Below are 54072 nucleotides of genomic sequence, written 5' to 3'. Positions count from 1 at the left end.
AGCCGAAGCCGAAGCCGAAGCCGAAGCCGAAGCCGAAGCCGAAGCCGAAGCCGAAGCCGAAGCCGAAGCCGAAGCCGCTGTGGAATTGACCCAGGAAGAGAACTCTGCTCCGCCGGAAGAAGCGCATCGTGAAGAGCCGCAGCAGGAAGAAAAACGCAGTGGATTTGTCCCCGCTTTGCTCGGTGGTGTGATCGCGGCGGGAATTGGATTTGCAGCTGGCAGCGCGGGCTTGTTTGGATCTGGCGATACAGATGCGCTTACCACGCTTGAGGCGAAGCTCAACGATCAGTCCACACAGATCGAGGCACTAACCAAGTCCCTGTCCGACACATCTGGCGTCGACAGCAAGATTGCAGCGCTGACCGATCAGGTGACACCGATCACCTCCGATCTGGATACGCTCAAATCCAGTGTCGATGAGTTGGCGGGCAAGATTGATCCTTTGGCCAGCCGCCTAAGTAAAATTGAAAGCGACGCGCTGACCCAAGGCGCGTCCCCCGAAGCGTCGGCAGCCTTTGAGGCCGAACTGAAGAAATTACAGGACTCACTGGCGGCGCAGCGGGCCGAAGTGGAAAAAATGGTGTCGGACGCACAAACGCTTGAGGCGAAAGCCTCGGCAGAGGCTCTGGCAGCGACCAACGCGGCGATCCTGTCGCGCCTGCATGGTCAACTGGATGCTGGTCAGCCTTACGCAGACCTTGTCGCCGAACTGAAGGCAGGCGGCGTTGATGTGCCTGAGGCGCTATCGGGCCCTGCCGATAAGGGCGTTGCAAGCGTATCGACCTTGCGGGCATCGTTCTCACCTGCTGCGCGAACCGCGTTGGCGGAGGCACGGGATGCGGACAAAGCCACCGGTCTGGTGGCATTCCTGCAGCGACAGACCGGGGCGCGTTCGGTCACCCCACAAGATGGCGATGGCCCGGATGCGATCCTGTCTCGTGCCGAGTCGGCTCTGTCCAGTGGCGACGTCTCAACGGCCCTGACCGAACTTAAATCCCTGCCCGAAGCGGCGCAGGCAGCTATGGCTGATTGGGAGCAGGCAGCACAGGCGCGGGTTTCCGCGGTGGATGCTGCCAATGCGCTTCAGCCTAGCGTGAACTCGAACTGAAGGACCTGCCATGCTGTGGTCACTGTTTAAGATTCTAGTTTTTGTTGCGATTATCGGTCTTCTGGCCGTGGGTGCCGGGCTCCTCATGGAAACCAGCGGTGGTGTACAGATCACAGCTGGCGGGACGGAGTACACTCTGGGGCCGTTGCAATCGGTCATCGCGCTGGGCGTTCTGGTTTTTGCAGTTTGGCTTTTGTTCAAGCTGCTGACCCTGTTGATCGCCACGCTGAAGTTCCTCAACGGGGACGAAACCGCCCTGTCGCGCTATTTCGACCGCAGCCGCGAGCAGCGCGGTTATCAAGCGTTGTCTGATGGGCTGATGGCGCTGGCCTCGGGCGAAGGTCGTGTGGCTTTGAACAAGGCCACCAAGGCGGAGCGGCTTTTGAACAAACCCGAGCTGACCAACCTGCTGGTGGCCCAGGCTGCCGAGATGAACGGCGATACCCAAAAGGCGGCTGACACCTACAAGAAACTGGTGACGGATAATGCAACTCGCTTTGTCGGTGTGCGCGGGATCATGAAGCAGAAACTGGCCGAAGGGGATGACGAAACCGCCCGCAAACTGGCCGAAAAAGCGTTGGCGATGAAACCGCGTCATCTGGAAACACAGGACATTCTGCTGGGTCTGCAGACCAAGGCGCAAGATTGGGCAGGCGCGCGGTCGACACTGACAGCCAAGTTGAAATCCGGCCACCTGCCGCGTGACGTGTTCAAGCGCCGTGATGCTGTGCTGGCCCTGTCCGAGGCCAAGGGGATTCTGGACGAGAACGCCACGGTTGAACAGCAAGAGCGCGCGATTGAGGCGAACCGCCTGTCTCCTGATCTGGTGCCGGCGGCTGCAATGGCAGCGCGCGCCTATATCGAGAAAGGCAAACCGCGCAATGCGACCAAGATCCTGAAAAAAGCGTGGGAGGTGCAGCCGCACCCCGATCTGGCCCATGTCTTTGCCGAGATTGCGCCGGATGAAACGCCACATGAACGGATCAAACGCTTTACCGCGCTAACCCGCATTCACCCTGAGAATATGGAAACCCGTCTGATTTTGGCGGAGCTGAACATCGTGGCCGAAGACTTCCCCGAGGCGCGCCGCGCGCTGGGCGATGTGGTCGAAAAGCAGGCGGATGCGCGCGGTTACACGTTGATGGCCGCTATTGAACGGGGCGAGGGGTCCTCGGACGCAGTGGTACAGGGTTGGCTGGCCAAGGCGCTGACTGCTCCGCGCGGGCCACAATGGGTCTGCGACAATTGTCATGACATTCAGCCCGAGTGGGCTCCGGTCTGTCAGAACTGCAGCAGCTTTGACACGCTAAGCTGGCAAACACCGCAAACGCCGGAAATCGCAAGCGCGACGGGTGTCCATATGCTGCCTCTGATCGTTGGTGCGTTGGAAGACAGCAGCGAGCCGGAAGCTGAGGTCGAGGTTGAAGTGGAAGACGTCGAGGAACCGGTTGATCCCGAGATCATCGAATTGGATGTGGAACCAGTCCGCCCCGACGTCGAACCCGTGGTCGAGAAACAGGCCTGACGCGCTATTCCTCAGGCGAGTTCCTGACATAAGTCCAGCGGTACGTCGGAGGTGTGGGGCCTTTGTTGCGGCCACCTTGCTGCATTTGCTCCCACGCATGTGCCAGTATGCCGACTGACCGGGAGAGGCAAAACAAACCACGCGCAAGCGGTGGTTCGAACCCAAGCTCTGCGTAGATGACAGCCGTGGCCCCGTCGATGTTCATCGGGACGGGTTTGCCTTTGCGACGTGCAAGCTCTGCTTCGATATCCAACGCGATTTTCCGGAAACGTCCGTCACAGGCGCCGCGTTCTACGGCCTCAGCGACCAGAGCCATCAGTCGCGGTGCGCGTGGATCGGTCGGTGTGTGAAACCGGTGGCCGAAACCCGGCAGTATCTTTCCGTGGTCGTCGATCCAGTTGTCAATCGCTGCACCGATCCCGCCCGAGTGGGACCCGACAAAGTGATACAGCTCAACCGCCTGCTCACCGGCGCCGCCGTGGATGTCGCCCAGCATGTTCACCGCGCTGGCCATTGCGTTGTTCAAAGGCAAACCGCAGGTCACTGCCATCCGAGCCGTCGCAATAGAAGGTGCCTGTGGTCCATGATCCACGGCGGCAACCAGGGCCGCTTCGAACAGATCTGCCTGTGCGGGTAACGGGCGGTTGCCGCGAACCAGAAACCAGATCATTTCAGCGAAACTGAGGTTGCCGATCAGGTCCTCGATGGGTTCACCGCGCAGGGCGATGCGTCCGGGTTCCATGTCAATGATAGATGTGCTCCACCAGTCGGAAACATCGCTCATATCACACCATCCTTAGCCAGCTCCTTGATCTCATTCGGTGACAAGCCAAGTTCGGACCAGATTGAATCGTTGTCCGCGCCCAATTCCGGCGGTGAGACTTTCGGCAAATTTCGCTGCCCGTCCATCACCACGGGGCTGCCTGCCAGCTGCATGTCCTCTCCGTGCACGTGCAGAGATCCAATCAGCCCCCGGTTAGAGAGTTGTTCGTCCGCCAACGCCTCGGGGATTGTCAGCACTTGCCCCGTGGGAACGCCCAAGCCATTCAATTCGCTGACCCACTCGCTCGCGGGACGCAATTTCAGGGATTTCTCCAGCTCACCCCGCAAAGCGTGGCGGTTTCGTTTGCGATCTTCGCGTGTTGTATAGTCAGGGTCATCAAACAGGTCCTCGCGGCCAAGATGCCGGGCAAGCGCCTGCCATTGTTCATCGCGATTGGCGGCGATGTTGATCGGGCTGTCGGATGTGGCGAAGGTACCGGACGGTGCCGAGGTTGTGTTTTCATTGCCATGCGCGCCGGGCATCACACCGCCGACAAGGTAGTTGGACACAACCCATCCCATGGTCGAGATCACGGCCTCGGACATGGCAATATCCAGAAACGCGCCACGGGGATTTGCGTTCAATGCGGCACTCACCGCAAAGGCGGCCGTCAGCCCCCCGACCGTATCAGCCAGCGGATAGCCAACGCGGTAGGGCGCGGTGTCTGGTGCGCCGGTGATCGACATGACCCCGCTGATGCCCTGAACGATCTGGTCATAGGCCGGGTCGTCGCGGCGCGGACCGTCCTGCCCGAACCCACTTATTGCGCAATAGATCAAGGCAGGGTTTTCGGTACGAAGAACGTCATACCCCAGACCCAACCGATCCATCACGCCGGGCCGGAAGTTTTCAACCAGAACATCCGCCGTTTTAACAAGCTGCTTTAGCAGAGCCTTGCCCCGACTGGATTTCATATCCAGCGTGACCGATTTCTTCTGCGCGTTCTGCGCCAGAAAACTGATCCCCATACCGGCGTTGTTCCGGTCAGGGTCAGCCCCAAGTACACGCGCCAGATCACCGCTATTGGGGCGTTCGACCTTGATCACCTCGGCCCCCATCAGAGCCAGTTGGTAACAACAATACGGGCCAGCAAGCACGTTTGTCAGATCAAGAACCCGAACACCCCTGAGCGGTTCAGTCCCCATCAGCCACACCAGCGGCCCGTGCCCGTGCACGACGTGCGCGGTAGCTGGGCAGCAGAACCAGCAGAACGGCAATGGCAAGCAGTCCCAAGGTCATCGGACGTTCCCAGATAAACGCGATGCCATCATACAGCTGCATCGAGCGCGAAAAGTTATCCTCCATCATGCCGCCCAAGATGAACCCGATCAGCAGGGGTGCCAGCGGATAGTCAGCGAACTTCAAGGCCGTTGCGCATACGCCGAAACCCACCAGGATCAGCAATTCGGTGGCATTGTTCTGCCCGATATAGGCGCCCATCAGCGTGAAGAACAAAATGAACGGGATCAAATAGTTGCGCGGAACTGCCAGCACTTTGGCGATGTAGGGGATCAGCGGCAGGTTCAGGATCAGCAGGACGAGGTTGCCAATGAACATCGACATGATCACCGCCCAGAAGATCTGAGGTTCATCCAGCATAAGGCGCGGGCCAGGGGTGACGTTCAGGGCAATCAAGGCACCCAGCAGGATCGCGGTCGTTCCGGAACCGGGAATGCCCAGTGTCAGCAGCGGCACGAAAGATCCGGTGCAAGCCGCATTATTCGCCGATTCAGGCGCGGCCAGACCTTTGATCGAGCCTTTGCCGAATTCCTCCTGCTCATCCTTGGGGGCAATGTTCCGTTCCACCGCATAGCCGAGGAAACTGGCAATTGTCGCGCCCGCGCCGGGCAGGACGCCGATAAAGAAGCCCTGCACCGATTGGCGACCGATGACCGGGGTGATGGCCTTCGCCTCGGCCTTGGTAATGCGCAGATCCTTGATCTTGCCGTCATCACCTTTCAGGTCCTTGGGTTTAAGCACCAGGAACAACGCTTCGGGCAGGGCGAACATCGCCATGGCCAGGGTGATGAAGCCAAACCCGGATTGCAGGTCCATGATGCCCATTGTGAAACGCGGAAGATTGAACAGCGCCCCCTCTCCGACGGTGGCCATGATCAATCCCATGGTCGTCATGATGATGGCCTTGGCCACTTGCCCCGAACCGGCAAAGGCTGCGATGGCCGAAAGACCCACCACCATCAATGCGAAATATTCTGCGGAATGGAACAGCAGAGCGACCGAAGACAGTGCCGGAGCAAAGACCATCAGCAAAATTGCCCCTATCGTGCCGCCTGCGAAACTGGCGATTGCCGCGATGGTCAGGGCCTTGCCCGCTTTGCCCTGCCGGGCCATTGGATAGCCATCAAAGCTTGAGGCCACGGTGCCCGCGACCCCCGGCGCATTCAACAGAATGGACGAGGTCGAACCACCAAAGATCGCGCCATAATAAACCCCCGCCAATAGGATCAGTGCGGCGGATGGATCGCCCATCGAGATTGCAACCGGGATCATGATTGCGATGATCGACATTGGGCCCAGACCCGGAAGCATGCCGATAAACGTGCCGATCAGGCATCCGGCTACGACCATCAGCAGGTTTTGAATTGAGAATGCCGTTTGCAGGCCGATCAGAAGTCCTTCTAGCATGTCAGCCTCCGAACACGCCCGGCAGGGGGCGCATATAAATTCCAAGAACTTCCTGAACCAGATACCAGACGGATCCGGTTGCCACGAACGCGACAGGCAGCATGATGTGCCACTTGCGTTCGCCCAGAATGAAGGACCCGAGAATCAGGAAACTGGATGTCGCGATCAGAAAACCGACCGGGCGCAGGCACAGGGCATAGACAACCATCAGCACAAGAAGAGAAATTGCCTGACCCAGGTGATACTCCCCAAGTCTGCGGTAATCGATATCGGCCTCTTTGACTTCGCTCTTTTCCAAGCCAAGCAGGATGATTGAACACGCGACCACGCCCAGAATAGACAGCACCTTTGGAAACGTGCTGGGCCAGATCGGATTTCTTTGCATGAAAGGAGGAAGACTTCCATCCATCGTGAACCAGGCGGTGTACCCATATGTCAGGCAAACACCCAGCAAAATAAGCGCGATCCAGCGATCCAGCGCCATAACGTCCCCTCCCATGTGTCTTGGTTCATTGGGACGGCAGAGCGACCGAACGCTCTGCCGTAGATTGCTTTAGAGGAAGCCCAGCTTCTTCATCAGGTCGCTGATCTGCTGTTCCTGACCTTCCAGAAACGCTTCGAAATCGGCACCCGAGTTGTGGATGTTGACCCAGCCGTTACGGGCACGAACCTCTTCCCATTCGGGCGTATCGTACATCTTGGCGATGGCTTGCTGATAAGCGGCCAGCTTGTCCTCGGGCAGGCCGGGGGCAGCAAAGAATCCACGCCAGTTCACGAAAGTGGTGTCGATGCCCTGTTCTTTCATGGTCTGTGCGTCAGGTGCTGCATCAACGCGTTCCTCTGCGGTCACACCAATGATTTTAACCTCTCCCGCATTGGCCAGATCGACGGCTTCCGAGAAACCGGTCGACAGTGCGGCGATCTCACCCGACAGCAAGGCAGCCATAGCTTTTCCGCCCGCGTCATAAGGGATGTATTTAACGCCCAGCGCGTCCTTGCCAGCGGCTTCCATAACCATTGCAGCGACCAGATGGTCCATGCCGCCCGGAACCGAGCCGCCACCGATTGCGGTCGCACCCGGATCAGCGTCATAGGCGGCCAGCAGGTCCGCCATCGAGTTGATAGGACTGTCTTTGCCCACAACAATCGCCGCGTAGTCGCCGATTGTGCCTGAAACCAGCGTCAGGTCACGGAAGTTATGTGGGAACACGCCAGTCAGCGAGCGGATCACGATGGGGGTCGAGTTGACCATCAGTGTGCCGTGGTTGCTGTCTGCGTTTTCGATCAGGAAGCCGATGGCCTTGCCACCGCCGCCGCCCGACATGTTTTCGTAGGACGCTGTGCCCACAAGACCTGCATTGGTCAGGGCCTCGCCCGTTCCCCGGGCGGTTCCGTCCCAGCCACCGCCGGCGCCGCCGGGGATCAGAAAGTGGATGCTGTCGACGACTTCTTCGGATGCGGCAGGTCCAACCAGACCGATTGCTGCAACAGCTGCGATCAGGGCCCGACGGCCCAGGTTAAATGTTTTCATTATGTCCTCCCATTTGACAACTGGCCGCTCAGCGGCACAGATTATCCTGCACCTAAACACGCCAACCTGACATCAACCTGTCATGCAAAAAGAAACTGATTTCCGCCCATGAAATTTCTGCTTGTCGAAGACAATCTCGACCTCGCGAACGCGATCAGTTCCCGCATGCAGCTGGATGGTCATGTTGTTGATCACGCAGCAAATTTAGAGGATGCGCGCGCCTTTGTTGCGACCGAAGAATACGACCTTATCCTGCTGGATATCATGTTACCCGATGGGGATGGCCGCGAGTTCCTAAGGCAGCACCGCGCAAGCCGTTTGGACACGCCGGTGATCGTTCTGACCGCGCGCAGTCAGGTTTCGGATCGAATCGGTTCGCTCGATCTGGGGGCGGACGACTACGTCACCAAACCTTTCGATCATGCTGAACTTGAGGCCCGCTGCCGCGCTGTTCTGCGTCGGAAGTCCGGAAGCTCAAAGTCGACGATTGAAGTTGGCGGAATTATCTTTGATCCGGTTGCTGGTCATTTGACCGTCGATGGTGTCACGCTCTCTCTACGAAATCGCGAGTTGAGAATGATCGAGCTGTTCATAAACGCGCCGGGTCAGGTGTTTTCCAAGCAGAAGCTGGCGGACAGGTTGTTTTCTTATGATGACAACGTGTCGGACAACGCGATTGAGGTCTACGTCGGACGCCTGCGCAAGCATCTTGAAAAATCCGGCATGAAAATCACTACGTTGCGCGGGCTGGGATACAGGTTGGATCATGACGACTAGCCCAACCGTTTCGGGATCACTAAGAAATAGGCTGGTGTTGACGCTGATCGGCGGAGCGGCGGTCCTGGCGATCCTCTTGTTCCTGACGGTGCGCAGCTATGCTGCAAAGGTCGCCCAGCAGGGTCAGGACGATATATTGGGGGCGTCCGTCTCTTCGATCCTTGATGCTGCCGCACTCAGGGATGGTCAGCTTGAGGTGGACATCCCCTATGCCGCGTTTTCTATGCTCAGCACGCCGTCGGATGACCGGGTGTTCTATGCCATTTATCAGGATGGAGAATTCCTGTCCGGCTACGATGATCTGAGCCTAACAGATGGCCCGATTGAAGGTAGATGGGCCTTTCAAACCGGCGAGGTGCGCGGCGAACGTGTCCGCCAGGTCAGCGCCAGCCGAACGCTTGTCGGCTTGGGCCGCCAGACTGAGATTGAGGTCGCGTTGGGGCAAACACAAGACGCGTTGTCGGATACGCTGGACCAGATTTCACGCAACGCGGCATATTTGGGGATCGGGTTCTTTCTGTTGACCGCCGCGCTATCGTTCTGGGTGACATCCTCAACGATCGGCCAGTTGAACAAACTGACGACCTCGGTCACACGCAGAGGTCCGCAGGATCTAAGTCCGTTCAAAAAACCCGTACCGAAAGAGATGGCGCCGCTAGTGACGTCGCTGAACTCGCTCATGGGTCGTCTGGACCAATCGCTTAGCCAATCCGAGGACTTTATCGCCGAAGCCGCGCACCGGGTGCGAACGCCGCTTGCGACCGTCAGGTCATATGCCGAGGCAACCCTTCATCGTGTTGATCGCGAAGATAACCGCGAGGCCTTGAAGGCCATGGTGCGGGCCATCGACGAAAGCTCACGTGCAGCGGGGCAGTTGCTGGATCACGCCATGATCACCTTTCGGGCGGATCATTTGGAACGTGAAGAGATTGATCTGGTCGTTCTGATCCGCGATCTGGTGCAGCGTCTGATCCCGATTGCCGAAATGAAAGAGTTGACGCTTTCCCTGTCGGGTGAGCCGTCGGTTCCTTACTCGGGCGACTCGATCCTGATCCAGAATGCTGTGCGAAATATGGTTGATAACGCGATGAAATACGCGCCATCTGACAGCGCTGTTGAGATCACGATCATCGCGCATCCCGAACCCCAGATACAGGTGCGCGACTCGGGTCCTGGCTTTCCGCCCGATGAAATCGCTACGCTGACGCGCCGGTTCGAACGCGGACAAAACGCGGTTGGGACCATCGGGTCCGGGCTGGGGTTGACGATCGCGCAGGATGTGGCAACGGCGCATGGAGGTTCGTTGATCCTCAAAAACCGATCAAAGGGGGGCGCATGCGTTATCTTATCGCTTTAATATTGTTGGCTGTTCCCTGCTTCGGATGGGCCGACGATTGGGAAGACCGTCTGGTCTTTAATGAAAGCGCCGAAGGACCACGCCTTCGTGTGATTTCCAGCACCGATACTGTTTTGTTCGCTCCGGTGATCGAGGGTTTTGTCGCTGAAAACCCTATGGTTAGTGTCGAATACCTCGTCTCCGGAACCGCTGACATAAACAGGCGAGTCCGCGCAACGCCCGATGCCTTCGACGTGATCATTTCCAGTGCCATGGACCTGCAATTGAAATTGGCAAATGACGGCTTTGCCCTGCCTATTGACGATGTACAGGTGCCACACTGGGCACAATGGCACCACAGCCTTTTCGCATTCACCTCGGAACCCGCGACAATCGTGATCAACCGAACCGCGTTTGAAGGACAGCCTATCCCCCAGACCCGGCAAGGTCTGATCGAGGCCTTGCGCAAACGACCCGAAGAATTTCGCGGCAAGGTCGGCACCTATGACGTGCGCCAGTCTGGTTTGGGATATCTGTTTGCAACCCAGGATGCGCGCGCGTCTGAGACGTATTGGCGCTTGATGGAGGTTATGGGCGGCCTGGATGTGCGGCTTTATTGCTGTTCGGGCGAAATGATCAATGACCTAGCGGATGGCTCGATCCTGGTTGCTTACAATGTTCTGGGCAGTTACGCCGCCGTCCGCACCGAGGGCAAAGACGCACTTGAGGTCGTGTTACCGTCTGATTTTCAAACAATTATGATGCGCACGGCAATGGTTTCGAATGCCACCCCAGAACCCAAAGCTGCGGAGATGCTGTTACGTTACCTCGTAACTGAGCGACCAGCCGTGGTCGAAGGGGCCAGCCCGCTTCCTCTTTTGCAGCCGAGTGATAGCTCAGACGGGCGCGAGACAATCGGTCTTGATCCCGCGTTACTGACCTTTCTTGACGGGTTGAAACGAACAAAGTTCCTTTCTGCGTGGGAAGATGCCGTTATTCAGGAGTAACACCGCAACCTGAGGCCGACGGGTCGGTAAAAACCGAAACCGGCACCGATGCTGTTGGAATTCCTTTCCAACATGTAATTGTCCCAATTAAATCCGTTTGCTAACGTCACCCACGCGTCGGGGAGGGCGTGTAAATCCAAATGTTGGACTACTCTCATAACACGTGGCTTGTGGCGGCGTCTCTGGCTGTTGCGATGATGGCTGGATTCACAGGGCTTTATCTGACGCATGGGGCCTCAAAACTCGACGATCAGAAACGCAAACTGGTCGTGGCGTTGGCTGCGATCATTCTGGGCGGTGGCATCTGGTCGATGCATTTCGTGGCCATGCTGGGCCTGCAACTGCCGATCCTGTTTTACTACGATGCTTTGATCACCCTGATCTCAGCCCTGGTCGCGATCCTGATGGTTGGCCTTGCGCTGCTGATCCTGCATTTCCGTCCCCGCACAATGGGAACAATTGTTGGTGCGGGCGTGATCGTGGGTCTGGGGATTGTTGTCATGCACTACGTCGGCATGGCCGGGATGGAGCTGTGCCGCCCCGTTTACAATGTTTGGGACGTGGTGATTTCGACCCTAGCCTCGGTCGTTCTGTCGGTGCTGGCAATCTGGGCGGCCTATGACAACCGAACGCAACGCAATATTCTGCTGGGAACGGTGTGTTTCGGGTTGGCGGTCTTCACCATGCATTTCGTCGCCACCGGCCTGACTGACTTTGTCGCAAGCGATATCGCCGGTCGCGCCGGACCCGCGCTAAACAATCAGGTGCTGGCGATGGGGGTCACGGTTTCCGTGTTCCTGATCTGTGGTGCATTCCTGCTAACGGGCATCACCTTCATCGAACCTGCGGCAGCAGACGTATTGCCCAGCGCGCCAGCACCTGCCCCGGAACCAGAGCCCACATTGCGGGCCGGGGTTCCGTTTGAGCGGGAAGGACAAACCTTTTTCGCCCAGCCTTCCAATATCGCCGCCATCCGGGCCGAAGGACACTATACCGTTCTCTACATGAACGCCGAGAAACTGTTCTGCCCGTGGTCTATTACCGAAGCTGAATCGCGCCTGGTGCCTGACGGGTTTTTGCGGGCTCATCGCAGTTATCTGGTGAACCCTAAACATGTCTCGCGGTTTGAAAGACACAAGGACAACGGCACTTGTTACTTCGACGGGGTCGATGCGTTGACCAAGGTGCCGGTCAGCAGATCACGTCTGACAGACATACGCGAAGCGCTGGGCCTGTAGTCGCAGTTCGTGCAGCCCATTCGCATTTGGTGAAACAAGCTGCGCGCCCCGTTTTCACTGGCTGGAATGGCCAAGCTTACCGTACTTTTCTTACCGCAGGTCCCCCAAGGCACAACGTCCGGACCCAGGGAGGAAAAACATGATACCAGCCGGTTTTGAGTATCACCGGCCAGGCGATATCGCCTCGGCCATTGGCATTTTGCAGGAACATGGAGACGAGGCGCGCGTGATCGCAGGCGGGCACAGCCTGATTCCGATGATGAAGTTGCGCATGGCTGAGATGGGCCATCTGGTTGATCTGCAAGCCATTGATGAGCTGAAGGGCATCGAGGTCGGTTCTGACACTGTCACACTCGGCGCGATGGTAACCCAGCATGAACTTATCACGCATGACGGTCTGGCCTCAGCCGTTCCGTTGATCCGCGAGGCGGCCTTGCAGATCGCGGACCCTCAAGTGCGCTATGTTGGCACTGTTGGTGGGAACGTCGCCAATGGCGACCCGGGCAATGATATGCCGGGCCTGATGCAATGCCTGAACGCCACGTTTGAACTATCGGGTCCTGACGGCACCCGCAGTGTGGCAGCACGGGATTTTTATGAGGCCGCGTACTTCACTGCGCGTGAGGATGAGGAAATCCTGACGCGGATTTCGATCCCCGTGCCGGGCGCCGGGGTGGGTCAGGCGTACGAAAAGCAGAAACGTAAGATCGGCGATTACGCGACAGCCGCGGCTGCGGTGATGGTTGGCAACGGTCAGGCCTCGGTCGCGATGACCAACCTTGCGGACACGCCCGTCTGGTCCGAAAGCGCAAGCAATGCGCTGGCCGACGGAGACGTCAGCGGCTGCGTCGCCGCGATGCTCGAAGCAATCGACCCGGTGGCCGACAATCGCGGCCCAGTCGAATTCAAAAAACACGTGGCCGCCGTGATGCTGCGCCGTGCCATCGACCGTGCGCAAAGCCGCGCGAGTTGAGGGGAGGAACAACCATGTCAAAAATGCACGTAAAACTAACAGTGAACGGCAAACAGGTCGAAGGTCTGGCCGAGCCGCGCACGCTGCTAATCCACTTCCTGCGGGAAGATCTGAAAATCACCGGTCCTCATATCGGTTGCGAGACCAGTCATTGCGGCGCCTGCACCGTGGATATCGATGGCAAGTCCGTCAAATCCTGCACGACATTCGTGGCACAGGTGAACGGCGCCGATGTCACCACTGTTGAAGGGCTGACCAATGACGATGGAAGCCTTGGGGTTCTGCAAGAGATGTTCCGCGAACATCACGGGCTCCAATGCGGCTTCTGCACGCCGGGCATGATCACCCGTGCGCACAGATTGTTGCAGGAAAACCCGAACCCGACCGAAGAGGAAATCCGCTTTGGTATGGCGGGCAACCTGTGCCGCTGCACCGGGTATCAGAACATCGTCAAGGCGATCTCGGCCTCGGCTGACATGCTGAACGCTCAGAAGGAGGCCGCGGAATGAACGATCAAACCATGACCCCCGAAGAACGCGTCGCCAATCTCAAAGGGATGGGCAGTTCGCGCAAACGCGTCGAAGATGTGCGCTTTACCCAGGGCAAGGGCAATTATGTCGATGACATCAAGATGGACGGGATGCTGTTTGGCGCCTTTGTCCGCTCTCCCTATGCCCATGCCCGCGTCGTCAGCGTGAACAAAGAGGCTGCGCTGGCGATACCTGGCGTTGTTGCTGTGTTGACTGCCGAAGACCTCGCGCCGTTGGGTCTGCACTGGATGCCGACGCTGGCGGGCGACATGCAAATGGTGCTGGCCGATGGCAAGGTTCTGTTCCAGGGCCAGGAAGTTGCCTATGTCGTCGCTGAAAATCGCTATATCGCGGCGGATGCAGCCGAGCTGGTCGAGGTTGACTATGAAGAGCTGCCCGTTCTGACCGACCCGTTCGAGGCGCTAAAATCAGATGTCGTCCTGCGCGAAGACCTTGCGGGTCAGACAGAGGGCGCACATGGGCCGCGAAAGCACCACAACCACATCTTCACTTGGGAACAGGGCGACAAGGACGCGACCGAAGCGGTTCTGGGTGAGGCCGATGTCGTGGCCGAAGAGATGGTCTATTACCACCGCACGCATCCTTGCCCGTTGGAGACCTGCGGCTGTGTCGCGTCGATGGATAAGGTGACCGGCAAGCTGACGCTCTATGGCACCTTCCAGGCCCCTCACGCGATCCGGACTGTTGTGTCGCTAATCTCGGGTCTGGCCGAGCACAATATCCGGGTTATCAGCCCTGATATTGGCGGTGGCTTTGGCAATAAGGTTGGCGCCTATGCGGGCTATGTCTGCTCGGTTGTCGCCTCGATTGTCACCGGGCAGCCGGTGAAATGGGTCGAGAACCGGATGGAAAATCTGATGTCCACCGCGTTTGCGCGGGACTACTGGATGCAGGGCAAGATCGCGGCAACCAAGGATGGCAAAATCACTGGCCTCTGGTGTCATACCACGGCGGATCATGGTGGATTTGACGCCTGTGCGGACCCAACCAAGTTTCCAGCAGGGTTCATGAACATCTGCACCGGGTCGTATGACATTCCCACCGCTTATCTGGCTGTGGATGGGGTTTACACCAACAAGGCACCGGGCGGTGTCGCCTATCGTTGCTCGTTCCGGGTGACCGAGGCTGCTTATTTCATCGAACGTATGATCGAGGTTCTGGCCATAAAGCTGAACATGGACGCGGCTGAGCTGCGCCGGATCAACTTTATCCGCAAAGATCAGTTCCCGTATCAATCGGCGCTGGGTTGGGAATATGACTCGGGCGACTATCACACCGCTTGGGACAAGGCACTGAAGGCCGTCGATTATGACGGCTTGCGCGCAGAACAGGCGCAACGGATCGAGGATTTTAAGGCTGGTAAGACTCGCAAACTGCTGGGCATCGGCCTGACGCATTTCACCGAAATCGTCGGGGCCGGACCGGTGAAGAACTGTGATATCCTCGGGCTGGGCATGTTCGACTCGTGCGAAATCCGGATTCACCCGACGGGTTCCGCCATCGCGCGGCTGGGGACAATCAGCCAGGGTCAGGGCCACGCCACGACCTTTGCCCAGATCATCGCCAGTGAGATCGGCCTGCCAGCCGATGACATCACGCTGGAGGAAGGCGACACCGACACCGCGCCTTATGGCCTTGGGACCTACGGGTCTCGGTCCACACCGGTTGCCGGTGCTGCGACAGCCATGGCCGCGCGCAAAATCCGCGCCAAGGCGCAGATGATCGCGGCCTATCTGCTCGAGGTGCATGACAATGATGTCGAATGGGATGTCGATCGGTTTGCCGTCAAAGGCGCGCCTGAGCGGTTCAAGACCATGAAAGAGATCGCTTTTGCCGCTTACAACCAGGCTATTCCGGGGCTGGAACCCGGTCTGGAGGCCGTCAGCTACTATGACCCCCCAAATATGACTTACCCTTTCGGGGCCTATATCTGTGTCATGGAGATCGACGTGGATACTGGGGAATGGGATGTTCGGCAGTTCTATGCGCTGGACGATTGCGGCACGCGGATCAACCCGATGATCATCGAAGGGCAGGTCCATGGCGGTGTGACCGAAGCGCTGGCCATCGCGATGGGGCAGGAGATTGCCTATGACGAGATGGGCAACGTCAAGACCGCGACGCTGATGGACTTCTTCCTGCCTACGGCATGGGAGACGCCGAACTACACCACCGATCACACGGTCACGCCATCTCCGCACCACCCGATCGGTGCCAAGGGCGTGGGCGAGAGTCCGAATGTCGGCGGCGTGCCTGCGTTCTCGAACGCGGTGCATGATGCGTTCCGGCCCTTTGGGTTGGTGCAAAGCCATATGCCGCATGATCATTGGCGGATCTGGAAGATCGCCAACGGGTTGGGGATGCACGGGTAAACGGTTTCGAACCGGCTGTTGCCGGCCCGCCCGAACGGAGGGGGTAGAACCCCCTCCGAACCTCCCCCGGGATATTTTTGGTCAGATGAAGATTGGATCCTGGTTTTGACTTTGAGTGATGTTCAGAACGGATTGGCCGCGCAGGGCTATGTTTCCGATGACCGGTTGGCGATGGCGCTGCATTTGGCACAGCAACTTGGGCGGCCATTGTTGTTGGAAGGTCCTGCTGGCGTTGGAAAGACCGAAGTGGCAAAGGCCCTGGCCGCGTGGCAGGACGCCCGGCTGATCCGGCTGCAATGTTATGAAGGGCTCGATGCCAGTCATGCCATTTATGAATGGAACTATCAGCGTCAGCTTCTGGCGATCCGAGCGAGCGAGGCACAGGGTGGAACGAGCGAAGCACAGCTTTTCTCAGATGAATATCTGCTAAAACGACCTTTGTTGGAGGCAATTTCACAAGATGCCCCTCCGGTTCTGCTAATTGATGAAATTGACCGGGCCGACGAAGAATTCGAAGCGTATCTGTTGGAAATCCTCTCGGATTTTCAAATCACAATTCCCGAACTGGGTACAATCCCGGCGCGTTCAAAGCCCATCGTTATTTTGACGGCGAATGGCACGCGGGACTTGTCCGATGCATTGCGCCGCCGGTGTCTGTACAGTTTCCTCGACTACCCATCGCGTGAAACCGAAATGGCGATCCTGAAAGCCCGCATGCCTCAAGTTGAAGGGCAGTTGGCGCGCCAGATTGTTGGCGTTGTGCAGGCTTTGCGCAAAGAAGACTTGGAGAAGACTCCGGGCATTGCCGAGATGCTGGACTGGGCGGCAGCCCTTTCAGGATTGGGTGTCAACGACATGGCGCAGTCCCGCGAAGAGGTTCAGGCGACTCTTGTCTGTCTTCTGAAAACCGCAGCCGATTATGACGCGGCCCCGCCTGAAGTGATGGATCGCCTGATTGGAAAGGTGGCGTGATGCAGGTCACCCGGTTCCCTTCTCGTGCCTCTGGTCTGGCGGATCGCATGTCTGGCTTCATTGCACATTTGCGGATGAACGGGATGCGCGTCGGACCGGCTGAGACCGGGGATGCATTGGCGGTGCTGGCGGAAGTAGAGGCGACGGATTTGCCGCAGGCCAGACAGGCGCTGTGTGTCTTGTTGGCGGGTGACGCAGAGGACTGGCGACAGTTTGATGATCTTTTCGATGCATATTGGCTAAATGCAGGGAAACAACGGACCGGAGTGGCGCAAACCGCGCATGTTCGGGTGCAATCCGCCAAGCCGATGATCTGGCAGCAAGAAAGCCATGACATTCAGGAGTCCAGTTCCGATTCGGATCAGGACGCAACCCCTGATGCCGGCGACGGGGAGGCCGTGGGGAGAGACGGTAAGCTGATTGCGACCCGAACGGCCAACCTGTCGCGTCGGGATTTGCGTGAACTGATGGATGAAGACGCACTGAAGCAGGCCGAACAAGCGGCGACAGCGCTGGCGCGCGCCATCCGCGACCGCCGCTCGCGCCGGCGGAAAAAAGCGCTAAAGGGGCCTGCTCTGGACATGCGCCGAATACAGCGCGCTAGCCTTGCACGGGGCGGTGAGCCGATGGAACTGTATCGTCGCGCCCGCCCACCGCGTCCGATGCGGATCGTTGCACTGTGCGATGTAAGCGGATCAATGACTGTATACTCGCGCGTCTTTCTGGCTTTCCTGAAAGGCTTGATTGGCACAGGAACCGAAGCGGACGCATATTTGTTCCATACGCGCTTGATGCGCGTCACGGATGCGTTGCGCGACCACGATTCACTGCGCGCAGCAGGGCGGTTGTCGCTGATGGCCGAAGGGTTTGGCGGGGGCACGGATATCTCGGGCAGTCTTGAGCATTTTCTGAATGGGTATGGCGCGCGCGCACTGAACGGTCGGACCATCGTACTGATCCTGTCTGACGGGTATTGCAGCTCGGACCCGCAAGCGCTGGGCGTTGTATTGGCCCGGATTCGACGCAAGGCCCGGCGGATCGTCTGGCTGAACCCGCTGAAGGGCTGGCACGAATACCAGCCCATTGCCGCCGCAATGCAGGCAGCTGAGCCGTATCTGGACGCGCACCTGCCCGCAAATACGCTTGAGGCGCTGGCGGCGCTGGAACCGCAATTCCGTAAGCTGTGAAAGGAGCCCACATGGCAAGCTTCGACATATTCGACACGATTGAGCAGCTGCGCAAAACTGATGAAGCCTTTTGCGTGGCCACGGTGTTGCGGACTGCGGATGCAACTTCGGCGAAAGCCGGGGGCAAGGCTGCGATTACAAAAGATGGACGGATCCTGGGCCATTTGGGCGGGGGCTGCGTTCAACGTGCGGTTCGATCCTCGGCCCAGCAGGCGTTGGCCAGTGGTGCGCCGCAAATGATCCGGGTCAAACCTTCGGAAAAGGTGGTGAACATGACCGATCCTGACGGTGTTCAGACGTTCAAAAGCGGATGCCCTTCGGGTGGCACAGTCGATCTGCTTGTCGAGCCGTATCAGCATGCACCGCGTCTGGTGATATTTGGCGAGTCGCCGATTGCAACTGCGCTGGCGGAACATGGGGCGCTGGCCGGCTTCCGGGTTGTTCTAAGCGAAGCGGCCGAAACAGACGGAGATTTCCGGCGATTCAACGTGGAATCAACCGAAGGTATTGGAATCGAGCCACAGGACTTCGTTGTTGTTGCCTCGCAAGGAAAGGGGGATGCTGCCGCCTTAGCCGCTGCCCTGCGAACGGATGCCAAACGCGTTTCGATGGTTGCAAGCCACCGCAAGGCCGAAACGCTGGTGGCCAAACTGATAGCACAGGGGATGGACCCGATAAGAGCGGGGCGGCTTAAATCTCCTGCAGGTCTGAACATTCACGCAATCGACCCGCATGAGATCGCCGTGTCGATTCTGGCCGAAATTGTGCTTTGGCGAAACAGTGACAAATCCAAAACGGAGTCCCATGATGAGAAACGTGCTTAAACGCCTGAGGTTCCTGTGGCCCGCGCGTCCCGAACAAACTCCGGAAGAGGCGACAGAGACCGCGCTTCTGGTTTATCCAAGATGCTGTTGAACAAAGGAAAGTTGAATGGAACTGAGTGACGAAGTCCGCATCTCTGCGCCGCGGGATGTTGTATACAAGGCTCTGAATAATCCCGAAATCCTGCAGGAATGCATCCCAGGGTGCGAAGAGCTGATCCAAAATTCACCCGAAGATCTGGAGGCCAAGGTGGTCTTGAAAATCGGCCCCGTCAAAGCCCGGTTTGCGGGCGCTGTGACGCTGGACACTGCCAATGCACCGGACGAGTTTTCCTTGACCGGGGAAGGCAAGGGCGGTGCCGCCGGATTTGCCAAGGGTGGCGCAGACGTGACGCTGACTGAAGATGGGGACGAAACCGTTCTGGCTTATACAGCCAAGGTCGAGGTTGGTGGAAAAATCGCCCAACTGGGCAGCCGCCTAATCGCTGGTACGGCGAAAAAGCTGTCGGGCAAATTTTTTACCCGGTTTGGCGAAGTTGTTTCAGAACAATCCGTCACTTAAGGCGCGTGACAGGGCCGGTGAATGGACCGGCCCGCGTCAGATCACATCCCACGGAAACTCAATTCCGGTAAGAGAATATCAGTGGTTTGATTTTAAGGGGATTTGGTGCCCAGGAGAGGACTCGAACCTCCACGTCCATACGGACACTAGCACCTGAAGCTAGCGCGTCTACCAATTCCGCCACCTGGGCAGGTGTCGTGGAGGGGCGTTTAAGCCCACTGGCTGGAAGGGTCAACCAGATTCGGGAAGATTTTTGAAAGTTTTTTCCTCGCATCCAAATTCAGCTTGAATTGGTTGGTTTTTTCGCTGGTGCGCGGCGTTATTGCGCCTTGTTTGAAAAGGCTCAGAGAGCTACATCGAAAGAGGACCCACAAGCAGGAGCCCTCTCATGTCTAAAATGGTCACGATTTATGGCGGATCGGGATTTGTCGGTCGGTATATTACGCGGCGCATGGCGAATGAAGGGTGGCGTGTCCGGGTGGCGGTGCGGCGTCCGAATGAGGCGATGTTCGTCAGGCCCTACGGTGTGGTCGGCCAGGTCGAACCCATTTTGTGCAACATCCGTGATGATGCCTCGGTCGCTGCTGCAATGCACGGGGCAGACGCGGTGGTAAATTGCGTCGGCGTGCTGAACGAGCTGGGCAAGAACGCCTTTGACGCCGTGCAGGCCGATGGGGCCGAGCGGATCGCGCGTTTGGCGGCCGAACAGGGTATTTCTCGGATGGTGCATATCTCAGCCATCGGAGCGGACGCCGAGTCCGACAGTCATTATTCGCGAACCAAGGCACATGGTGAGGCCGGTGTGCTGACCCATATGCCAGATGCAATCATCCTGCGGCCGTCTGTAATTTTCGGGACCGAGGACCAGTTCTTCAACCGGTTTGCCGGGATGACCCGGATGGGACCTTTCCTGCCGCTGGTCGGAGCTGAAACCAAGTTCCAGCCGGTCTATGTGGATGACGTGGCCAAGGCAGCCGTTCAGGGTGTTTTGGGTCACGCTGAGCCCGGTGTGTACGAATTGGGCGGGCCGGAGGTAAAAACCTTTCGCGCGTTGATGCAGCAGATGCTTGATGTGATTTACCGACGCCGAGTGATCATCGGAATGCCCTTCTTTGTGGCCCGCATAATGGCTGGCGTGTTGGACATTGTTAAATTCGCCAGCTTCCAGTTGTTCCCGAACCACATCCTGACGCGCGATCAGCTGAAAAACCTGCGCCGCGACAATATTGTGTCCGACGGGGCCAAAGGATTTACCGATCTTGGGATCGAGCCAGCGACACTGGAATCCGTACTGCCAGATTACCTGTGGAAGTTCCGTCCCTCGGGTCAGTACGACGACATCCAGAACTCGGCCAACAATCTGCGGACCTGATCAGCTATAGGCGATTGCAAGCAGGATGGCACCCAGGATCACGCGGTAGATCACATAAGGTGTAAAGCTGACACTGCGCAGCAGGCGCATCATCAGGGTCAGAGCCAGCAGAGCTGAGATAAAAGCAAAGAAGGCCGCGATTGCCCCGTCTCGGGCCAATTGGGCGTCTGCTTCGCGGATCACGTCAACCGACAACAAAACGCCTGAGGCAAGAATGGTCGGGATCGACATCAACATCGCGATCCGCGCGCCATCCTCTCGCGTATAGCCCAGTTGGCGCGCGCCGGTGATCGTAATGCCCGATCGGGATGTTCCCGGTATCAGGGCGAGAACCTGCCACAGCCCCATGATCAACGCATCGCGCAGACCCCATTCGCTTGCTTCTTTGGTCTGCGGCCCTTTTTGATCGGCCCAATACAGAACGAGGCCAAAAACCAGCATGGTCCAGCCAATGACCGCCATTGACCGAAACGCCTCGATCAGGCCGGTTTTGAACAGAATAGCCCCGACAATCACGGTGGGAATCGTGGCGACTATCAGACCCATGGCCAGCTGCGCCTGTGGTGTGTCGGCCCGTCCGGTCAACGCCTGCGGCAGTCCGGAGACCGCCTGTTTCACATCGGACCAGAAATACAGAATCACAGCGCCCAAAGTGCCCACATGCACGGCCACGTCGATGGCCAGGCCTTGATCGTCCAGTCCGGTCAGGCTGGGTAGCAGTATCAAATGACCAGATGAAGAGATCGGCAAAAACTCAGTGATACCCTGAATAATCGCCGCGAGAATCAATTGAAAAAGACCCATCTGCCCCGCCGTGTTGTGGTCACGTCTTTGTTTGCCCAATGGGTATAAGTGCTCTGTGGAAAAGGAAAGCGTGCATATAGGTCCGAATCGGAACTAAAAATCGCATTTAATTTCAAACCTCCACCAAATTTTCCCTCGATTTTCGAATTTAGGTCAGTACAGTTGACTTTTCATCCAATCTTTCATCTCTTAAAGAGACGTGACCAAGCCAATTCATGGAGTTTGACCCGTGGCCAAGCAACCGATGCTGAAATTTGTGCAGATCGACCGCGTCATGCCCGAAAAGCGTGCCGCCGATGACCGCAGAGAAGATTTTGATGAAATCTACGCCGAATTCGCAGCAGAGAAGGCCAAGGAGCAAGCCAGCCGATGCAGTCAATGTGGTGTTCCATACTGCCAGTCGCATTGCCCACTGCACAACAACATCCCTGACTGGCTGCATTTGACGGCGACGGGGCGTTTGGAAGAAGCCTACCAAACCAGTCAGGCCACCAACACATTCCCCGAGATTTGTGGCCGAATCTGCCCGCAGGACCGCCTGTGCGAAGGCAACTGCGTGATCGAGCAATCGGGCCACGGCACGGTCACCATTGGCACGATTGAGAAATACATCACCGACACCGCCTGGGACAAAGGCTGGGTGAAGCCCACCGCTCCGGGTGCCGAGCGCAGCGAAAGCGTCGGCATCATCGGTGGCGGCCCCGGCGGTCTGGCTGCGGCTGACATGCTGCGCCGCGCGGGCATTCAGGTCACCGTCTATGATCGTTATGATCGTGCGGGTGGTCTGTTGATGTACGGCATTCCGGGGTTCAAGCTGGAAAAAGACATCGTGCAGCGTCGCAATGACCTGCTGGCAGATGGTGGTGTAGAATTCGTGCTGAATTGCGACGTCGATGCCGCCAAGTTCGAGGAAATACGCTCCAAGCATGATGCAGTAATCATTGCGACAGGCGTGTACAAATCGCGCGATCTGTCTATGCCCGGCAGCGGTCTGGCTGGAATCGAAAAAGCCATCGATTTCCTGACCGCCTCGAACCGCAAAAGTTTTGGCGATGACGTCGAAGATTTCGACAATGGCCGCTTGAATGCCGAAGGCAAGAAGGTGGTCGTTATTGGTGGCGGTGATACCGCGATGGACTGTGTACGGACTTCGATCCGGCAAGGCGCCACGTCGGTCAAATGCCTCTATCGTCGTGACCGGGCGAACATGCCGGGTTCGCAGCGCGAAACCCAAAACGCCGAAGAAGAAGGCGTGGTGTTTGAATGGCTGAGCGCGCCCAAGGGCTTTACCGGCGACGACACCGTTGCAGGCGTGATGGTGCAGAAGATGCGTCTGGGTCAGCCCGATGCGACCGGCCGTCAGGCACCAGAGGTGATCGAAGGCGCGGATTATGTCGAAGATGCCGATCTGGTGATTAAGGCGCTGGGCTTTGAGCCTGAAGACCTACCCACCCTGTTCGGCCAGCCCGACCTGCCCGTCACCCGTTGGGGCACCGTCAAGGCAGCGTTCGAGACTGGCGCGACCGAGATGGACGGCGTCTATGCCATTGGTGACATCGTGCGCGGTGCCTCTTTGGTGGTCTGGGCCATTCGTGATGGTCGCGACTGCGCCGATGCGATTATTGATCGCTTCAACGCCAAGGCTGCCATCGCAGCCGAATAACCCTAGCCCAGCGACAGGAGGGTCTGATGCCCGAATTGCAAGGTCAATGCATGTGCGGCGCGGTCACGGTGACCGCAACTCCGGCGCGGGATTCGCTGGGAGCCTGCCATTGTGATCAATGCCGTCGCTGGACCAGTTCGATGCTGGTAACCTTCGCGGCCGAGCCCGGCTATGCCGCCTTGGGACCGGTCAAGACCTACACCTCGTCGGAATGGGCCGAGCGGGCGTTTTGCTCGGACTGTGGTTCGGCGTTGTGGTACCGGATCACTTTGCCGGGCGAGATGCACGGACAAACCCAAATGGCTGCCGGTCTTTTCGACGACACCGGCAACCCGCTGAAACTTGAACTTTACATAGATAAAAAGCCCGAGGGCTACGCGTTCGCAGGAGAGCGCCGGCAGATGACCAAAGCCGAGGTCGAAGCCATGTATGCCCTGCCGGAAGAAGGAGACAGCCAATGACCAAATATGATGCCGATTGGGTGCGGGCCGAAGAAGCCAAGCGCAAATGGATGGCCGAAAATGGTCTCTATTCCGAGGATGAAGAGCATTCTTCATGCGGCGTAGGTCTTGTGGTTTCGATTGACGGCAAAGCGTCGCGTAAGGTGGTGGATGCCGGGATCGACGCGCTCAAGGCAATCTGGCACCGCGGCGCGGTGGATGCAGACGGCAAGACGGGTGATGGCGCGGGTATCCACGTGCAGATCCCGGTTCCGTTTTTTTATGACCAGATCCGCCGCACCGGGCATGAGCCGCGACTGGATCAACTGATTGCGGTTGGTCAGGTCTTTTTGCCGCGCACCGATTTCGGTGCGCAGGAGCAGTGCCGGACCATTGTGGAAACCGAAGTCCTGCGTATGGGCTATTACATCTATGGCTGGCGTCATGTGCCGGTCGATGTGACCTGCTTGGGTGAAAAAGCCAACGCCACCCGCCCTGAGATCGAGCAGATCCTGATCTCGAACTCAAAAGGTGTGGATGAAGACACGTTTGAGCGTGAGCTTTATGTGATCCGTCGCCGCATCGAAAAGGCGGCATTGGCTGCCGGGATTTCAGATCTGTATCTTGCCTCGCTCAGCTGCCGATCGATCATCTATAAGGGAATGATGCTGGCCGAGCAGGTCGCGGTGTTCTACCCCGATTTGATGGACGAGCGCTTTGAAAGTGCGTTTGCCATCTACCACCAGCGATATTCGACCAATACGTTCCCGCAGTGGTGGCTGGCACAGCCTTTCCGCATGCTGGCCCATAACGGCGAGATCAATACGCTGAAGGGTAACATCAACTGGATGAAAAGCCATGAGATCCGTATGGCGAGCGGCACCTTTGGTGACTATGCCGAGGACATCAAGCCGATCATCGCAGGTGGTTCGTCGGATTCGGCGGCTCTGGACTCGGTATTCGAGGTTCTGGTGCGTGCGGGTCGTTCGGCCCCAATGGCGAAAACCATGCTGGTGCCGGAAAGCTGGTCCAAGCAGGCGGTCGAGCTGCCGCAGGCATGGCGCGATATGTATTCCTACTGCAACTCGGTGATGGAGCCGTGGGACGGCCCTGCCGCACTGGCGATGACGGATGGTCGTTGGGTCTGTGCGGGACTGGACCGGAACGGGCTGCGCCCGATGCGCTATGTCGTAACTGGCGATGGTCTTGTAATCGCAGGGTCCGAGGCCGGGATGGTGCCGATTGACGAGGCCACCGTGACCGAAAAAGGCGCCCTTGGCCCGGGTCAGATGCTGGCCGTCGACATGAAGAAGGGCAAGTTGTTCCGCGACACACAGATCAAGAACAAACTGGCCCGTGCGCTGCCATTTGGCGAATGGGTTGGCAAGATTCACGATCTGGATGCCACGCTGGCAGGCGTGACCGAAACCCCGATTTTCTCGGGTGAAGAACTGCGCAAGCGTCAGATTGCAGCGGGTTATTCAGTAGAAGAATTGGAGCAGATCCTCGCCCCGATGGCGGAAGATGGCAAAGAGGCGCTGGCCTCGATGGGTGACGATACGCCCTCGGCGGTACTGTCCAAGCAATACCGCCCGCTCAGCCATTTCTTCAGGCAGAATTTTAGCCAGGTGACCAACCCGCCGATCGACTCTTTGCGCGAATACCGCGTGATGTCTTTGAAGACGCGGTTTGCGAACCTCAAGAACGTGCTGGATGAGGACAGCAGCCAGACCGAGATTGTGGTTCTGGAAAGTCCCTTTGTCGGCAACGCGCAATGGGACAAGCTGGTTGAAAGCTTTGATGCCCCGCTGGCCGAGATCGACTGTAGCTTTGAGCCCGGCCAAAACGCACTAAGCGAGGCGTTGGCCCGTGTTAGAGCCGAAGCGGAAGAGGCCGTTCGGTCCGGCGCTGGGCATCTGGTGCTGTCTGACTTGAACTCGGGCGCAGGTCGTGTGGCGATGCCCATGATCCTTGCCACAAGTGCGGTGCACTCACACCTGACCCGTCAGGGCCTACGGACATTCTGTTCGTTGAACGTACGCTCGGCGGAATGTGTCGACCCGCACTATTTTGCCGTTCTGATCGGTTGTGGTGCGACCGTTGTGAACGCCTATCTGGCCGAGGATTCGCTGGCCGACCGTATTGATCGCGGCCTTTTGGACGGGACCCTGACCGAAAATGTCGCCCGCTTCCGCGAAGCGATCGATCAGGGCTTGTTGAAGATCATGGCCAAGATGGGAATCTCGGTAATCTCGTCCTATCGCGGCGGCCTGAATTTTGAGGCCGTTGGCCTGAGCCGTGCGATGGTGGCCGAATACTTCCCTGGAATGACCAGCCGGATTTCCGGCATCGGCGTCACGGGTATTCAGACGAAGGCCGAGGAGATCCACGCCAAGGCATGGGATAGCGGTCTGGACGTGCTGCCCATCGGAGGGTTCTATAAGGCGCGTAAATCGGGTGAGACCCACGCGTGGGAAGCGACCTCGATGCATATGATGCAAATGGCTTGTAACCGCGCGTCCTATGAGCTGTGGAAGCAATACTCGGCCAAGATGCAGTCGAACCCGCCGATCCATCTGCGTGACCTGATGGACTTTAAACCGCTGGGCAAGCCAATCCCGATTGAAGAGGTCGAGTCGATCACTTCGATCCGCAAGCGGTTCGTCACGCCGGGCATGTCGCTGGGTGCGTTATCGCCCGAGGCGCACAAGACGCTGAACGTGGCGATGAACCGGATCGGTGCGAAATCCGACTCCGGCGAGGGTGGCGAAGACCCGGCACATTTTGTGCCGGAGCCCAATGGCGACAACCCGTCGGCCAAGATCAAACAGGTCGCTTCGGGCAGGTTCGGTGTGACCGCCGAATACCTGAATCAGTGTGAAGAACTGGAGATTAAGGTCGCTCAGGGTGCCAAACCCGGTGAAGGCGGTCAGCTGCCGGGCATGAAAGTTACCGACCTGATTGCGCGACTGCGCCATTCGACCAAGGGTGTGACCCTGATCTCTCCACCGCCGCACCACGATATCTACTCAATCGAGGATCTGGCGCAGCTGATCTACGACCTGAAACAGATCAACCCGCGCTGCAAGGTTACCGTGAAACTGGTGGCGTCTTCGGGTGTTGGCACGATTGCCGCCGGTGTGGCCAAGGCCAAAGCGGACGTGATCCTGATTTCGGGCCACAATGGTGGCACCGGGGCATCTCCGGCGACCTCGATCAAATATGCCGGTCTGCCGTGGGAGATGGGCCTGACCGAGGCACATCAGGTTTTGGCGATGAACAACCTGCGCGACCGCGTGACCCTGCGAACCGATGGTGGCTTGCGCACCGGTCGTGATATCGTCATGGCTGCGATGATGGGGGCCGAGGAATACGGTATCGGCACCGCTGCTCTGATCGCGATGGGCTGTATCATGGTGCGTCAGTGCCAGTCGAACACCTGCCCGGTCGGTGTGTGTACGCAGGACGAATCCCTGCGGGCAAAGTTCACCGGTAATGCCGATAAGGTCGTCAACCTGATCACCTTCTATGCACAGGAAGTGCGCGAGCTGCTGGCCAGCCTCGGTGCGCGGTCGATTGACGACATCATCGGTCGGGCCGATCTGCTGGCGCAGGTCAGCCGCGGTTCGGCACATCTGGATGATCTGGACCTCAACCCGTTGCTGATCACGGTCGATGGTGCCCATAACATCGTCTACAACCGCGACAGAGACCGGAACGCGGTGCCTGATACACTGGACGCGGAAATCGTGCGCGATGCCGCCCGGTTCCTGAAAGACGGCGAGAAAATGCAGCTGTCTTATGCGGTACAGAACACGCATCGGACCGTGGGCACGCGAGTGTCCAGCCATATCGTGCAGAATTTCGGGATGCGGAACACGTTCCAGCCGGACCATTTGCACGTGAAACTGCAAGGCTCGGCCGGTCAGTCGCTGGGGGCCTTCGCGGCCCCGGGTCTAAAGCTCGAGGTGTCGGGTGATGCCAACGACTATGTCGGTAAAGGCCTGTCCGGGGGCACAATCGTCGTGCGTCCGCCGCAGGTCAGCCCCCTGAAAGCCGACGAGAACACCATTATCGGCAACACCGTTCTTTACGGCGCAACCGATGGACACCTGTTTGCGGCCGGCCGCGCGGGTGAGCGGTTCGCGGTTCGGAACTCGGGCGCCACTGTGGTGATCGAGGGCTGTGGCTCGAACGGCTGTGAATACATGACCGGTGGTATCGCGGTGATCCTGGGTGGCATCGGTGCCAACTTTGGCGCAGGCATGACGGGCGGTATGGCTTATCTGTACGACCCCGAAGGCAAGGCCCGACAGCTGATGAACATGGAAACGCTAGTGACCTGTCCGGTGACCGTCGACCATTGGGAAGATCAGTTGAAATCGCTGATCGAAACACATCAGGCTGAAACCAACAGCCGCAAGGCCGCCGACATTCTGCAACATTGGGAGGTCGAAAAGGCCAACTTCCTTCAGGTTTGCCCGAAAGAGATGCTGAACAAGCTCAGCCATCCTCTGACAACCGAGGCAACTGCTGTTCCCGCCGAGTAGGCGGAAATAGTAAGACTAAATCAGAACCCCGCGTGTCACCAAGGACACGCGGGGTTTTCAATTTACGTCCCGGACTTGCCTCGGATTACTTACCCGCGCAACGCTCAGGCCACGAAACATAAACCGTTCCAAACCCGTCCACAGCGTCGTATAGCAACACAATGGCAAGAAAAGCAGCGCGCAAGTCGAGCAAAAAGAAAAGCAAGGCGTCTAAATCAAAAAAGCCACTGATCCCGTGGATTCGCCGTTGGGTCACAAGCATCGCCTTGGGCGTTGTGGCTTTTGTCGTGGGTTTGGTCCTGCTTTACTCGGTGGTTAATCCGCCGGTGACTCATACAATCTGGTCGGAATGGCGACGATTGGGGAAGGTCGAGCGCGAGTGGGTGCCGATCGAAGAAATTGCCCCGGTTATGGGCAGATCTGCGGTTGCCGCCGAGGACGCTAATTTCTGCCTGCATTGGGGCTTTGACGTTGAAGCAATCCGCGATGCGCTGGAAGATGGCGGCAGTCGAGGGGCCTCGACCATTACACAGCAGGTCGTGAAGAACGTGTTCCTGTGGCAGGGGCGCAGTTGGGTGCGCAAAGCGTTTGAAACGTCGATTACGCCCGTCGTCGAAATCTTCTGGAGCAAACAGCGGATTCTGGAGGTCTATCTGAACGTTGCCGAGACCGGACAGGGGGTATTCGGGGTCGAGGCCGCGGCACAGCGGTATTACGGAACAAGTGCGGCCAAGATGTCCCCAGTACAGGCGGCACGGCTGGCGGCGATCCTGCCTTCGCCTCGAAACAGATCCGTCACAGACCCATCGGTTCGGACCCGCAGACGGGCAGCATCCATACTGGATGGGGCGGCCACCATCCGCGCAGATGGTCGCGCGGATTGTTTCGAGGATTGAAACCCTATGCCTCTCAAGGCTAAAGCTGGGGGGTATTCACTGGTTCGATTGGAAGATTATGGCGCGTCTGTTTCATGTTCCCCTGTCCCCGTATTGCCGCAAGGTGCGCCTGTCGCTTGCGGAAAAGAAGATCGAGGTTGAGCTAGTCGAGGAACGATACTGGGAACAAGACCCGGATTTCCTGCGCCGCAACCCTGCCGGGAAAGTACCGGTATTGCGTCTTGATGGGCAGGTCATGGCGGAAAGCGCCGCCATTTGTGAGTATATCGAAGAAACCCGCCCTGAACCTCCGCTGATGCCGAAAAAACCCGAAGCGCGGTACGAGGTGCGGCGTTTGGTTGGCTGGTTCGATGACAAGTTCCATCACGAAGTGACATCGAGACTGCTGTATGAGCGTGTTAACAAAAAGGTGACGGGCGAGGGCTATCCCGACAGCAAAAACGTCAAGGCGGGTGCAAAGGCGATCAAGTATCATCTGGACTACATGGCTTGGCTGCTGGATCATCGGCGCTGGCTGGCAGGTGATCAGATGACACTGGCCGATTTTGCAGCTGCTGCGCATCTGTCTGCGCTGGATTACATCTCGGACGTAGATTGGAACCGTTCTCAGGCGGTCAAGGATTGGTATGCCAAGATCAAGTCACGGCCTGCGTTCCGGTCTATATTGGCAGATCAGGTTCCTGGGTTCCGGCCACCGCCGCATTACGCCGATCTGGATTTCTGATAGGGTGAAGGTTCAGGGGGCTGTCGGCCCCCTCTTGGCCCGGTGTGCCAATTCACCCCCGAGGATATTTGCAGCCAGATGAAGAGCGGATCAGGTCTAAAAGAAATGCTTGTGGCGCAGGCGCTGAGCGAGGGGTTTGTATCCTGTCGCATTTGCCGGCCTTGGGACGTGCCCGAGGTGCCGTCGCGCTTGCAGGCGTTTTTGGATGCCGGGTACCACGGGCAGATGGGGTGGATGGACGAACGGACCCATTGGCGTGGCGATCCGGCCGCATTGTGGCCCGAGGCGCGGTCGGTGATCATGTTGGCCGAGAGCTATACGCCCGAGCATGATCCGACTGATGTTTTGAACCACCCGGACAAGGCAGCGATTTCTGTTTATGCGCAGAACAAGGATTACCACGATCTGGTCAAAAAGCGGCTGAAACGGCTGGCGCGCTGGTTGATTGCGGAAGCGGGTGGAGAGGTAAAGGTCTTTGTTGATACCGCGCCTGTTCCGGAGAAGGCTTTGGGCCATGCGGCAGGGCTGGGCTGGCAGGGAAAACACACCAATCTGGTAAGCCGCGACTGGGGAAATTGGGCCTTTTTAGGCTCTGTTTTTACGACGTTGGACCTGCCTGCAGACATGGCTGAATCTGACCATTGCGGTAATTGTCGAGCTTGTTTGAGCGCCTGTCCGACGGATGCGTTTCCCGCGCCGTATCAGTTAGATGCGCGGCGATGCATTTCATATCTGACGATCGAACATAAAGGGCCGGTCGACGAAGAGCTGCGCCAAAAGCTGGGAAACCGGATTTATGGATGCGACGATTGTTTGGCCGCGTGCCCGTGGAACAAATTCGCCATCGCAGCGAGCGATGTGCGGTATGCCGCACGTGATGATCTGAAAGCACCGCCGTTGGCCGAGCTTGCTGTGTTGGATGATGCAGCGTTTCGGGCCAAGTTCTCGGGCTCGCCGATCAAGCGGATCGGGCGGGATCGGTTTGTGCGCAATGTTTTGTATGCAATTGGAAACTCGCACCAGACTGATCTGATGACTGTGGCCCAGTCGCTGGTCGATGACCCCGATCCGACTGTGGCGGATGCCGCGCGCTGGGCGGTGAAACGATTGTCGTAAGTGACGCAAACAGGCTGGACGTGTCGGTCCAAACCGCTACACCCGTGAACAGCGAACAGGAAGGAGATCCCGATGGCGTTGGCTTTGGGGGTGGATACGGGTGGAACCTATACGGATGCGGTGCTGATCCGGGACGAGAAAGAGGTGATCGCCTCGGCCAAATCCCTGACCACACGCGCCGATCTTGCAATTGGCGTCGGCAGGGCGATCTCGGCCGTGTTGGATCAGGCGCAGGTTTCGCCGGACCAGATCTCGATGGCGTCCTTGTCGACAACATTGGCGACGAACGCCTTGGTCGAAGGGCAAGGTGGTCGAGTCGCGCTGATTTACATCGGGTTTAAGGAAGCAGACCTTAAGAAACATGGGCTGCGGGATGCGCTGAAGGGTGATCCAGCGCTGGTGATTGGCGGTGGGCATAGCCACGCCGGGGGTGAGGCGGCGCCATTGGATGTCGATGCGTTGGAAGCCTTTTTGGCGTCGCACAAAGATGTTTCTGGGTTTGCGGTTGCCGCGCAGTTCGCAACGCGGAACCCGGCGCATGAATTGCATGCCGCGCGTGTCATTGCCGAAAAAACCGGGGCACCGGTTACGTGCTCTCATCAGTTGTCGGCCAAATTGAACGGCCCGAAGCGCGCGGTCACGGCGGTTTTGAATGCGCGTTTGATCGGCATGATCGACCGTTTGATCGGTCGGGCGCAGGATCAGTTGATTGATCTGGGCATCACCGCACCGATGATGGTCGTGCGCGGCGATGGTGCCCTGATGAGCGCCGAACAAGCGCGGGAACGCCCGATTGAGACCATCCTCAGCGGGCCGGCGGCTTCGATTGTTGGGGCAAGCTGGTTGACAGGGGCCGAGAATGCACTGGTGTCCGATATTGGCGGCACCACGACAGATGTTGCGCTGATTCGGGATGGCAAACCCGCGATTGACCCAGCGGGCGCGCAGGTCGGCGGATTTCGTACGATGGTTGAGGCGGTTGCCATGCGCACCCACGGACTGGGTGGAGATAGCCAGGTGCATGTGGTGACCGAAGGGCTGGGCGGCGGCGTATTTCTGGGGCCACGACGGGTGCTGCCGGTATCTCTGATCGCGTCAGAAGCACCCGAGGTTGTTCACGGCGTTCTGGACACACAGTTGCGGGCAACAACCGTGGGAGAGCATGACACGCGGTTTGCCCGCCGTGTTCCCGGTATCAATGCCGACGGGTTGGGTGCGCGCGAAGAGGCCTTGTTGGACAGGCTCGGTGAAAATGTCCTGCCCCTGAGTGATCTGTTGCGCACCCGAATGGAGAACGGTGCCCTGTCGCGTCTGGTGGATCGCGGAATCGTTCAGGTGTCGGGTGTGACACCATCGGATGCCAGCCATGTTCTGGGTCGATTGGATGTCTGGGACGCGGAAGCCGCCCACAAGGCATTGGAACTGGTGGCGCGCAAACGTGTGGGGACGGGTGACAGGCTAGCCGGCAGCCCCGAACAACTGGCACAGATGATCGTGGATCAGTTGACCGAACAGACGTCTTTGACCTTATTAGAGACTGCTTTTGCCGAAGAAGCTGACGGTTTTGGTCTTGCACCTGCTGACTTGGCCCGGCACGTTTTGACGCAAAAAGGGCTGGCAAGGCATCGCGGCTTAATCGCGCTGGACGCATCGCTAAACGTGGATGTCGTGGGCCTCGGCGCATCCGCCCCCAGCTATTATCCGGCTGTCGGAGATCGCCTGCATTGCACCATGATCCTACCGGAACACGCCGGTGTGGCCAACGCGATCGGAGCAGTTGTTGGTCGGCTTACGCTGCGTCGAACAGGAACCGTGACGTCACCGTCTGAAGGGCGTTACCGGGTTCATTTGGAGGAAGGGCCGCAGGATTTCACAGAATCCGAAAAGGCCTTGGAACTGTTGGAGACGGTTTTGCGGGATCAGGCCGAGGGTGCAGTGCGACAGGCCGGAGCGGCAGATATCCGGGTGGTCGTCGACCGCGACATCCGCACTGCGCGCATCGAAGCGCAGGACGTGTTTGTCGAAGCGATGATCACGGTCGAAGCCAGCGGACGCCCAAGGGTGGCCTCAGGTTAGCCCCCCTCGCGGGAAGGAGGGCCAATTCGGTTATTCAGCCGCGCTGCGCTTGGGCAGAACCCAATCGGGGCGCGGGAAGTGGCAGGTATAGCCGTTGGGAATACGTTCAAGGTAGTCCTGATGCTCGGGCTCAGCCTCCCAGAAATCGCTGACGGGTTCGACCTCGGTCACAACCTTGCCGGGCCAGATGCCGCTGGCGTTTACATCGGCAATTGTATCCTGGGCCACTTGCTTCTGGGCGTCGTCCACATAGTAGATGGCCGAGCGATAGCTCATCCCGCGATCATTGCCCTGACGGTTAACGGTTGTCGGGTCGTGGATCTGAAAGAAGAACTCGAGCAGGTCGCGATAGGTAATTTGCGCTGGGTCGAAAATGATCTCGATCCCTTCGGCATGGGTGCCGTGGTTGCGATAGGTGGCGTTCGGCACGTCACCGCCAGTATACCCGACGCGGGTGCTGGAAACGCCGGGCAATTTACGGATCAGGTCCTGCATGCCCCAAAAGCAGCCCCCGGCCAGAACAGCGCGTTCATTGGTCATTGGATTTCCTCCACATGGATCAGGTATTCACCGTACCCTTCGGCCTCCATCTCATCGCGATGAATGAACCGCAAGGAGGCGGAGTTGATGCAATAGCGTAGCCCGCCGTGTTCGCGTGGACCGTCGGGGAATACGTGCCCCAGATGACTGTCGCCATGTTTCGAGCGGACCTCGGTCCGGATCATGCCAAGCGTGCGATCTTCAATCTCTTCGACATGCTCGTGCACGATGGGCTTGGTAAAGCTTGGCCAGCCACATCCGGATTCGTATTTGTGGGTCGAGGCAAATAGCGGTTCGCCCGAGACGATATCGACGTATATGCCCGGCTCCTTGTTTCCCAACAGTTTTCCAGTGCCGGGGCGTTCGGTGCCGCTGCGTTGGGTGACGTGGAATTCCTCAGGTGAAAGAGCGGCAATGGCCTCGGGGTCTTTGGTGTAGCGGGTCATGGCTTCTCCGGTGTTGATGTGACTTGGACCTTTATTTGGGCATACTGGGGCGAAAATCAAAATCATATTTCAGCTTGCTCGCGTTCTCGTGCGGGTGATCCGAATGCCAAACGCACGCGTAATTCACAATAAAGGAGGTGACACCATGTTCAGACTGCTTCTGTTATCCGTCCTATTGCTGGTTGCCCGCGCTGTTCAAGCTGCACCTTTGACCGGTGAGTTTGACTCGATTGACGGCGGAACGCTTTCTCTTGAGGGGTGGAGAGGTCAGCCGGTGCTGATTGTGAACACGGCATCCCATTGCGGGTTCACGGGGCAATACGCTGGCTTACAAAAAATCCATGACACCTATGCTGATCGAGGTCTCGTGGTTTTGGCCGTCCCTTCGGATTCGTTCAATCAGGAACTGGGGTCAGCGAAAGAAGTGAAACAATTCTGCGAGATGAATTTTGGTCTGACCTTGCCCATGACCGACATCACCCCAGTCAAAGGCGCCGGTGCCCATCCGTTTTATAGGGCTGTTGCCCAGCAAACGGGCTTTGTCCCCAAGTGGAATTTCAACAAGATCCTGATTGACCCAGCGGGCGAGGTTGTCGAGACGTATGGCTCGAACGTCAAACCGGATTCACCGAAGCTCTTGCGTCAGGTCGAGGCATTGCTACGCTGATCGGTCTGCCGAGACAGCTGCACTGCCAGAATTCCCAGCGTTGTGATGCCCACGCCAACCGCATCCATCGGACCAAGCTTTTCACCCAGCAGAGCAGCAGCGACCGCGACGCCAAAGACCGGGTTCAAAAAGTGAAAAGTTGCGGCTCGGATCGCGCCGATCCTGTTCAACAAATGGAACCAGATCAGTGTCGCCAACAAGCCAGGGAACAGTGTCGTATAAGCAAAGGCCAGCATCCACGGTACGTTCGGGTGAATGTAGATCGTCTCGAATATGGGGGCCGCGAAGAACAGAATTGCCGCGCCCACCAGCATCTGTAGCCCGACCACCATCATGAAATTGCCGCCGGATGTTGCCCCGCGCACAGCCAGTGTCGCAAAGCTGAGCGCCAGCGCACCCAGCCCGCACAGCATGACGCCAAACAGGTCGGCGCCCGCGCTAATCCGGCTGCTCATGATCAATGCGACGCCAGCGAAACCCGCCAGCAATCCGAACACGCCCAGTGGTCGAAGTTTTTCGTGAAACAGTGTCCAGCTGGCTAATGCCACGATCAGGGGCATTGTTGATGCAATAATCGCCGCAACAGATGCTTGTACGGTTTGCATTGCGTAGAAATTCAGACCCAAATAAAGGGCATTTTGGCATATTCCAAACAGAATAGTCGCGTACCATTGCGCGCGCGTCAGCCTCCAGCTTTGGCCCATCGCCCGCGCAATTGCGACCCCTAACAACCCCGAGATCAAAAATCGCAGCGCCAGTGAGAAAAGGGGCGAGGCATCGGCGACGATGATCCGCGCCGAGGTGAAGGCTGACGACCAGATGAAGGCAAATGCCAGCCCCATGGCTATGGCGCGCAGATCCATGATGACGCTCTCCCAAACGCAGCGACTGTTTCGGAATTATCTCAAACGCGCAAGCGCCGCGCGTCAAAAAAACCACAGGCCTCATCAGTTACATTCGGCATTGCGGTGTTTGTTGATTGATCAGTCAATTAAAGGTATGCGAGCCGCACTCTGACTAACCAAGGGAGGTATGTTGGTGCTTTTGGAGTATATTCTGTCTTTCGGCGTCCTGCTGGCATTGGGCCTGGTCGCTTTCTTCGTCGTGAAATGGTGGAACCTGCGTTGCGTGGGCGTCACGCCAGTGCATCTGTTCACCTTCATCGCGATCCTGTTCACGTCCGGTCTGGATGTCGGCCTGATCATGTTCCCGCTGACCGAGTTTGGCGGCTATGCCGAGGAACCGGCCTATGCCTTTGCGAATCCGCTGGCCATCGAGTTCGGGTTCTGGGGTTTCCTGATCTGGGCCTTCTACTTCCTGACAGCGTTCTATTTCTGCGTCATCGAACCCCGCGTGAAGTTCTTTGAGATCCCGCTGGTCAAGCTGATCAACAACGTGGTCATCATCGGTACCTGCGCCTTCACCGCCAGCCTGTTCCTGATCTACCTGCCCGGCTATCTGCCCGAAGTCGGAGACGGTGAATCCGTGGTTTCAACCTTCTACATCATCGTATTCGTGGTCATTCTGGCAGCGGCCTATTCTTCGACCGACCTGAAATACGTACGTATCCTGTCGGTGGGCTCGACCTTCCTGTTCTTGGCACTGATCACCGGAATGTGGGTCGCGGCCGGAATGGGAATGACCGGAATTGTTGAAACCGGCAGCAATATCGGTGCCTATTTCGCCAATCTGCACAAGTTCGTCCTGCCGCTGACCGATTATCACGCCTTCTACCTGTTCTGGTGGTTTGCGTGGTCGATTATGATCGGCCAGTTCACCTCTCGCTTTGTTGGTGGCCTGAAGACCTGGCAACTGCTCGCGGCGCTGCTGATCTTCCCGTCGATCCCGTTGGGAATCTGGTTCACCGTTCTCTACTACTATCACCTGAACGGCATCAGCACTGCGGGCATCACCAACATCGCGATGGTGATCGTGGGCGTGACCTTTGTGATCAACTCGCTGGACTCGCTGATTAGGCTCTATACAGACAACCTGAACCTGACAGTCGAGCGGTTCGGCAAGGCGATCTACGTTGCAGGCAACGTCGCCCTGCTGTTTGTCCTGACCCTGTTGTTCCAGAGCCAGTGGCTGCAGATCCAATGGATCGGAGCGGTGGTCGTTGGCCTCTATTTGGCCTGCGTGGTCTACATCCTGATCACCAAGCGCAAAGAGGTGTTGAGCATCGATTCAATGCCCGAAGATCGTGATCTGGACTTCCACAAGGTTGAGACGGTTCACTGATTGCCGAACGGAGTTAAAGAACAGACGGGCGCCTAATCCGGCGCCCGTTTTCCGTGGTCTTGAAGTTCTATTTTGGAAAAGTCAGAACCGAAAACGGAACGCAAAACCGACAAGCGGTGCAGTGTCGTAAGATTGCCGGCTAATCTCACTTCCATTTTCGTCATCCAGAGTAAGCCGACCATCGAATTCAGCTCCGGCAAAAACGTTTAGAGAAACTCCGGGATTTGGGCTGTAATCCAAGGCCAATACAACCGGGATGCTCTTGTCTTCCCCAACGCCATCCGGCGCAAGACCTTGGTCATCCAGGCGAAAGCGGATGCGTTCAGCGCGCGCAGCCAAAGACAGGTTTATTGTGTCAGTCATGGCATAACTCAGTGTCAGCCCCGGCCCTCTGGTTGCGCCAATCCCTGATCCCGTATTCAGGTTCCAACGGTCATTGATGTCCCAATCCACCAGAAGAGCCGGAAAAAAGTCCACGCCTTCTTCCTCGAGTTGGGAAAAAACGCCGAATGCAGGTCCAATCGACAAGCGGCTACTGACTTCCCAAGCCAGACCGGCAAAAACCCCGTAAGTCCGCCCATCAGACGCGTCTATACCACTTTGGTAATCCCATCTGATTTGTGGAGATATTAACAGTTGCGCCGTTTCACCGACGCGCGCGCGTACCGGAAACGAGACCCGGATATCGCGTATGTCGGTCCATGGTTGATTGTCAGTCTGATTGAAGTCGTAGTCAAATTGCCCAAGGCTTATGGACAGGCCGAATGACGTACCATCGCCGGTATTATACAGCGAACCGCCACGAATAAAGGCACGACTTGCAGAGAAATTGCCACCTCCGCTTAAGGATGCGTTGCCTTGATACGCCGCAAGCCCATCAACCTGAAAGCCCCAACCCACAGGTTGCGCAGCCAACTGAGTTGTCCAGGTTAGAGAAAAAGCAATCGCGAGAGACGAGATTTTGGAGAAGAAGTGCGTCACGTTTTTCAAACCGATCGATGAATTCAAATGTTGTTATTCAACAACTAGACGGGTAACCCGCAAAGTACATCGAAATCTATCGGGTGTGCCAAAATTCGTCCCAACAGGCGAACAAAGAAAAAGGGCCCCCCGAAGGCGACCCTCTATCGTTTGCAGTGAAAGCTGAGATTAGCCGTTCACGCTGTCCTTCAGAGCTTTCGCGATGGTCATCTTGACCACTTTGTCGGCTTCTTTCTTGAACTGCTCGCCGGTGGCGGGGTTGCGCACCATGCGCTCGGGGCGCTCGCGGCAGTAGATTTTGCCAACGCCTGGCAGGGTCACTGCGCCGCCGGCGGAAACTTCGCGGGTGATCAGGCCAGTCATGGCCTCCAACGCTGCGTTTGCAGCTTTCTTGTCGGTTCCCATTTCCTCAGCGAGAGCAGCCACCAGCTGAGTCTTTGTCATAGGCTTTGCCATTTCTTGGTCTCCTTAACGTGCCCGATACATAGGGCCTCACCGCGTAACTGTAACGGGATATTGTGGTCGAACACAACGAATAGTAGCGCTGAAAACCCTAAAAATATGGGGAAATCGTTGCTTTTTTGCTTCAGAGAAAGGCTGTTTCGTCGAATGAACGCAATTTCCGGCTGTGCAGACGCTCTAACGGCATGCCGCGCAGATGTTCCATCGCCCGAATTCCGATTGCAAGATGGCGACTGACCTGGGTGGTATAAAAGGCAGATGCCATGCCCGGAAGCTTTAATTCGCCGTGCAGCGGTTTGTCAGAAACACACAACAATGTGCCGTAGGGAACCCGGAACCGATAGCCATTTGCGGCGATGGTTGCGCTTTCCATATCCAGTGCAATGGCGCGGGATTGGCTGAGCCTTTGCACAGGGCCGGATTGGTCGCGCAGTTCCCAGTTGCGGTTGTCGACCGAGGCGACGGTGCCTGTGCGCATGATCCGCTTAAGCTCGTATCCTTCCAACTCGGTAACCTCGGCCACGGCGCTTTCCAGCGCGACCTGAACCTCGGCCAGCGGCGGGATCGGAACCCAGACCGGCAGGTCATCGTCCAGCACCTTGTCTTCACGCAGGTAGGCGTGGGCCAGAACGAAATCCCCCAGCGCCTGCGTGTTACGCAGCCCGGCACAGTGGCCGACCATCAGCCAGGCGTGGGGCCGCAGAACGGCGATATGGTCAGTGGCCGTTTTAGCGTTCGAAGGCCCAACGCCGATATTGACCAGCGTGATCCCGGACCCATCCTCGCGTTTCAGGTGATAAGTCGGCATTTGCGGCAGCTTCAGCGGTTGGGCCAACTCTTCCTCGGAGCCCTTGATCTCGACATTCCCGGTCGAAACGAAGCTGGTGTAACCGCTGTCCGGATCGGCCAATTGCGCACGCGCGTAATTCTCGAACTCAGAGACGTAGAACTGGTAGTTCGTGAACAGGACATGGTTCTGGAAATGGCTGGGATCCGTCGCGGTATAATGCGCAAGCCGGGCCAGCGAATAGTCGACGCGTTGGGCAGTAAACAAGGCTAGCGGACCGGCATCATCTTCGTGGTCGTACACCCCGTTGACGATATCATCGTTGGTCGTGGTCAGGTCGGGAACGTCGAAGACATCGCGCAACGTGAACCCGGCCGCGCCCTGTTGCGGAACGTGCAGATCGGGATTGTTGGCAACCGCGAAATGCACCGGGATCGGTGTGTCGGACGGCCCAATCGTAACCGGCTGGTCGTGGTTCTTGATCAACAACGCGATCTGCTGGGTCAAATAGGACCGAAACAAATCCGGCCGCGTAACCGTTGTGGCATGAATACCGGGTTCTGAGACGTGGCCAAAACTCAGACGGCTGTCGACATGCGCATAGGACGACGTTCTGATACGAATTTCCGGGTAATAGGCTCTGAACCGCGCAGTTGGTGCGCCGTGTTCAATGGCTGCCGAGAAACTGTCGCACAGAAAGCGGGTTGCTTGTTCATAGAGCGCTTCCAACCGAGCGACCGCCGCTTTGGGGTCGGTGAATTGTTCCGGTTTGGGTGCGTCGGGTGTTTTTATTATTGTCATGCAAGTGGTTCCAGAAGATCGATTTTTTCAAAGGTGCGCACATCCACCAGGCCCAGATCCGATATCCGCAATTCCGGAATCACGACTAGTGCCAAAAGTGAGTGCTGCATATATGCGTTGTTGAGGGTGCAGCCACAGGCCTCCATCGCGGCGACCATGTCTTCGGCTTTGGCGGCCACAGTTGCGGCGGGGCTGTCTGACATCAGGCCTGCGATGGGCAGTTCGACCAGCGCCAATTCTTCCCCATCGCGGAATATGGTGATGCCGCCACCTACTTCGGCCAGCCTATTTGCGGCCAGTGCCATCTGTTCGCGATCCGTGCCGACAACGATCATGTGATGGCTGTCATGCGCCACGGTCGAGGCCATGGCCATTTTGCCCTGATATCCGAATCCGGAAACAAAAGCGTTCGTCACGCCGCCCGTCGCCCGGTGGCGTTCAACCAGTGCAATCTGGCAGACATCGCCGTCGCCCTCGACTAATCCTTCGATGATCGGCAGTTCAGCCTTCAGAGCTTTGGTCGGGGCCTGGTTTTCCACCACGCCGATCACGTTGGCCTGCACGCGGTTTGCCCCTGCAGGTGCTTGGATTTCGAAATCGGCAGCGGTCAGGGTATGCCCCAGATGCACGGTGTTCCGGGCGGTATCAGGCCAGTTGAGGTGCGGGCAGTCGACGGTGATTTTACCGTTTTCGGCCACGATCTGACCGCGCGCAATCACGGTCTCGATGGGCAGTTCTTTCAGGTCCGAGCTGAGGATGACATCCGCGCGCCGCCCCGGTGTGATCGAGCCGATTTCACGCTCCAGCCCGAAGTGGGTCGCCGTGTTGATCGTCGCCATTTGCAGGGCAATCAGCGGATCACATCCGCAAGCGATGGCGTGCCGAACCACACGATTCATATGGCCGTCATTGACCAGCGTGCCTGAGTGGCAATCGTCGGTGCACAGGATAAAGTTGCGCGGGTCCAGACCTTTTTGTGTGACAGCCGTGATCTGACTTTCCACGTCATACCAGGCCGAGCCCAGCCGCATCATCGACCGCATCCCCTGCCGAACACGCGCGATCGCGTCCGCCTCGCAGGTGCCTTCGTGATCATCCGCCGGACCTCCGGCAACATAGGCGGCAAAATCAGGCCCTAAATCAGGCGATGCGTAGTGTCCGCCTACGGTTTTCCCGGCGCGTTGTGTGGCGGCGATTTCCGCCAGCATCTTTGGGTCGCCGTTGATGACACCCGGAAAGTTCATCATCTCGCCCAAGCCAATAATGCCTGGCCAACTCATCGCTTCGGCCACGTCTTCGGCGGTGATTTCGTACCCCGTCGTTTCTAATCCCGGCGCAGATGGGGCGCAGGACGGCATCTGGGTAAAGATGTTCACGGGTTGCATCATCGCCTCGTCATGCATCATGCGCACGCCGTCCAGGCCAAGGACATTTGCAATCTCATGCGGGTCGGTGAACATGCTGGTTGTTCCATGCGGAATGACAGCGCGGGCAAATTCAGCCGGTGTCAGCATGCCTGATTCGATATGCATATGAGCGTCGCACAGGCCAGGAACCATATAGCGCCCGGTCGCCTCGATGATCTTAGTCTCTGGGCCGGTGCAATGTGATGCATCGGGTCCCACATAGGCGATGCGTCCGTCAACGATTGCAATATCATAATCTGGCAGTGCTTCGCGGCTGTGCACATTCACCCAGATTCCGCCGCGAATGATCGAATCTGCAGCTTCACGACCTGCAGCTACTGCAATCAGACGGGGGGCGACATCGGGCCAACTTGGGAAGGGTGTGTGTTCCATGGCCCAACTTTCCCGAATGCGCAGGAAGGTTCAACCCCTTGTGAACAGGTATCATCAAACCGTCACGCAGCGCGTCAGCGCTGCCCGGCCCAACCAGAAGAGACGCCCGGCAGGGCATCGATGATGGGCGGGAGCAGCACCCGGTTATTTCTGTGGATCAATCTCCAGCTCGCGGCGAACCCAATTGGCAAACGCTATGGCGCCGGGGCTTTCTTCGGCGCGCGGTGACAGAAGCAGATAATAGGCTTCGGGCATGGGTGCGCGATGAGCGAACGGGGCTATCAAACGACCTTGCGCAATCAGGTCACTGGCAATGGTGTCATGCGCCAGACACAGCCCACCTCCAGCCATGGCAACGGACAAGCTGACCAAGTAGGTCGTCGAATAAGTGATTGCAGGATTTGCCCAGTTTAGACCCTGTTCTTCGGCCCAACCCAGCCAATTCGACAGCAGGTTTGAGCAGTCAAAAAGCGGGTGCTGTTGCAGGTCTTCCAACGTCACGTGATAACCCGGCGCACAGACTGGATAGTAGTGATCAGTTCTCAGTAATTCGGTTCGAACCGTATCTGACGGTCGTAGTGAATAACGGATTTCCACGGCGGCCCCTTCGGCCATTTCGCGCGGCTCCCAAAGCTCGGTGAAGATATTCAGCTGAACATCGGGATGTAACGCTCGGAAACTCGGCAGTCTGGGTGCCAGCCAATTCACGGCAAAGGTGATGTTGCTTTGAACCTGAACCGCGTTCTGCTGGGCGCCGGTCACGGCCTGAGTTCCACGTACCAGTGTCCGAAATGCCTCGCGCACCACCGGAAGATACGTGATGCCCGCTTCGGTCAGTTCCAACGCACGTGGTCGACGCAAAAACAAAGGCTGGCCAAGGTACCCTTCCAAGGACTTGATCTGCTGGCTGACCGCGCTTTGCGTCATGTTCAGATCCCGGGCTGCGCCGGTAAAGGACAAGTGCCGCGCCGCTGCCTCAAACGTGCGGAGCCAACCCAGCGGAGGAAGTGGTTTTTGCATGCGTATAACCTTGCCATTAGTTCAGCTAATGGAATAGTTGCGTTTTTTTCGTTGGTCAATTTTTGACGCTACAGGCACGATTTCCGAAAGTTCTCAGCTATCCGCAAAGGAGCCCGGAATGACTGTTACAAACCTGCGCGCCAATATCGACCACTGGGCCGAACGAGTTGATCTGGCTGCAACCTTTCGCTGGGTCGAGCGATTGAACATGCACGAAGGCGTTGCCAATCATTTCAGCCTTGCGGTGAACCCGGAAGGTACGCAATTTTTGATGAACCCGAACCAGATGCACTTTGCACGGGTCAAAGCGTCAAATCTGCTGTTTCTGGACGCAAATGATGCCGATGTGATGAACCAACCCGGTGCCCCGGATCCGACGGCTTGGGGTCTGCACGGATCAATCCATCGCCACTGTCCGCATGCGCGCTGTGTGATGCACGTGCATTCGATCTTTGCGACGGTCCTGGCATCTTTGGCGGATAGCACCTTGCCGCCGATCGATCAAAATACGGCCACGTTCTACGACCGATACGTCGTGGATGAAGAGTTCGGAGGCCTCGCCTTTGAAAGCGAAGGTGAACGCTGCGCGTCGATGCTGTCGGACCCCAAGAAAAAGGTCATGATCATGGGCAATCACGGTGTCCTTGTGATCGGCAGTGATCCGGCAGATGCCTTTAATAGACTCTATTATTTTGAACGCGCAGCGGAAACCTACATCCGCGCGCTGCAGACGGGACAACGATTGCGCGTGCTGTCGGAAGAGGTTGCCGAGAAGACCGCGCAAGAGTTGGAAGACTATCCTGATCAGGCCGAAGCACATCTGCGGGAGATCAAAGCCTTGCTGGATGACGAAGGCTCGGACTACGCCACCTGACCACTTCAACTGGGTAACCACCATGACCGACACGACTCAGAACCCCGAATCCGCCCGTTGGCACTATCACCCCGACGGCCCGGTAAGTTTAAACCCTTTGTTTAAATGGCCGCCGCGCCCCGCTGAAGTGCTGAAATGGTATAGCGGAGCGTGGCTGCAGATCACGGCATTGACCTTGTGCCTGTCTCTGGCCGTCATCGCCTATGCGTTCTTCTTTCCCTCGCTTGAAGCAATGCAAACCTTCGCGCCCGGGTGGATGTTTCGCATCTGGTTATTGAATATGGTGCCCCAGATTCTTGTCGCGGGTAGTCTGCATTGGTGGCTGTACATGCGAAAAGGACAGGGCATGTACAAAAAGTTTGATCGCCGCGATCTGACCCGCAACAATGGTACGTTCACATTCCGCAATCAGGTTCTGGACAATATCTGGTGGACGCTGGGCAGCGCGACGACCGTCGCGACGGTTTATCAGTGGGTTATCTACTGGGCGATGGCCAACGGGTATGTGCCCACAGTGACATGGTCCGGTGCGCCAGTGTGGTTCGTGGTCTGGATGGTGTTCATCCCGATGTGGTCGGGGTTGCATTTCTATTGGGTTCATCGGCTCGAGCATCACCCGAAGCTATATAAATACGTGCACGCCGTGCATCATCGGAACGTGAACATCGGGCCCTGGTCGGGAATTTCGAACCATTGGTACGAGAACCTGTTGTACTTCACGACTTATTTCATTCACCTGATCGTGCCGTCGCACCCACTGCACGTTCTGTTTCACGCGTACTTTCAGCAGGTTAGCCCCGTTCTGTCCCATTCCGGCTTTGAAAAACTAAAGGCCGGAGATACGGATGCGGCCCGCGCCGGGGACTTCTTTCACCAGCTGCATCATCGGTATTTCGAGTGCAACTACGGCACTTCTGAAATCCCGTTCGATAAGTGGTTCGGCACCTATCACGACGGATCAGCCGAGGCGACGACGCGAACAAGGGCGTACAAGAAACAGATGTATACCTAGTCGGCCCGCAGCGCGCGCGGCGTGGTTCCAAACTCGGCCTTGAAGGCGCGTGTCAGAGCGCTGGGATCGTCATAGCCCGCGCGCAGGGCAACTTCACCGATGCTCAGGTCGGTTTCCGCCACGAGTTTGCGCGCAAGATTCAGGCGCAGGCGGCGATAGACCTGAGCAGGGCCTGCACCCAGTTCGGCTTGCATGCGTACAGACAAGGCTTTCTGCGACCGGCCCACTCGGTTTGCGATTTCAGATACGGGCAGGGGGTTTTCAAGATGTTCCTGCATCAGGGCTAACGCTTTGTTCACGTAACCGCTGGTCGCACCAGCGCCGCCCTTGTGCGAACGCGCGGAATCGCGGGTCATAAACAGCTGCGAAACTTCGAGCGCCAAGGCCTGCCCCTGATCCCGCCCAATCAGGTGCAAGACCAGATCAAAGGCCGCCATTGCCCCGGAACAAGTGATGCGATTGCGGTCAACGACATAGCGCTCGCGGTGGGCTTCGACATCGGGGAACCTTTCTGTAAATCCGGTCAGCTCTTCCCAGTGTATCGTGGCGCGATGCCCGTCCAGCAGCCCTGCTTGCGCCAAAAGCCAGCTGCCAGTGTCGAGGCCCGCCAGCACTTTGTACCGCTGATCCGCAGAACGCAGGCCTGAAAGGGTGCGCCACCCGCCATGCGCGCGGAATCCATAAGATGGCATGACCATCAGCATGTCCCCACTGGCGATCTGGAGTGGGCGATGCGGCGCGACCTGCAGCCCGGATGAGGATGTCACCGGACCACCCTCCAACGCAAGGAACTGCCAATCGTACAATTTGCGACCAGCCAGAGTGTTTGCAGCCCGCAGCGGCTCGACCGTATTGGCCAGACAATGGTTCGAGAATCCGTCGAACAGAAGAACCCCGATTTGCTGCGGTGCAGAGGGTGATTTAGTCCATTCTTGCATGGTAAACTTCTATTTCTGCACGTTTCAAATGGCAAGCCGCGTCAGAATATGCCGCAACGCCAGATGTGGAGACGCCCGATGCAATATGGATTGTCCGACGAACAAGAGATGATCGTCTCTACGGTTCGCAGCTTTGTGGAAAACGAAATCTACCCGCATGAGGCGCTGGTCGAGCGCACCGGCGAAGTCCCGGAGGAGATCGCGGATGAGATCAAGCGCAAGACGATTGAGCTGGGTTTTTATGCCTGTAATTTTCCCGAAAGCGTCGGTTGTGCAGGGTTGAACCATCTGGAGTTCGCGCTGGTCGAGCGTGAGCTGGGCCGCGGATCCATGGCGCTGAACCACTTCTTCGGGCGTCCTCAGAACATCCTGATGGCGTGTGAGGGCGAGCAGGTCGAACGATACCTGATGCCCGCCGTTCGCGGTGAAAGGATGGACGCGCTGGCGATGACCGAACCCGGTGCCGGGTCAGATGTTCGTGGAATGAAGTGCGCCGCGGTGCGGGATGGCGGAGACTGGGTGGTCAATGGCACCAAGCACTTCATCTCGGGCGCGGAGCACGCGGATTTCATCATCGTTTTCATCGCGACCGGAGAGGACCAGACGCCTAAAGGTCCGAAAAAGCGGATAACGGCGTTCCTGGTGGATCGCGGAACGCCCGGTTTCACCATCCGGGACGGGTACAAATCGGTCAGCCATCGCGGTTACAAGAACATGGTTCTTGATTTCGACGATTGCCGTCTGCCGGACGCCCAGGTTCTGGGTGAGGTCGATGGCGGGTTCGAGGTGATGAACACATGGCTTTATGCGACCCGTATCACGGTTGCTGCCATGTCCGTAGGCCGCGCACGCCGCGCTTTCGACTATGCGCTGGACTATTCCGCCACGCGCGAACAGTTCGGCCAGAAGATCGGCAAGTTTCAGGGCGTGTCATTCCAAATCGCAGACATGATCACCGAGATTGACGCGGCGGACTTGTTGACGCTGGCCGCTGCGGATCGGCTGGACAAAGGGTTGCCTGCAAATCGCGAAATTGCTTCGGCCAAGCTCTATGCCTCGGAAATGCTCGCGCGGGTCACCGATGCTGCCATCCAAATCCACGGCGGCATGGGTCTGATGGACGATTACCCGCTTGAGCGGTTCTGGCGCGACGCGCGGGTCGAACGTATCTGGGACGGGACCAGCGAAATTCAGCGCCACATTATCAGTCGCGATCTTCTGAGGACACTCGGTGCGTGATGGAGGGGGCCGCCTGATGTCTTCCCTGTCACGCGTTTTGCACCCCACATCCATCGCTGTGATTGGCGGCGGCGCCTGGTGCGTCTCAGTGATCGAACAGGCCCGGAAATTCGGGTTTCAGGGCGACATCTGGCCGGTCCACCCCAAAGCCGGTCAAATCGAGGGTCTGAGTGCCTTTGCACGCCTTGAGGACCTTCCAGCGGCCCCCGACGTAGCCTTTGTTGGCATCAACCGTCATGCAACGATCGAGACTGTCGCGGTCCTTTCGGCCATGGGGGCCGGGGGTGCAGTGTGTTTTGCCTCGGGATTTACCGAAGCGCATGCCGAGGACGATCAGGGTGCAGATTTGCAGGTCCGTTTGGTGCAGGCCGCAGGCGAGATGCCGATCCTCGGGCCAAACTGTTATGGCTTCGTCAACGGGCTAGACCGTGCCGCTGTTTGGCCCGATCAGCACGGCATGCGACCGGTAGATCGCGGTGTGGCGATCCTGACGCAAAGTTCGAACATAGCGATCAATATGACGATGCAGCGCCGGGCCTTGCCGCTGGCCTTTATGCTGACCAGTGGGAACCAGGCGCAAACCCATCAGGCCGACATCGCCTCGGCCCTGTTGGATGATGACCGGATCACCGCGGTAGGTGTCCACATTGAAGGCTTCGGTGACCTGCGTAAATGGGAGGCGCTGGCCAAAAAGGCGCGAGATCGTAACGTGCCGATTGTTGCGCTGAAAGTGGGCCGGTCCGCCCATGCACAGGCGGCGACGATTTCTCACACTGCATCATTGGCCGGAGGCGACGCGGGCGCGCAGGCATTTCTGGATCGCCTTGGGATCGCGCGTTTGGATGACATTCCCAGTTTCCTGGAATGCCTCAAGCTGCTGCACGTGACCGGGCGCTTAGACAGCAACGGTTTGGGGTCGATCAGTTGCTCAGGTGGTGAAGCAAGTCTGGCTGCGGACATGGCCGAGGGGCGCAATCTGCACTTCCCGCCGTTGTCGCAAGCACAAAAAGCTGACCTGCGCGATGCCTTGGGGCCGATGGTGGCCTTGGCGAACCCGCTGGATTATCACACCTATATATGGCGTGACACGCCAGCCATGACCCGCGCTTGGACTGCTATGATGGGGCCGGAACAGGCCCTGACTATGGCTATTCTCGACTATCCGCACACGGATGCGACGGATTGGGAATGCGCCACGCAGGCTGCTTTGAATAGTGTTGCTCAGACGGGGCGCCCCTTTGCGGTAACGGCGACTCTGCCGGAGCTTTTGCCCGAAGACGTGGCACAGCGATTACTCGATGGCGGTGTTATCCCTTTTGCCGGATTGCACGAAGCGCTTGCGGCAATTGAGGCGGCCGCGCGGCCGCAAGCAACGGAGGCCGAACCGGTCCTGTTGCCCTCGGATACCGTTGCGGATCATGTTCTGACCGAAGCAGAAGCCAAGCAGGCTCTTGCGGAATTCGGTGTTTGTGTACCGCACAACGTTGTGGTGACGCCGGATCTGGCGAAACAAGCCTCTGCCGCGCTGACTGGTCCTTTTGCGATCAAGGGCGTCGGGTTGGCGCATAAGTCTGAACATGCGGCCGTGCGCCTAGAGGTTCACGCTGATGCCGTGGCTGAAGTCGCGGCGGAAATCGGAACCGAAGAGGTCCTTATTGAGGAAATGGCTGTTGGCGGCGTGGCAGAATTGTTGGTCGGCGTGACCCGAGACCCGGCGCATGGACTTGTTCTGACGCTGGGTGCAGGGGGTGTGTTGACTGAAATCCTGCGCGACACGGTTTCACTTTTGATCCCATCCTCTCGCACCGCGGTGAAAGAGGCGCTGGGTAATTTGAACTGCGCCCCCTTGCTGGCGGGATATCGCGGCAAACCAGCGGCAGAGATTGAGGCCATCCTGGACGCTGTCGATGCGGTGCAGGCCTACGTCATTGCCAACGCATCCCATGTCAGCGAAGTTGAAATAAACCCACTGATCTGCACACCGGACCGTGCCATAGCGGTGGATGCTCTGATCCGAAAGGCAAGTATATGAACCCGGTCAAAACCAAGCGCGATGGCGCAATTCTGGAAGTCACTTTGGACCGTCCCAAAGCGAACGCGATTGATTTGGCGACCAGCCGTGTCATGGGCGAAGTGTTTCGTGATTTCCGTGATGATCCCGATCTGCGCGTCGCCATCCTGACCGGTGGCGGCGAGAAGTTCTTTTGCCCCGGTTGGGATTTAAAAGCAGCCGCTGACGGGGATGCCGTGGACGGAGATTATGGCGTTGGTGGCTTTGGCGGGTTGCAGGAACTGCGGAACATGAACAAGCCCGTCATCGCCGCCGTCAACGGGATAGCCTGCGGCGGCGGGCTGGAATTGGCCCTGAGCGCCGACATGATCCTTGCCGCGGACCACGCCAGTTTCGCGCTGCCGGAAATCCGGTCCGGCACAGTGGCAGATGCCGCCAGCGTCAAACTGCCCAAGCGCATCCCTTATCACGTGGCAATGGAACTGCTTTTGACCGGACGCTGGTTTGACCCCCAAGAGGCTAAGAACTGGGGATTGGTGAACGAAATCGTGCCGGGCGATCAACTGATGGATCGGGCATGGGAACTGGCGCGTCTTTTGGCCAGCGGTCCGCCTTTGGTTTATGCCGCAATCAAAGAGATTGTACGGGATGCTGAAGACTCCAAGTTTCAGGATGCCATGAATCGGATTACCGGGCGGCAATTGCCGACGGTTGATACCCTCTATGGCTCTGAAGACAATCTAGAAGGCGCCCGCGCTTTTGCTGAAAAGCGTGATCCCATGTGGAAAGGTCGATAGTCGGCCTAAGCGCGTTCGAACAGGGCTATCAGCGCTGTGTCATCCTTGTTGGGGCCAGATGCAAGATCGCCATAGATGCGAACTTCGGGCAGGGTCAGGTTTCGAATCCGGCCTTGCGCCAACCGGTGCAGGGTTTCGGCAAATCCCAGCTTTTCATAATGTTGGGCATTGATCGACAGCGCGAATTGAGCACCGGGGCGGGCCACACGCAGCAGTGCAGTCAAAGCTTCTGGCCCGAGGTGGCCATGGGTGAATGAACCGGATGAAACGATTCCGGAGTAACTTTCGCGCGGCACCGGGATGCCTTCGTTCAGATCGGCCTCAATGGCGTCGCGGTAGATATCCTTGCGCATGGCCTGATCCAGCATCTCGGAGCTGATATCGGTGGCATCTATCGGTCCCACACCCAGCCGGGCCAGAACCGCGCCGCACAGGCCAGTGCCTGCACCTACATCAAGCACAGGCCCTTGCCCGCCGGCGCCGACAAAGGCGCGGGCGGTATGGATGTGCAGCTGATAGTCCTCGCGCGTGGCAAAGCCTTCGTCGTAATCCCCGGCCCATTCAGCATAGAGACGCTTGTGGTCTTCCGGGGAATCCAGCGCGTAGGCGGCATGCAGATCTGGTGTTTTGTCACTCATACCCAAAAGAAAGGCGCATTGGGGGATTCGAATCAAGTATCCTTGGCAGAGTTCTTGCATCTGGCGAAATTGCGGATCATCTAAGAGCGTATGACAGGCACACTATTTTCCTTCGGTCACGGGTACTCGGCACAGGCCTTGTCCCGTCAGTTGCAACCCCATGGTTGGCGTATCTTGGGTACGACGCGTGATCCGGCCCAATCGCAGGTGGTCAAGGCGTCCGGCGCAGAGCCGGTGATTTGGCCGGGGCAAGTGCCACAGCTGGATGGGGTGACGCATCTTTTGATCTCGGCTGCGCCAAACGCGGACGGAGATCCGGTTCTGGGTGCATTGGCGGATGAGATTGCGGAACGGGCTGCGCAATTCAAATGGGTTGGCTATCTTTCGACCACGGCCGTGTATGGCGATCATCAGGGCAACTGGGTCGACGAGGTCACCCCTGCTACGCCCACGGCGCAGCGCGGCAAATGGCGGGTGCAGGCGGAAGAGCAGTGGCAGAACATCCCCGGCTTGCCGACACACATCTTTCGCCTTGCGGGCATCTATGGTCCCGGTCGCGGGCCGTTTTCCAAGCTCAAGCGTGTTGGTATGCGACGTATCATCAAGCCGGGGCAGGTCTTTTCGCGCATTCATGTCGCTGACATTGCCCAGGTTCTTGCCGCGTCCATGTCCGCGCCCAATCCGGGGGCGATTTACAACGTATGTGATGATGAACCCGTTCCACCACAGGATGTCATCGCCTATGCGGCCGAATTGCAGGGACTGCCGTTGCCGCCCGAAGTACCCTTTGACGAGGCCGACATGACCCCCATGGCGCGCAGCTTTTACAATGAGAACAAGCGGGTGAGAAACGATCGGATCAAGGATGAGCTGGGAGTAAACCTGATGTACCCGAATTATCGGGTTGGACTGCGGTCGCTTATGACCGGTAACTGAGCTGTCGGCTTGATTTCCGGTGATGCGCCCCGGATGCTTGGTGATAGTTTTTGGTTATCAGAACCATCCATAAAGAAAACTTATTTGCATGGTTCGAATTTGCTAGGTCTGGCGGCGACAAGACAAGAGTCGCCGATACCTTTGACAGAATGTGCGCAATCCAAGCCGCGCATCTAAAAGAGGTAAAAGTGTCATCTATATATGTTCTTGATCGCCCGCGTTTTCTCACCGCGCGAACGAGCCGGATTTTAGCCAGGATTGGAGATCGACATGGACGGAAGTGATAACCCTAAAACAGGCGGATGCCCTGTAATGCACGGCGCAGGAACCCGGTCAAACCGGGATTGGTGGCCGAACCAGCTGAACCTGTCGATCCTGCACCAGAATTCGCCTGCGTCGAACCCGCTGGGGCCTGATTTCGACTACGCTGAAGAATTCAAGAAGCTGGACATGAAGGCGCTGAAAGAAGATCTGTACGCGCTGATGACCGATTCTCAGGATTGGTGGCCTGCCGACTATGGTCATTACGGCGGTCTGTTCATCCGGATGGCCTGGCACAGCGCCGGTACATATCGCACGGCGGATGGCCGTGGCGGTGCCTCGACCGGGAACCAGCGCTTTGCGCCACTGAACAGCTGGCCGGATAACGGCAACCTTGATAAGGCGCGCCGTCTGCTGTGGCCGATCAAGCAGAAATACGGCAACCAGATTTCCTGGGCCGACCTGATGATCCTTGCCGGCAATTGCGCCATTGAATCCATGGGCGGCAAAACATTTGGCTTTGCTGGTGGTCGCGCGGATATCTGGGCGCCTGAAGAAGACATCTATTGGGGTTCCGAAACTGAGTGGCTTGCCCCCACCGACAACCCGCACAGCCGGTACACTGGTGAGCGCGACATGGAAAACCCACTGGCCGCCGTTCAGATGGGCCTGATCTATGTGAACCCCGAGGGCCCGGACGGTGAACCAAACGTGCTGGCCTCGGGCCGTGATATCCGTGACACCTTTGGCCGGATGGCGATGAATGACGAGGAAACCGTCGCACTGGTTGCAGGTGGCCACACCTTTGGTAAGGCGCACGGCGCGGGTGATCCTGATCTGGTCGGCCCCGAACCCGAAGCGGCACCGATCGAAGAGATGGGTCTTGGCTGGATCAACAAGTTCGGTTCGGGTGTCGGTGACGATACCACAACCTCGGGCATCGAGGGCGCATGGACCGCGAACCCGATCAAATGGGATAACGGCTATTTCGACCTGTTGTTTGGATATGAGTGGAACCTGACCAAAAGCCCCTCGGGCGCATGGATCTGGGAACCGATCGGGGTCAAGGAAGAAGACATGGCCCCGGCGGCCGGTGATCCGACCAAGAAGGTCAAAACCATGATGACCACCGCCGACATGGCGATGCGCATGGATCCGATCTATGGCCCGATCTCGAAACGCTTCCACGAGAACCCGGAAGAGTTCGCAGATGCCTTCGCGCGCGCCTGGTTCAAGCTGACCCACCGCGATATGGGGCCGCGGTCGAACTATATCGGTTCGGAAGCCCCGACCGAAGAGCTGATCTGGCAGGACAACGTGCCTGCGGTGGATCACGACCTGGTCGATGATGCCGATGTAGCGGATTTGAAAACCAAGATCGCTGCATCCGGTCTGTCGGTGTCCGAGCTGATTTCGACCGCATGGGCCTCGGCCTCGACCTTCCGCGGTTCGGACAAGCGGGGCGGTGCCAACGGCGCCCGTATCCGTCTTGCGCCTCAGAAGGATTGGGACGTCAACGAGCCAATGAAACTGTCCAAGGTGCTGGATGCGCTGACAGGCGTTCAGGAGGCGTTCAACGGCGCGCAGTCGGGCAACAAGAAAGTGTCGCTGGCCGACCTGATCGTTCTGGCCGGTGCCGTCGGCATCGAGCAGGCTGCGAAAGCTGGCGGTCAGGATGTCGAGGTTCCGTTCACCCCGGGCCGCACCGATGCATCGCAAGAGCAGACCGATGTGGACAGCGTCGCAGTCCTGGAGCCCGCAGCAGACGGTTTCCGCAACTACCAAAAGGCCGACTACACCGTCTCGCCCGAGGAGTTGCTGGTCGACCGCGCACAATTGTTGACCTTATCTGCACCAGAGATGACGGCACTTGTCGGTGGCCTGCGTGTTCTGGGCGCCAACTTCGGTGACGCCAAGCATGGGGTGTTCACGGATCGTGTGGGTGTACTCAGCAATGAATTCTTCACCAACATTCTGGACATGGGCACCGAATGGAAACCTGCCGGCAAGGACGTCTATGAAGGTCGTGACCGCGCCAGCGGTGAGGTCAAATGGACCGGTACACGCGTCGATCTGGTCTTCGGTTCGAACTCGCAACTGCGGGCGCTTGCTGAGGTCTACGGTCAGACGGGTGCCGAGGGTAAATTCGTCTGTGACTTTGTCTCGGCCTGGAACAAGGTGATGAACGCGGATCGATTTGATCTGAAGTAAACCGACGATCATCGCAGAGGTAGCGCCGCCCGAGGGGACTCGGGCGGCGTTTTCTTTGGGTCGAGCCCCGCGGGCATACCAAGCATTGGGTACGATTTCGCCCAAAGCCTTGACTAACCCGCGCGTCACGCATCGCCCAGCCCTGTTTCTTACCCAAATTATTAAGCTAACTTATTGTTTTCATTAACATGGGCGAGTTTCTGCGGAGAAATGTGAAGTTTTTTCAAAATGGGGGTTGCAGGTCCCAGACCTAATCCGTAAATACCCCTTCACCGGCGCTGCTGAGGCGGTGCTGACGGGTCGGAGAGACGGCCGGACGGGTTGGAGAGACAGCCGGACGC

The 54072-nt window shown here is 57.9% G+C and carries 46 protein-coding genes and 1 tRNA gene; 30 read left to right on the top strand and 17 right to left on the bottom strand.

Annotation, left to right across the window (positions count from 1 at the left end; all coding sequences use genetic code 11):
* Both AC2FGC_RS23020 and AC2FGC_RS23015 read left to right on the top strand, forming a co-directional pair.
* Positions 1-1108, top strand: a 1108-nt coding sequence (locus AC2FGC_RS23020) for a COG4223 family protein (protein ID WP_496727305.1), incomplete at its 5' end; no start/stop codon positions are given.
* 10 nt (positions 1109-1118) lie between these two features.
* Positions 1119-2633, top strand: a complete 1515-nt coding sequence (locus AC2FGC_RS23015) for a heme biosynthesis protein HemY (protein WP_496727306.1) — start codon at positions 1119-1121, stop codon at positions 2631-2633.
* Positions 2634-2637: 4 nt separating this feature from the next.
* Here AC2FGC_RS23015 and AC2FGC_RS23010 read toward each other — a convergent pair whose 3' ends face one another.
* The 5 genes from AC2FGC_RS23010 to AC2FGC_RS22990 form a co-directional block, all read right to left on the bottom strand.
* Positions 2638-3417, bottom strand: coding sequence for a citryl-CoA lyase (locus AC2FGC_RS23010; protein ID WP_496727307.1), 780 nt, complete (start codon positions 3415-3417; stop codon positions 2638-2640).
* Positions 3414-4601, bottom strand: coding sequence for a CaiB/BaiF CoA transferase family protein (locus AC2FGC_RS23005; protein ID WP_496727308.1), 1188 nt, complete (start codon positions 4599-4601; stop codon positions 3414-3416). Before AC2FGC_RS23005 ends, AC2FGC_RS23010 begins: the two co-directional genes overlap by 4 nt.
* On the bottom strand, positions 4591-6102 hold the full coding sequence (locus AC2FGC_RS23000; protein ID WP_058275183.1) for a tripartite tricarboxylate transporter permease: 1512 nt from the start codon (positions 6100-6102) through the stop codon (positions 4591-4593). The genes AC2FGC_RS23005 and AC2FGC_RS23000 overlap by 11 nt, the downstream gene beginning before the upstream one ends.
* Before the next feature lies 1 nt (position 6103).
* Positions 6104-6586 carry a tripartite tricarboxylate transporter TctB family protein gene (locus AC2FGC_RS22995; protein ID WP_496727345.1) on the bottom strand — a complete coding sequence of 161 codons (483 nt, stop codon included), beginning with the start codon at positions 6584-6586 and terminating at the stop codon, positions 6104-6106.
* 69 nt (positions 6587-6655) lie between these two features.
* On the bottom strand, positions 6656-7633 hold the full coding sequence (locus AC2FGC_RS22990; RefSeq protein WP_496727309.1) for a tripartite tricarboxylate transporter substrate binding protein: 978 nt from the start codon (positions 7631-7633) through the stop codon (positions 6656-6658).
* A 108-nt stretch (positions 7634-7741) separates the two neighbouring features.
* On the opposite strand from AC2FGC_RS22990, the gene AC2FGC_RS22985 reads away from it, so the two are divergent.
* The 11 genes from AC2FGC_RS22985 to AC2FGC_RS22935 all read left to right on the top strand — a co-directional run bounded on the left by AC2FGC_RS22985 (position 7742) and on the right by AC2FGC_RS22935 (position 19429).
* Positions 7742-8410, top strand: coding sequence for a response regulator transcription factor (locus AC2FGC_RS22985; RefSeq protein WP_282154090.1), 669 nt, complete (start codon positions 7742-7744; stop codon positions 8408-8410).
* On the top strand, positions 8400-9767 hold the full coding sequence (locus AC2FGC_RS22980) for a sensor histidine kinase (RefSeq protein ID WP_496770710.1): 1368 nt from the start codon (positions 8400-8402) through the stop codon (positions 9765-9767). The genes AC2FGC_RS22985 and AC2FGC_RS22980 overlap by 11 nt, the downstream gene beginning before the upstream one ends.
* The gene (locus AC2FGC_RS22975; RefSeq protein ID WP_496770712.1) at positions 9746-10753 is read left to right on the top strand and encodes an ABC transporter substrate-binding protein; all 1008 of its coding nucleotides are present in this window, start codon (positions 9746-9748) and stop codon (positions 10751-10753) included. The genes AC2FGC_RS22980 and AC2FGC_RS22975 overlap by 22 nt, the downstream gene beginning before the upstream one ends.
* Before the next feature lie 140 nt (positions 10754-10893).
* Positions 10894-11991, top strand: a complete 1098-nt coding sequence (locus tag AC2FGC_RS22970) for an MHYT domain-containing protein (protein ID WP_496783553.1) — start codon at positions 10894-10896, stop codon at positions 11989-11991.
* A gap of 139 nt (positions 11992-12130) precedes the next feature.
* Positions 12131-12964 (top strand): FAD binding domain-containing protein, encoded by an 834-nt coding sequence (locus tag AC2FGC_RS22965; RefSeq protein WP_496727313.1) that lies wholly within the window; start codon positions 12131-12133, stop codon positions 12962-12964.
* Positions 12965-12978: 14 nt separating this feature from the next.
* The gene (locus AC2FGC_RS22960) at positions 12979-13473 is read left to right on the top strand and encodes a (2Fe-2S)-binding protein (protein ID WP_155149197.1); all 495 of its coding nucleotides are present in this window, start codon (positions 12979-12981) and stop codon (positions 13471-13473) included.
* Positions 13470-15887 (top strand): aerobic carbon-monoxide dehydrogenase large subunit, encoded by a 2418-nt coding sequence (locus AC2FGC_RS22955; protein WP_496727314.1) that lies wholly within the window; start codon positions 13470-13472, stop codon positions 15885-15887. Before AC2FGC_RS22960 ends, AC2FGC_RS22955 begins: the two co-directional genes overlap by 4 nt.
* Positions 15888-15992: 105 nt before the next feature.
* Entirely contained in the window at positions 15993-16859 is an 867-nt protein-coding gene (locus tag AC2FGC_RS22950) for an AAA family ATPase (protein WP_282171099.1), read from the top strand.
* Positions 16859-18046: a vWA domain-containing protein gene (locus AC2FGC_RS22945; protein ID WP_496783556.1), complete on the top strand. Its 1188-nt coding sequence runs from the start codon at positions 16859-16861 to the stop codon at positions 18044-18046. The genes AC2FGC_RS22950 and AC2FGC_RS22945 overlap by 1 nt, the downstream gene beginning before the upstream one ends.
* A gap of 11 nt (positions 18047-18057) precedes the next feature.
* Positions 18058-18870 carry an XdhC family protein gene (locus AC2FGC_RS22940; protein ID WP_496783550.1) on the top strand — a complete coding sequence of 271 codons (813 nt, stop codon included), beginning with the start codon at positions 18058-18060 and terminating at the stop codon, positions 18868-18870.
* Positions 18871-18976: 106 nt separating this feature from the next.
* Positions 18977-19429 carry an SRPBCC family protein gene (locus AC2FGC_RS22935; RefSeq protein ID WP_058279316.1) on the top strand — a complete coding sequence of 151 codons (453 nt, stop codon included), beginning with the start codon at positions 18977-18979 and terminating at the stop codon, positions 19427-19429.
* A 103-nt stretch (positions 19430-19532) separates the two neighbouring features.
* Here AC2FGC_RS22935 and AC2FGC_RS22930 read toward each other — a convergent pair.
* Positions 19533-19619, bottom strand: a tRNA-Leu gene (locus tag AC2FGC_RS22930).
* Between the two features lie 198 nt (positions 19620-19817).
* Between AC2FGC_RS22930 and AC2FGC_RS22925 the strand changes: the two genes are divergently transcribed.
* A complete protein-coding gene (locus AC2FGC_RS22925) occupies positions 19818-20801 on the top strand; it encodes a complex I NDUFA9 subunit family protein (protein ID WP_496727319.1) in 984 nt (327 codons plus the stop codon).
* On the opposite strand, the gene AC2FGC_RS22920 is transcribed toward AC2FGC_RS22925, so the two are convergent.
* Positions 20802-21605 (bottom strand): undecaprenyl-diphosphate phosphatase, encoded by an 804-nt coding sequence (locus tag AC2FGC_RS22920; RefSeq protein ID WP_496727321.1) that lies wholly within the window; start codon positions 21603-21605, stop codon positions 20802-20804.
* Positions 21606-21834: 229 nt separating this feature from the next.
* Here AC2FGC_RS22920 and AC2FGC_RS22915 point away from each other — a divergent pair, with 229 nt between their 5' ends.
* The 7 genes from AC2FGC_RS22915 (at position 21835) to AC2FGC_RS22885 (ending at position 33070) form a co-directional block, all read left to right on the top strand.
* The gene (locus AC2FGC_RS22915; protein ID WP_109313050.1) at positions 21835-23268 is read left to right on the top strand and encodes an NAD(P)-dependent oxidoreductase; all 1434 of its coding nucleotides are present in this window, start codon (positions 21835-21837) and stop codon (positions 23266-23268) included.
* Between the two features lie 26 nt (positions 23269-23294).
* The gene (locus tag AC2FGC_RS22910) at positions 23295-23729 is read left to right on the top strand and encodes a GFA family protein (RefSeq protein WP_109313051.1); all 435 of its coding nucleotides are present in this window, start codon (positions 23295-23297) and stop codon (positions 23727-23729) included.
* On the top strand, positions 23726-28258 hold the full coding sequence (gene gltB, locus AC2FGC_RS22905; RefSeq protein WP_496783548.1) for a glutamate synthase large subunit: 4533 nt from the start codon (positions 23726-23728) through the stop codon (positions 28256-28258). Before AC2FGC_RS22910 ends, gltB begins: the two co-directional genes overlap by 4 nt.
* 161 nt (positions 28259-28419) lie before the next feature.
* Entirely contained in the window at positions 28420-29154 is a 735-nt protein-coding gene (mtgA, locus tag AC2FGC_RS22900) for a monofunctional biosynthetic peptidoglycan transglycosylase (RefSeq protein WP_472722454.1), read from the top strand.
* A gap of 58 nt (positions 29155-29212) precedes the next feature.
* Positions 29213-29878: an FtsZ-binding protein FzlA gene (gene fzlA, locus AC2FGC_RS22895; RefSeq protein ID WP_058275204.1), complete on the top strand. Its 666-nt coding sequence runs from the start codon at positions 29213-29215 to the stop codon at positions 29876-29878.
* Between the two features lie 78 nt (positions 29879-29956).
* Positions 29957-30994: a tRNA epoxyqueuosine(34) reductase QueG gene (gene queG, locus AC2FGC_RS22890; protein ID WP_496783542.1), complete on the top strand. Its 1038-nt coding sequence runs from the start codon at positions 29957-29959 to the stop codon at positions 30992-30994.
* A gap of 72 nt (positions 30995-31066) precedes the next feature.
* Positions 31067-33070: a hydantoinase/oxoprolinase family protein gene (locus AC2FGC_RS22885; RefSeq protein ID WP_496727329.1), complete on the top strand. Its 2004-nt coding sequence runs from the start codon at positions 31067-31069 to the stop codon at positions 33068-33070.
* A 30-nt stretch (positions 33071-33100) separates the two neighbouring features.
* Here AC2FGC_RS22885 and msrA read toward each other — a convergent pair whose 3' ends face one another.
* Both msrA and msrB read right to left on the bottom strand, forming a co-directional pair.
* Positions 33101-33610 (bottom strand): peptide-methionine (S)-S-oxide reductase MsrA, encoded by a 510-nt coding sequence (msrA, locus tag AC2FGC_RS22880; RefSeq protein ID WP_496727330.1) that lies wholly within the window; start codon positions 33608-33610, stop codon positions 33101-33103.
* Positions 33607-34056, bottom strand: coding sequence for a peptide-methionine (R)-S-oxide reductase MsrB (msrB, locus tag AC2FGC_RS22875; RefSeq protein ID WP_170563837.1), 450 nt, complete (start codon positions 34054-34056; stop codon positions 33607-33609). Before msrB ends, msrA begins: the two co-directional genes overlap by 4 nt.
* A gap of 145 nt (positions 34057-34201) precedes the next feature.
* Here msrB and AC2FGC_RS22870 point away from each other — a divergent pair, with 145 nt between their 5' ends.
* Entirely contained in the window at positions 34202-34723 is a 522-nt protein-coding gene (locus AC2FGC_RS22870; RefSeq protein ID WP_496727331.1) for a glutathione peroxidase, read from the top strand.
* Here AC2FGC_RS22870 and AC2FGC_RS22865 read toward each other — a convergent pair.
* Positions 34699-35586 (bottom strand): DMT family transporter, encoded by an 888-nt coding sequence (locus tag AC2FGC_RS22865; protein WP_496727332.1) that lies wholly within the window; start codon positions 35584-35586, stop codon positions 34699-34701. The two genes, AC2FGC_RS22870 and AC2FGC_RS22865, sit on opposite strands and share 25 nt — an antisense overlap.
* A gap of 181 nt (positions 35587-35767) precedes the next feature.
* Between AC2FGC_RS22865 and AC2FGC_RS22860 the strand changes: the two genes are divergently transcribed.
* Positions 35768-36964, top strand: coding sequence for a BCCT family transporter (locus tag AC2FGC_RS22860; protein WP_496727346.1), 1197 nt, complete (start codon positions 35768-35770; stop codon positions 36962-36964).
* 81 nt (positions 36965-37045) lie between these two features.
* On the opposite strand, the gene AC2FGC_RS22855 is transcribed toward AC2FGC_RS22860, so the two are convergent.
* The 5 genes from AC2FGC_RS22855 to AC2FGC_RS22835 form a co-directional block, all read right to left on the bottom strand.
* Entirely contained in the window at positions 37046-37879 is an 834-nt protein-coding gene (locus AC2FGC_RS22855; protein ID WP_496727333.1) for a hypothetical protein, read from the bottom strand.
* Between the two features lie 234 nt (positions 37880-38113).
* Positions 38114-38401 (bottom strand): HU family DNA-binding protein, encoded by a 288-nt coding sequence (locus tag AC2FGC_RS22850; RefSeq protein ID WP_039533371.1) that lies wholly within the window; start codon positions 38399-38401, stop codon positions 38114-38116.
* Positions 38402-38531: 130 nt separating this feature from the next.
* Complete coding sequence (locus AC2FGC_RS22845) at positions 38532-39995, bottom strand: AMP nucleosidase (RefSeq protein WP_496727334.1); 1464 nt, start codon at positions 39993-39995, stop codon at positions 38532-38534.
* Positions 39992-41794 (bottom strand): adenine deaminase, encoded by a 1803-nt coding sequence (ade, locus tag AC2FGC_RS22840; protein ID WP_496727335.1) that lies wholly within the window; start codon positions 41792-41794, stop codon positions 39992-39994. The genes AC2FGC_RS22845 and ade overlap by 4 nt, the downstream gene beginning before the upstream one ends.
* A 144-nt stretch (positions 41795-41938) precedes the next feature.
* On the bottom strand, positions 41939-42814 hold the full coding sequence (locus tag AC2FGC_RS22835; RefSeq protein WP_496727336.1) for a LysR substrate-binding domain-containing protein: 876 nt from the start codon (positions 42812-42814) through the stop codon (positions 41939-41941).
* 118 nt (positions 42815-42932) lie between these two features.
* On the opposite strand from AC2FGC_RS22835, the gene AC2FGC_RS22830 reads away from it, so the two are divergent.
* Positions 42933-43688 carry a class II aldolase and adducin N-terminal domain-containing protein gene (locus tag AC2FGC_RS22830; protein WP_282154113.1) on the top strand — a complete coding sequence of 252 codons (756 nt, stop codon included), beginning with the start codon at positions 42933-42935 and terminating at the stop codon, positions 43686-43688.
* 22 nt (positions 43689-43710) lie between these two features.
* Positions 43711-44700, top strand: coding sequence for a sterol desaturase family protein (locus tag AC2FGC_RS22825; RefSeq protein ID WP_496727337.1), 990 nt, complete (start codon positions 43711-43713; stop codon positions 44698-44700).
* Here the strand turns inward: AC2FGC_RS22825 and AC2FGC_RS22820 are convergent.
* On the bottom strand, positions 44697-45638 hold the full coding sequence (locus tag AC2FGC_RS22820; RefSeq protein WP_496727338.1) for a GlxA family transcriptional regulator: 942 nt from the start codon (positions 45636-45638) through the stop codon (positions 44697-44699). The genes AC2FGC_RS22825 and AC2FGC_RS22820 overlap by 4 nt on opposite strands.
* Before the next feature lie 78 nt (positions 45639-45716).
* Here AC2FGC_RS22820 and AC2FGC_RS22815 point away from each other — a divergent pair, with 78 nt between their 5' ends.
* Genes AC2FGC_RS22815 through AC2FGC_RS22805 form a run of 3 tightly spaced genes read left to right on the top strand, consistent with a single transcriptional unit; the run spans position 45717 to position 49685 of the window.
* Positions 45717-46877, top strand: coding sequence for an acyl-CoA dehydrogenase family protein (locus AC2FGC_RS22815; protein ID WP_496727339.1), 1161 nt, complete (start codon positions 45717-45719; stop codon positions 46875-46877).
* A gap of 16 nt (positions 46878-46893) precedes the next feature.
* Complete coding sequence (locus AC2FGC_RS22810; protein WP_496783537.1) at positions 46894-48909, top strand: acetate--CoA ligase family protein; 2016 nt, start codon at positions 46894-46896, stop codon at positions 48907-48909.
* Positions 48906-49685, top strand: a complete 780-nt coding sequence (locus AC2FGC_RS22805; protein ID WP_496727341.1) for a carnitinyl-CoA dehydratase — start codon at positions 48906-48908, stop codon at positions 49683-49685. The genes AC2FGC_RS22810 and AC2FGC_RS22805 overlap by 4 nt, the downstream gene beginning before the upstream one ends.
* Before the next feature lie 5 nt (positions 49686-49690).
* Here the strand turns inward: AC2FGC_RS22805 and AC2FGC_RS22800 are convergent, their stop codons facing one another.
* Positions 49691-50323 (bottom strand): class I SAM-dependent DNA methyltransferase, encoded by a 633-nt coding sequence (locus AC2FGC_RS22800; RefSeq protein ID WP_496783535.1) that lies wholly within the window; start codon positions 50321-50323, stop codon positions 49691-49693.
* A gap of 90 nt (positions 50324-50413) precedes the next feature.
* Here AC2FGC_RS22800 and AC2FGC_RS22795 point away from each other — a divergent pair, with 90 nt between their 5' ends.
* Together AC2FGC_RS22795 and katG are read left to right on the top strand one after the other, a co-directional pair.
* Positions 50414-51259: an SDR family oxidoreductase gene (locus AC2FGC_RS22795; RefSeq protein WP_496727343.1), complete on the top strand. Its 846-nt coding sequence runs from the start codon at positions 50414-50416 to the stop codon at positions 51257-51259.
* 270 nt (positions 51260-51529) lie between these two features.
* A complete protein-coding gene (gene katG / locus AC2FGC_RS22790; protein ID WP_496727344.1) occupies positions 51530-53731 on the top strand; it encodes a catalase/peroxidase HPI in 2202 nt (733 codons plus the stop codon).
* The last annotated feature ends 341 nt before the right edge of the window (positions 53732-54072 follow it).

Source organism: Ruegeria sp. CDSC054, assembly GCF_059610645.1.
The sequence above is the reverse complement of the archived record's forward strand: the minus strand, read 5'-3'. Positions and strand labels throughout refer to the sequence as shown.

Excerpts from the sequence above, each read along its gene's own strand:
- AC2FGC_RS23015 (WP_496727306.1), top strand. The coding sequence starts at position 1,119 with ATGCTGTGGTCACTGTTTAAGATTCTAGTTTTTGTTGCGATTATCGGT.
- AC2FGC_RS23010 (WP_496727307.1), bottom strand. The coding sequence starts at position 3,417 with ATGAGCGATGTTTCCGACTGGTGGAGCACATCTATCATTGACATGGAA.
- AC2FGC_RS23005 (WP_496727308.1), bottom strand. The coding sequence starts at position 4,601 with ATGGGGACTGAACCGCTCAGGGGTGTTCGGGTTCTTGATCTGACAAAC.
- AC2FGC_RS23000 (WP_058275183.1), bottom strand. The coding sequence starts at position 6,102 with ATGCTAGAAGGACTTCTGATCGGCCTGCAAACGGCATTCTCAATTCAA.
- AC2FGC_RS22995 (WP_496727345.1), bottom strand. The coding sequence starts at position 6,586 with ATGGCGCTGGATCGCTGGATCGCGCTTATTTTGCTGGGTGTTTGCCTG.
- AC2FGC_RS22990 (WP_496727309.1), bottom strand. The coding sequence starts at position 7,633 with ATGAAAACATTTAACCTGGGCCGTCGGGCCCTGATCGCAGCTGTTGCA.
- AC2FGC_RS22985 (WP_282154090.1), top strand. The coding sequence starts at position 7,742 with ATGAAATTTCTGCTTGTCGAAGACAATCTCGACCTCGCGAACGCGATC.
- AC2FGC_RS22980 (WP_496770710.1), top strand. The coding sequence starts at position 8,400 with ATGACGACTAGCCCAACCGTTTCGGGATCACTAAGAAATAGGCTGGTG.
- AC2FGC_RS22975 (WP_496770712.1), top strand. The coding sequence starts at position 9,746 with ATGCGTTATCTTATCGCTTTAATATTGTTGGCTGTTCCCTGCTTCGGA.
- AC2FGC_RS22970 (WP_496783553.1), top strand. The coding sequence starts at position 10,894 with ATGTTGGACTACTCTCATAACACGTGGCTTGTGGCGGCGTCTCTGGCT.
- AC2FGC_RS22965 (WP_496727313.1), top strand. The coding sequence starts at position 12,131 with ATGATACCAGCCGGTTTTGAGTATCACCGGCCAGGCGATATCGCCTCG.
- AC2FGC_RS22960 (WP_155149197.1), top strand. The coding sequence starts at position 12,979 with ATGTCAAAAATGCACGTAAAACTAACAGTGAACGGCAAACAGGTCGAA.
- AC2FGC_RS22955 (WP_496727314.1), top strand. The coding sequence starts at position 13,470 with ATGAACGATCAAACCATGACCCCCGAAGAACGCGTCGCCAATCTCAAA.
- AC2FGC_RS22945 (WP_496783556.1), top strand. The coding sequence starts at position 16,859 with ATGCAGGTCACCCGGTTCCCTTCTCGTGCCTCTGGTCTGGCGGATCGC.
- AC2FGC_RS22940 (WP_496783550.1), top strand. The coding sequence starts at position 18,058 with ATGGCAAGCTTCGACATATTCGACACGATTGAGCAGCTGCGCAAAACT.
- AC2FGC_RS22935 (WP_058279316.1), top strand. The coding sequence starts at position 18,977 with ATGGAACTGAGTGACGAAGTCCGCATCTCTGCGCCGCGGGATGTTGTA.
- AC2FGC_RS22925 (WP_496727319.1), top strand. The coding sequence starts at position 19,818 with ATGTCTAAAATGGTCACGATTTATGGCGGATCGGGATTTGTCGGTCGG.
- AC2FGC_RS22920 (WP_496727321.1), bottom strand. The coding sequence starts at position 21,605 with ATGGGTCTTTTTCAATTGATTCTCGCGGCGATTATTCAGGGTATCACT.
- AC2FGC_RS22910 (WP_109313051.1), top strand. The coding sequence starts at position 23,295 with ATGCCCGAATTGCAAGGTCAATGCATGTGCGGCGCGGTCACGGTGACC.
- gltB (WP_496783548.1), top strand. The coding sequence starts at position 23,726 with ATGACCAAATATGATGCCGATTGGGTGCGGGCCGAAGAAGCCAAGCGC.
- mtgA (WP_472722454.1), top strand. The coding sequence starts at position 28,420 with ATGGCAAGAAAAGCAGCGCGCAAGTCGAGCAAAAAGAAAAGCAAGGCG.
- fzlA (WP_058275204.1), top strand. The coding sequence starts at position 29,213 with ATGGCGCGTCTGTTTCATGTTCCCCTGTCCCCGTATTGCCGCAAGGTG.
- queG (WP_496783542.1), top strand. The coding sequence starts at position 29,957 with ATGAAGAGCGGATCAGGTCTAAAAGAAATGCTTGTGGCGCAGGCGCTG.
- AC2FGC_RS22885 (WP_496727329.1), top strand. The coding sequence starts at position 31,067 with ATGGCGTTGGCTTTGGGGGTGGATACGGGTGGAACCTATACGGATGCG.
- msrA (WP_496727330.1), bottom strand. The coding sequence starts at position 33,610 with ATGACCAATGAACGCGCTGTTCTGGCCGGGGGCTGCTTTTGGGGCATG.
- msrB (WP_170563837.1), bottom strand. The coding sequence starts at position 34,056 with ATGACCCGCTACACCAAAGACCCCGAGGCCATTGCCGCTCTTTCACCT.
- AC2FGC_RS22870 (WP_496727331.1), top strand. The coding sequence starts at position 34,202 with ATGTTCAGACTGCTTCTGTTATCCGTCCTATTGCTGGTTGCCCGCGCT.
- AC2FGC_RS22865 (WP_496727332.1), bottom strand. The coding sequence starts at position 35,586 with ATGGATCTGCGCGCCATAGCCATGGGGCTGGCATTTGCCTTCATCTGG.
- AC2FGC_RS22850 (WP_039533371.1), bottom strand. The coding sequence starts at position 38,401 with ATGGCAAAGCCTATGACAAAGACTCAGCTGGTGGCTGCTCTCGCTGAG.
- AC2FGC_RS22845 (WP_496727334.1), bottom strand. The coding sequence starts at position 39,995 with ATGACAATAATAAAAACACCCGACGCACCCAAACCGGAACAATTCACC.
- ade (WP_496727335.1), bottom strand. The coding sequence starts at position 41,794 with ATGGAACACACACCCTTCCCAAGTTGGCCCGATGTCGCCCCCCGTCTG.
- AC2FGC_RS22835 (WP_496727336.1), bottom strand. The coding sequence starts at position 42,814 with ATGCAAAAACCACTTCCTCCGCTGGGTTGGCTCCGCACGTTTGAGGCA.
- AC2FGC_RS22830 (WP_282154113.1), top strand. The coding sequence starts at position 42,933 with ATGACTGTTACAAACCTGCGCGCCAATATCGACCACTGGGCCGAACGA.
- AC2FGC_RS22825 (WP_496727337.1), top strand. The coding sequence starts at position 43,711 with ATGACCGACACGACTCAGAACCCCGAATCCGCCCGTTGGCACTATCAC.
- AC2FGC_RS22820 (WP_496727338.1), bottom strand. The coding sequence starts at position 45,638 with ATGCAAGAATGGACTAAATCACCCTCTGCACCGCAGCAAATCGGGGTT.
- AC2FGC_RS22815 (WP_496727339.1), top strand. The coding sequence starts at position 45,717 with ATGCAATATGGATTGTCCGACGAACAAGAGATGATCGTCTCTACGGTT.
- AC2FGC_RS22810 (WP_496783537.1), top strand. The coding sequence starts at position 46,894 with ATGTCTTCCCTGTCACGCGTTTTGCACCCCACATCCATCGCTGTGATT.
- AC2FGC_RS22805 (WP_496727341.1), top strand. The coding sequence starts at position 48,906 with ATGAACCCGGTCAAAACCAAGCGCGATGGCGCAATTCTGGAAGTCACT.
- AC2FGC_RS22800 (WP_496783535.1), bottom strand. The coding sequence starts at position 50,323 with ATGAGTGACAAAACACCAGATCTGCATGCCGCCTACGCGCTGGATTCC.
- AC2FGC_RS22795 (WP_496727343.1), top strand. The coding sequence starts at position 50,414 with ATGACAGGCACACTATTTTCCTTCGGTCACGGGTACTCGGCACAGGCC.
- katG (WP_496727344.1), top strand. The coding sequence starts at position 51,530 with ATGGACGGAAGTGATAACCCTAAAACAGGCGGATGCCCTGTAATGCAC.